The organism is Alteromonas sp. AO-Serp (assembly GCF_017849675.1).
GTDB lineage: Bacteria > Pseudomonadota > Gammaproteobacteria > Enterobacterales > Alteromonadaceae > Alteromonas > Alteromonas macleodii.
In genome coordinates, this window is sequence record NZ_JAFLMX010000224.1 from 1 (window position 1) to 40411 (window position 40411).

The 40411-nt window shown below is 44.1% G+C and carries 39 protein-coding genes; 22 read left to right on the forward strand and 17 right to left on the reverse strand.

Going from position 1 to position 40411, the window contains the following annotated elements:
- The coding region (locus QVA83_RS15250) for a putative nucleotidyltransferase substrate binding domain-containing protein (RefSeq protein WP_287498645.1) at positions 1-1047 on the forward strand (1047 nt) is incomplete at its 5' end.
- 4 nt (positions 1048-1051) lie between these two features.
- Positions 1052-1744, forward strand: coding sequence for a 3'-5' exonuclease (locus tag QVA83_RS15255; RefSeq protein WP_287498646.1), 693 nt, complete (start codon positions 1052-1054; stop codon positions 1742-1744).
- Here QVA83_RS15255 and QVA83_RS15260 read toward each other — a convergent pair.
- From QVA83_RS15260 to QVA83_RS15270, 3 genes are all read right to left on the reverse strand, one after another.
- Positions 1719-2705, reverse strand: coding sequence for a GGDEF domain-containing response regulator (locus QVA83_RS15260; RefSeq protein WP_287498647.1), 987 nt, complete (start codon positions 2703-2705; stop codon positions 1719-1721). The two genes, QVA83_RS15255 and QVA83_RS15260, sit on opposite strands and share 26 nt — an antisense overlap.
- A 134-nt stretch (positions 2706-2839) precedes the next feature.
- The gene (locus QVA83_RS15265) at positions 2840-3259 is read right to left on the reverse strand and encodes an MAPEG family protein (RefSeq protein ID WP_014950813.1); all 420 of its coding nucleotides are present in this window, start codon (positions 3257-3259) and stop codon (positions 2840-2842) included.
- A 222-nt stretch (positions 3260-3481) separates the two neighbouring features.
- Positions 3482-3988, reverse strand: coding sequence for a fasciclin domain-containing protein (locus tag QVA83_RS15270; RefSeq protein ID WP_014977475.1), 507 nt, complete (start codon positions 3986-3988; stop codon positions 3482-3484).
- A gap of 285 nt (positions 3989-4273) precedes the next feature.
- Between QVA83_RS15270 and QVA83_RS15275 the strand changes: the two genes are divergently transcribed.
- The gene (locus QVA83_RS15275) at positions 4274-5434 is read left to right on the forward strand and encodes a tetratricopeptide repeat protein (protein ID WP_156078863.1); all 1161 of its coding nucleotides are present in this window, start codon (positions 4274-4276) and stop codon (positions 5432-5434) included.
- Between the two features lie 93 nt (positions 5435-5527).
- On the opposite strand, the gene QVA83_RS15280 is transcribed toward QVA83_RS15275, so the two are convergent.
- From QVA83_RS15280 to QVA83_RS15300, 5 genes are all read right to left on the reverse strand, one after another.
- The gene (locus tag QVA83_RS15280) at positions 5528-6367 is read right to left on the reverse strand and encodes an isopenicillin N synthase family dioxygenase (protein ID WP_014950810.1); all 840 of its coding nucleotides are present in this window, start codon (positions 6365-6367) and stop codon (positions 5528-5530) included.
- A 169-nt stretch (positions 6368-6536) separates the two neighbouring features.
- Complete coding sequence (locus tag QVA83_RS15285; RefSeq protein WP_014950809.1) at positions 6537-7748, reverse strand: NupC/NupG family nucleoside CNT transporter; 1212 nt, start codon at positions 7746-7748, stop codon at positions 6537-6539.
- A gap of 12 nt (positions 7749-7760) precedes the next feature.
- On the reverse strand, positions 7761-8384 hold the full coding sequence (gene udk / locus QVA83_RS15290) for a uridine kinase (RefSeq protein ID WP_014950808.1): 624 nt from the start codon (positions 8382-8384) through the stop codon (positions 7761-7763).
- A 208-nt stretch (positions 8385-8592) separates the two neighbouring features.
- A complete protein-coding gene (locus QVA83_RS15295) occupies positions 8593-9546 on the reverse strand; it encodes a hypothetical protein (protein ID WP_014977472.1) in 954 nt (317 codons plus the stop codon).
- Positions 9546-10439, reverse strand: a complete 894-nt coding sequence (locus tag QVA83_RS15300; protein ID WP_014977471.1) for a PhnD/SsuA/transferrin family substrate-binding protein — start codon at positions 10437-10439, stop codon at positions 9546-9548. The genes QVA83_RS15295 and QVA83_RS15300 overlap by 1 nt, the downstream gene beginning before the upstream one ends.
- Before the next feature lie 384 nt (positions 10440-10823).
- Here QVA83_RS15300 and QVA83_RS15305 point away from each other — a divergent pair, with 384 nt between their 5' ends.
- Together QVA83_RS15305 and QVA83_RS15310 are read left to right on the forward strand one after the other, a co-directional pair.
- The gene (locus tag QVA83_RS15305) at positions 10824-14033 is read left to right on the forward strand and encodes a TonB-dependent receptor (RefSeq protein WP_014977470.1); all 3210 of its coding nucleotides are present in this window, start codon (positions 10824-10826) and stop codon (positions 14031-14033) included.
- Between the two features lie 188 nt (positions 14034-14221).
- Positions 14222-14905 (forward strand): type 1 glutamine amidotransferase domain-containing protein, encoded by a 684-nt coding sequence (locus tag QVA83_RS15310; protein WP_014977469.1) that lies wholly within the window; start codon positions 14222-14224, stop codon positions 14903-14905.
- An 84-nt stretch (positions 14906-14989) separates the two neighbouring features.
- Here the strand turns inward: QVA83_RS15310 and argR are convergent, their stop codons facing one another.
- Positions 14990-15454: a transcriptional regulator ArgR gene (gene argR / locus QVA83_RS15315; RefSeq protein ID WP_014977468.1), complete on the reverse strand. Its 465-nt coding sequence runs from the start codon at positions 15452-15454 to the stop codon at positions 14990-14992.
- Between the two features lie 237 nt (positions 15455-15691).
- Here argR and mdh point away from each other — a divergent pair, with 237 nt between their 5' ends.
- Entirely contained in the window at positions 15692-16630 is a 939-nt protein-coding gene (gene mdh, locus QVA83_RS15320; protein ID WP_014950802.1) for a malate dehydrogenase, read from the forward strand.
- A 147-nt stretch (positions 16631-16777) separates the two neighbouring features.
- On the opposite strand, the gene ppc is transcribed toward mdh, so the two are convergent.
- The gene (ppc, locus tag QVA83_RS15325; RefSeq protein ID WP_014977467.1) at positions 16778-19399 is read right to left on the reverse strand and encodes a phosphoenolpyruvate carboxylase; all 2622 of its coding nucleotides are present in this window, start codon (positions 19397-19399) and stop codon (positions 16778-16780) included.
- A gap of 233 nt (positions 19400-19632) precedes the next feature.
- On the opposite strand from ppc, the gene bamJ reads away from it, so the two are divergent.
- The 10 genes from bamJ (at position 19633) to nqrM (ending at position 29458) form a co-directional block, all read left to right on the forward strand.
- Positions 19633-20253: a BamJ family beta-barrel-assembly machinery protein gene (gene bamJ / locus QVA83_RS15330; RefSeq protein ID WP_014950800.1), complete on the forward strand. Its 621-nt coding sequence runs from the start codon at positions 19633-19635 to the stop codon at positions 20251-20253.
- A gap of 299 nt (positions 20254-20552) precedes the next feature.
- Positions 20553-21731, forward strand: a complete 1179-nt coding sequence (gene fabV, locus QVA83_RS15335; protein ID WP_014977466.1) for an enoyl-ACP reductase FabV — start codon at positions 20553-20555, stop codon at positions 21729-21731.
- Positions 21732-22243: 512 nt separating this feature from the next.
- Positions 22244-23584 (forward strand): Na(+)-translocating NADH-quinone reductase subunit A, encoded by a 1341-nt coding sequence (locus QVA83_RS15340; protein ID WP_049586994.1) that lies wholly within the window; start codon positions 22244-22246, stop codon positions 23582-23584.
- Between the two features lie 3 nt (positions 23585-23587).
- Complete coding sequence (locus QVA83_RS15345; RefSeq protein WP_014950797.1) at positions 23588-24790, forward strand: NADH:ubiquinone reductase (Na(+)-transporting) subunit B; 1203 nt, start codon at positions 23588-23590, stop codon at positions 24788-24790.
- On the forward strand, positions 24780-25544 hold the full coding sequence (locus QVA83_RS15350; protein WP_287498648.1) for a Na(+)-translocating NADH-quinone reductase subunit C: 765 nt from the start codon (positions 24780-24782) through the stop codon (positions 25542-25544). Before QVA83_RS15345 ends, QVA83_RS15350 begins: the two co-directional genes overlap by 11 nt.
- 10 nt (positions 25545-25554) lie before the next feature.
- Entirely contained in the window at positions 25555-26187 is a 633-nt protein-coding gene (locus QVA83_RS15355; protein WP_014950795.1) for an NADH:ubiquinone reductase (Na(+)-transporting) subunit D, read from the forward strand.
- 3 nt (positions 26188-26190) lie between these two features.
- Positions 26191-26799, forward strand: a complete 609-nt coding sequence (nqrE, locus tag QVA83_RS15360) for an NADH:ubiquinone reductase (Na(+)-transporting) subunit E (protein WP_014950794.1) — start codon at positions 26191-26193, stop codon at positions 26797-26799.
- Positions 26800-26819: 20 nt separating this feature from the next.
- A complete protein-coding gene (gene nqrF, locus QVA83_RS15365) occupies positions 26820-28052 on the forward strand; it encodes an NADH:ubiquinone reductase (Na(+)-transporting) subunit F (RefSeq protein WP_014950793.1) in 1233 nt (410 codons plus the stop codon).
- Between the two features lie 137 nt (positions 28053-28189).
- Positions 28190-29215, forward strand: a complete 1026-nt coding sequence (locus tag QVA83_RS15370) for an FAD:protein FMN transferase (RefSeq protein ID WP_014950792.1) — start codon at positions 28190-28192, stop codon at positions 29213-29215.
- Between the two features lie 9 nt (positions 29216-29224).
- Complete coding sequence (nqrM, locus tag QVA83_RS15375; protein WP_014950791.1) at positions 29225-29458, forward strand: (Na+)-NQR maturation NqrM; 234 nt, start codon at positions 29225-29227, stop codon at positions 29456-29458.
- Positions 29459-29563: 105 nt separating this feature from the next.
- On the opposite strand, the gene QVA83_RS15380 is transcribed toward nqrM, so the two are convergent.
- Complete coding sequence (locus QVA83_RS15380; protein ID WP_014977463.1) at positions 29564-29863, reverse strand: type II toxin-antitoxin system RelE/ParE family toxin; 300 nt, start codon at positions 29861-29863, stop codon at positions 29564-29566.
- Positions 29863-30069 (reverse strand): type II toxin-antitoxin system ParD family antitoxin, encoded by a 207-nt coding sequence (locus tag QVA83_RS15385; RefSeq protein ID WP_014977462.1) that lies wholly within the window; start codon positions 30067-30069, stop codon positions 29863-29865. The genes QVA83_RS15380 and QVA83_RS15385 overlap by 1 nt, the downstream gene beginning before the upstream one ends.
- Before the next feature lie 288 nt (positions 30070-30357).
- On the opposite strand from QVA83_RS15385, the gene dinB reads away from it, so the two are divergent.
- From dinB to QVA83_RS15400, 3 genes are all read left to right on the forward strand, one after another.
- Positions 30358-31431, forward strand: a complete 1074-nt coding sequence (gene dinB, locus QVA83_RS15390) for a DNA polymerase IV (RefSeq protein ID WP_287498649.1) — start codon at positions 30358-30360, stop codon at positions 31429-31431.
- A 216-nt stretch (positions 31432-31647) separates the two neighbouring features.
- Positions 31648-31896 carry a DUF1653 domain-containing protein gene (locus QVA83_RS15395; protein WP_039216429.1) on the forward strand — a complete coding sequence of 83 codons (249 nt, stop codon included), beginning with the start codon at positions 31648-31650 and terminating at the stop codon, positions 31894-31896.
- A 63-nt stretch (positions 31897-31959) separates the two neighbouring features.
- A complete protein-coding gene (locus QVA83_RS15400) occupies positions 31960-32850 on the forward strand; it encodes an MBL fold metallo-hydrolase (RefSeq protein ID WP_049586953.1) in 891 nt (296 codons plus the stop codon).
- A gap of 178 nt (positions 32851-33028) precedes the next feature.
- Here the strand turns inward: QVA83_RS15400 and QVA83_RS15405 are convergent, their stop codons facing one another.
- Together QVA83_RS15405 and QVA83_RS15410 are read right to left on the reverse strand one after the other, a co-directional pair.
- On the reverse strand, positions 33029-34036 hold the full coding sequence (locus QVA83_RS15405; protein ID WP_039216383.1) for a LacI family DNA-binding transcriptional regulator: 1008 nt from the start codon (positions 34034-34036) through the stop codon (positions 33029-33031).
- A 68-nt stretch (positions 34037-34104) separates the two neighbouring features.
- The gene (locus tag QVA83_RS15410; protein WP_039216382.1) at positions 34105-34623 is read right to left on the reverse strand and encodes a gluconokinase; all 519 of its coding nucleotides are present in this window, start codon (positions 34621-34623) and stop codon (positions 34105-34107) included.
- Between the two features lie 260 nt (positions 34624-34883).
- Between QVA83_RS15410 and QVA83_RS15415 the strand changes: the two genes are divergently transcribed.
- The gene (locus QVA83_RS15415; RefSeq protein WP_287498650.1) at positions 34884-36224 is read left to right on the forward strand and encodes a GntP family permease; all 1341 of its coding nucleotides are present in this window, start codon (positions 34884-34886) and stop codon (positions 36222-36224) included.
- 74 nt (positions 36225-36298) lie between these two features.
- Here QVA83_RS15415 and QVA83_RS15420 read toward each other — a convergent pair whose 3' ends face one another.
- On the reverse strand, positions 36299-36538 hold the full coding sequence (locus QVA83_RS15420; RefSeq protein ID WP_014950784.1) for a VF530 family protein: 240 nt from the start codon (positions 36536-36538) through the stop codon (positions 36299-36301).
- A gap of 69 nt (positions 36539-36607) precedes the next feature.
- The gene (locus QVA83_RS15425) at positions 36608-37513 is read right to left on the reverse strand and encodes a sterol desaturase family protein (RefSeq protein ID WP_287498651.1); all 906 of its coding nucleotides are present in this window, start codon (positions 37511-37513) and stop codon (positions 36608-36610) included.
- Between the two features lie 86 nt (positions 37514-37599).
- Between QVA83_RS15425 and QVA83_RS15430 the strand changes: the two genes are divergently transcribed.
- The gene (locus QVA83_RS15430; protein ID WP_049586951.1) at positions 37600-38271 is read left to right on the forward strand and encodes a Crp/Fnr family transcriptional regulator; all 672 of its coding nucleotides are present in this window, start codon (positions 37600-37602) and stop codon (positions 38269-38271) included.
- Positions 38272-38358: 87 nt separating this feature from the next.
- On the opposite strand, the gene rutR is transcribed toward QVA83_RS15430, so the two are convergent.
- Positions 38359-39033: an HTH-type transcriptional regulator RutR gene (gene rutR / locus QVA83_RS15435; RefSeq protein WP_049586949.1), complete on the reverse strand. Its 675-nt coding sequence runs from the start codon at positions 39031-39033 to the stop codon at positions 38359-38361.
- Positions 39034-39342: 309 nt separating this feature from the next.
- Here rutR and rutA point away from each other — a divergent pair.
- Positions 39343-40411, forward strand: a 1069-nt coding sequence (gene rutA, locus QVA83_RS15440; RefSeq protein ID WP_287498652.1) for a pyrimidine utilization protein A, incomplete at its 3' end; no start/stop codon positions are given.

Below are 40411 nucleotides of genomic sequence, written 5' to 3' on the forward strand. Positions count from 1 at the left end.
GATATTATTCGTCATCAGCGGGGAAATGTACTCTTTATTATTGGCGAACTAAGTAAAGCAGAAAACCTGTATGAACTGACTAGGTTGTCCTGGCAATTGCCGCATTATTTCTCAGCCCACGCTAAAAAAGCAGGGGACTACGACATTGCTGGAAAAATTTTATCGCAAGCTACCGATATTATGACAAGAAAGCTTATTGGCTTTTTCCAACAGGCCAATGGAAAGGCGCCTATGATGTTCGCTTGGCTTGTCTATGGCTCTCAAGCTAGAGAAGACCAGACAATGGGCTCAGATCAAGACAACGGGCTTCTTCTTGCACAGCGGCCTAACAAAGCACAAGCTGAATATTTCTCAAAAATGGCAGAGTACGTCTGCAATGGATTGGCAAAATGCGGTATTAAACTGTGTGACGGCAATATTATGGCTAGCAACCCAGACCTTAGGCTTTCGCTTGACGAAGCCATTGAAGAAGCTAAACGATGGGTAAAGGCGCCAACTAAAGATGCGATTATGCACTTTAACATTTTTCTGGATGTTCGCTGTGCAGCCGGTGATGTGAGCTTATTTAAACAGCTACAGCGTAAACGCGCACCGTTAATGCAGCAAAATATGTTTCTAGCTGCGCTTACACGAAACAGTAACGAAATATCAGTTCCACTCTCCATGTTCCAAAAGTTTATTTATGAAAAGGGACGTAAGGAAAAAGACGTAATCGATTTAAAAACAAGAGCCGTTGCGTTAATTAATAATATAGCGCGTATTTACGCGTTAGCTGATGGGGTGACATTGCCCAATACATTAGCCCGATTAGAGGCCCTGTCATCTAATTCACAGCTTTCCAAAAGGGATGCGACTAACCTACGAGATATCTGGCTTTTCCTAAACCGCTTACGTTGGCGACATCAATTGGAAAACAAAGTCACAGACAACCGAGTATCTATATCCAGTCTATCATCGATAGAAAAACACCAGCTAAAGGCTGCTTTCAAAGCTATTGAGAGAACTAATCAGGCGATGGTAATGAAGTTCTCTGGCGGTGTAAGTTAACCTTATGATAAAGCGACTAATTGAAACTTGTTCATCGGCGTTATTCGGCAAAAGCAAATTTAGGAAATCCTTGCGTGACAAAAAGCTGTGTAGCACGCCTTTAGCGTCAGTTGATCTAGAGCTAACCTCTTTAGATCCCTTAACAACACAAATCACATCGATTGGATATGTAAGTGGTTCTGCCGGAAAAATTGCGCTTTCTTCCAGTGGTTATCACGTTATAAATACCTCGGCAGATTTGGGGCAAAGCCCTGTGATCCACGGGTTGACCCTGGATATTTTGCAGCAAGGTGAAGGTATTAAGGAAGCGTTGAAGTCCTTGATACCTCTGTTAGAAAGCCATGTATTGGTTTTTCACAATGCGAGGTTGGATTTGATGGCACTCAATAGTGCCTTCAAGCGTTGTGAATTACCTCAAGTCGACGTCGTTTATATCGATACCCTTCAGCTTGCACTTTATCAGCTAAATAAACAGCATCAGGTATTACCCAGCAATAGCGCGACACTTACCGTTTGTAGACAACGTCTGGGGTTACCTGCATTTCCTGAACACAATGCGTTAGATGATGCGTTAGCAACGCTACAACTGTTTTACGCTCAGCTAAACGAATTGGGAATTACGCTGGAAGATTCTATCGAATCTTTATTTCATACTAATGCCGTGGGACGTTTTAGCCTTGGGCTTTCATCTTCATAGGAGGGGATAAGGTTTCAACTTTGCTAGCCGCTTTCGAAGTAGGGGCAACTAGCTGATTTCGGCCAGAGGTTTTAGCAACATAAAGGTTTTTGTCAGCCTCTAGCATGACGTAATCGATAGTTTTATTGTCATCGGCGTTCTTCACGGCTAGACCTGCGCTTAACGTAACACGCTCATACTCCGAGGCAGCGTGAGGAATATTCAGATCATAAACAGTTCGTAACAAACGCTCGGTCACAGACTTTGCGCCTTCGGCATCAGTGTTCGGCAGAATCACCAAAAACTCTTCGCCACCAATTCTTACTAGTTTGTCCATAGGTCGAAGAAGAGCATCGTTAATCGTTTTACTCACCTTCCATAAACAGCTATCACCGTCTAAGTGGCCATACATATCGTTGAATAACTTGAAGTGGTCTACATCAAAAATGACTAAAGAAAGCGGCGCAACATTGCGCAATCCATCTCTGACTAATCGCGGTAAGTAGTCATCTAAATAATGGCGGTTATAGGCACCCGTAAGCTTATCCACATAGATGAGCTTCTCGAGTAAATCGTTTCTAAGCTTATGATTAATGTGCGACTTGACGCGATTGCGTAGGGTACAAGCATTAACAGGCTTTACGACAAAATCAACGCATCCAGATTCCCAGCATCGAGACTCTTCTTCGTCACTAGATGAAGAGGTGACGAAAATTATAGGAATATGAGCGCATAGCGGCTTTTTTCTTAATAATGCGGTTGTTTGATGCCCGTCGATTTCAGGCATAGACACATCCATAAGGATCAAATCGGGGGTATTATATTTGCAATACTCAATAGCTTCTTTACCCGAGCTGACAGAAGTACAAGCTACAGTGTCTTCAAGTAAGGTTTCCAGAACAAGTCTGCTGCTGGCTTGGTCGTCGACAATCAGTACTTTGCAATCTGCTAAAGTTCGGTCGCCAACTTGTTCATTATACACAAGTACTCCTAAACACAAAGGTGAGTGTTCAGGTTCAAGAGTACGCCTAATTTTAGAAAATGTGGATTAACCAAAAGTTTAATATTTAACCATTTGGTTCAATTTCACTCTTATCTTCTTACTTTATATCGTTTCTACGAAAACAAATTAAACACTGCAAGACCAAATACGCCAAAGGTACACAGCGTGCCTATCATATAAAAATAGCTTCTTGGGCTTGGATTTTTTTCTGTAGCGATTGCGTAATACAGTCCCATATGAATGATGCGACTTAGCGCGTAAATCCAAACAAGTGCTGCAAGTATGCTGGTTGATGCGCCAAGAAAAATGCAAAGAAGAGCTGGGAGCGTAAACTGATGAATATTTTCGAGCGAATTGTGAAATGTTCTGTGGCTTCTGAATACGAAACTATCATGACTCAATTCCTCGCTGACTTTCCCTGGAATATAGCGAGACTGTTTTCTGTGAGCGATAGCGGCAACGATGTTTTGCACGAAAACGGTAAAGCTTATAAGCAAAAGGCCCGCAATACTATATGTGTAGACTGTGAACACGTGAACTCCTTTCTTTATTCCTTGAATGGATTCAGACGACTAGTTGGATGACAACGAAGGCCTGTTTAAATATGCGTATGTTAAACATGCCCGTGACCAACTAACCGTTTAACGTTTCTACGCCGAGACTTGTTGAAGAGATCGAAGCACATGCATAAATCGATGAACGAAAGCACTAATTTTTAGTGCTTTCGTTTTCAGCGCTTTTCTTTGCAAGAGGGATTACAGCGCCGCTTTAACATCGTTTGGAAGCAACACAGTATCGATCACGTGAATAACACCGTTACTCGTCATGATGTCGGCTTTAATCACATTTGCGTCGTTTATCATAACCTTATTCATATCAGTTGAGACCATTACCTTGCTTCCTTCAACGGTAGTGGCATCAGATAGCCCAGCTACATCTTTTGCTGTGACTTTACCCGTTACTACGTGATAAGTGAGAATTTTAACAAGGGTTTGTTTATTCTCAGGTTTCAATAGCATTTCAATGGTGCCTGCCGGCAGTGCAGCAAAGGCTTCATCGGTGGGAGCGAATACAGTGAATGGCCCATCTCCCTTTAGTGTAGTGACCAAGTCTGCAGACTTAACTGCGGTGACAAGTGTTGAGAACATGTCGTTGCTTGCTGCGGTGTCGACAATATCTTTATGTCCATCCTTTGCATGATGGCCAGCAAGCGCTGAGGCACTCAATACAACTAAGAAGAACGCACTAATTAACTTTTTCATACTCTTTCCTTTTTCCTATTACATTACGTTAAGTGAAATTCAACATCCTTCGTTTCGCCAACTACTGACCTACGCCACTGAAAGCTACTGAATTGAGAATTGTTACGGCACTTCAGGGAAATTTGATGATTAACTTTGTGTAATGCCAAGTCGCAATGTATGAGCACCTAATGAAGCGAGTAAAATTATGCATTGAACGAGCTTTAAACTGAGTTGTAAATAAAATGTAAATTCATGGCGCGCTGCTATACTTAATCTATCGAGTAAATAAGAAAGGTGCCTATTATGAATGCTCGACTCGCTGTTCCTTTGTTGTTATGCATGGTGCTTGCCGCTTGCCAATCTACTGATAATCAGCATGTAAAAGCTGCGCCCACTTTGTTAAATGACAGTCTCTTTCCTTCCTATACATTATTTCCCGTAGAGTCTTCAGATGAAATTTTTTACTTAGACGAAGACGCACAGTTTTTTGCTGAGCAAGCGGTCTATGAAAAAAGCGCGCTGCAAAAGAATGTAAAAGGGTTAGTGAAGGCCATATTTGACCATTCTGATCAGGGAATGCTTTACAGAAACGGTGCTAACACCACAGCAAATACTACGTTCAATAATAGAGCCGCGAATTGCTTGTCTCTTTCCATTATGACGTATGCTTTGGCTAAACATGTAGGGCTACAAGCCACGTTCTACGAAGTAGAAATTCCTGAATACTGGACGCGTCGAGAAGGGTACAGTTTACTAAATGGTCATATTAACTTACGAGTTCAACTTCCAGAAGATCCCAATGTCGTCTCGATTGGAGGAAGTTTTGCGGACGTGGATTTCGACCCCCAAACCCTCAGAAGTTACTTTCCTAGAATCGCTGTGTCAGAGGAAAAAGTTATAGCGATGTTCTACAACAATAAGGGAGCTGATGCGCTTGTTGCCAACAGTTATACCAAGGCCTATAGCTATTTTAGGGCTGCTGCTACCATCGCACCGGAACTGGCCCAAAGTTGGGTCAATCTTGGAGTACTCTATCGAATGGCCGATGCGTACGAACAAGCAGAGGCGGCCTACAAGCATGCTTTATCTTTGAATAGTGAAAACCTCACAGCATGGGAAAATTTATCGATACTTTACCGTTATCAAGATAGGTTTGAAGAGGCGAAAACAATCAACCAAATGGTGGATACTAAACGCCAAAGCAATCCCTTTTACCACTATATATTGGGTGAACAAGCTTTCGATAATGAAGAGTACGAGGCAGCGATATCATATTATCTAAAGGGACTAAAACTTGATAATACCCGTCATGAAATTCTGTTTGGATTAGCGAAAACGTATTTTGAAAGTGGAGACATAACCAACGCTGAGCAATACTTGTCTCGCGCTATCAAGCATGCAAACAACAGGCAAGACAAGTCTCGTTATCAGTCCAAATTATCAGCTTTAGCGAATAATCAATGAAGTGGGTGTTGAGAAGGTAGGCGGTATAATTCAGGCAAAAAAAAGCCGCAGACTAGCTGCGGCAAAAGAATAACACTACAAAAGGAACTTAATTTATATAACGCCCAGCTCACGAAGGCGCTCTTGCAGGTATGACCCTGCGGTATGACGTTCTGAAAGAACAACATCTGGTCTGGGGTGTAAGAACAGTGGCAATGAAATACGAGATTTCGTCATGTCAGCACCATCTGGGTTTACAACCCTATGCGTAGTTGATGGGAAGTATCCGCCAGATGCTTCTTGAAGCATATCGCCAATATTCACAATCAAGTTCCCGAAATCACACGGAACTTCAATCCAACTACCGTCTTTAGCTTGTACTTGCAATCCAGGCTCGTTGGCTGCAGGCAAGATAGTAATCAAATTAATATCTTCGTGAGCAGCTGCGCGAATTGCGTCTACTTCTTCATCACCTTTTAGTGGTGGGTAGTGCAGTATACGTAGCAAGGTTTGATCAGAATCTTTGATCATGTCACCCAGCGGTTGACTGTACTTATCGCTCACCTCTGAAGGAGAATGTTTTTCTATCCAACCCAATAGCTCTTTCGCTAGTGTGTTTGCTTCCCCATAGTACTGGGAAATCTGCGGGTGTAGCGCTTCTGGACACTGACCCCACGGATAGAAGTGGTAATACTCTTTAATGTCTTTTTTCGTAAAGCCTTTGGCTACCTCAGATACGCTCTGAGGGAAAAATCCGTCTTGTTTACCCTTGTTGTACAGGTAATCGTTCTTCTCTTCACTGTCGAAGAAGCCCTGCCAATTGTCGTAAATACCTTGAACTAATGACTGTTGGATAGGGTGATTTTTTAAAACACCGAACCCTGTCTCGCGAAGTGACTTCACGAATTCTTCTTGTGCGTTTTCCGCTTGGTAATCAACAGCAACTAATTGCATAACTTTATCCCGTATATTTTGACTGCGGCATTATAAAGGTAGACGGGCTACAGAAAAAAGTCGCAGAAATTGACATAAATCAACCCCGCGAGGAATTTGCGCGTAATTTACAGAAACCTGACCAGTTAGTCTAGTAAAATCTTGACCAACTGGTCCAAATTAATGAAATTTAACCAAGAGAGAGGTAAAAGCCCGCTAGCGCGGCACTCATTAAGTTAGATAACGTTGCAGCAATAACAGCTTTTAACCCCAGTCTCGCAATTTCTTTTCTGCGTGTTGGTGCCATGGCACCAATTCCACCCATCAAAATAGCGATAGAAGAGAAGTTTGCAAAACCACAAAGTGCAAAGGTGATAATGGCCTGAGATGCTTCAGATAGCTGTGATTGGTTCTCTAGGAAGTTTAGGTAGGCAACAAATTCGTTAACTACCATTTTCTGACCAATAAAGCTGCCTGCAAGTTGCGCTTCCTCCCATGGTACGCCGATTGCCCATGCAAGAGGTTGAAGCACATAACCCAGGATCCCTTCAAACGTCACGTTTTCATAGCCAAATAATCCTGCTGTCCAGCCAATAAGGCCGTTAAACATGGCAATAAGTGCTATGAAAGCGAGTAGCATTGCACCTACGTTTAACGCAAGTTGCATGCCTGATGCAGCGCCACTGGCGGCTGCATCAAATACATTGGCGTAGCCGGTATCTTCCGCATCTACGTCATGTAAATCTTCATTTGGCTTACTGGTTTCTGGCAACATGATTTTTGCCATAAGTAAGCCACCTGGCGCAGCCATAAAGCTAGCTGCTAGCAAATACTTAAGATCTACCCCCATGCCAGCGTAGCCCGCCATTACTGAACCAGCAATTGACGCCAAACCACCCACCATAATGGCAAATAGCTCAGAGCTCGTCATGTGTGGAATAAAAGGGCGAACCACAAGAGGCGCTTCTGTTTGGCCCACAAAAATGTTGGCAGCAGAAGACATGGATTCAGGTCGGCTAGTTCCCAGCGCTTTCTGTAAAAAGCCACCGATAACCTTGATGATCAAACCCATTACTTTGAGGTGATAAAGAACGGCAATAAGCGCCGAGAAAAACACGATAACTGGAAGCACGTTAAAGGCAAAAATAAACGCGATCGACTTGTCACCAATAGGACCGAACAAGAAATTAATGCCTTCTTGGCTATAAGCAATGATGTTGGCGACAAAACGCGTTGCGCTCAACAATACTTCTTTACCAGGTTCAGAATACAGGACAAACGCGCCAACGGATGCTTGAATAGCAAATGCGCCACCAACGGTGCGCCAATTTATATTGCGTTTCGCCGATGATAACGCGAAGGCAATACCCAGAAGGACTGCAATGCCCAGTAAACTCACCATAGTAATGTTCCCTTAAAGAAGCGCTTGCTGAATGTGTGATTTGATCACATCTAATGCAATTTGGTTTTTGCCACCTTGCGTCACTACTACGTCGGCAGTGAAGCGGCTAGGTTCGATAAATTGATGATACATAGGCTTAACAGTTTCTTCGTACTGTTTTGCCACAGATTCAATACTACGACCGCGTTCTTTTAGGTCGCGCATCATTCTGCGCATCAAACAAATATCAAGAGGAGTATCAATGAAGATCTTCACGTCGTACAAAGGAAGTAGATCAGTACGAGCAAGTAGCATGATACCTTCAAGAATAATGACTGGCGCAGGATTTAGACGCTCAGTTTCAGGCAAACGCGTATGCGTTTTATAGCAGTAATGTGGATAGTCAATAGGCTGACCATCGCGCAATGCTTGCAAGTGTGCTTTCAAAAGCTCATGTTCAAAGGCATTCGGGTGATCATAGTTGTTCTTCTCACGTTGCTCCATGGGAAGATGATCTTGCGCACGGTAGTAGTGATCTTCGCGCAGCACTTGAACAGGGCGGCCTTGAGCACTGAAGCCGTTAAACAAATTTTTTGTAAAAAGAGACTTCCCAGAGCCAGAAGCTCCAGAAATGGCAATAATAAGTGGCGATTGCATAGTACTATAAAGCTGATTTTGTTGGTGCAAAGATACGCGTTTAGGCCTCGCGAATCAATGTTATATTCACAAGTTCTCGGTTTTTGGATCGGTCTTTGCTAGAACTTTATCGTATTTTCAAGGTATTGCAGGGTGTTTAGTCAGCATGCAAAAAATACCAAAAAGTTCTCCAAGTGGTCAGTTTTTAACTGAACAAGTCAAAATATCGCTAGTTACCAATTATCTCTATATCGTCGTCCTTAATACTCGGTAATGCATACGAATGCTGCTTTGAGCGAGAGCCCTCACCTTGCGCTCTGGGTGGGTAGTAGGTCTCTTTTTCATCAACATAACCAGAAAATACATCGTCAAGTGCTGCGCGTATTTCGCTGAGGGTTTTATCTAAATTTGCATTGAAATCTGGGCGTTTTCGCTTGGTATGGCCCAATTCGATTAATCGACCAAAACTCTTGTTGGCCAGAGCCAGTAGTTCAGTCGGAACGTCTTTATGTGGCTGTAGAGGCTGATCGGGGTGCTCTATACAATATTTTACTAGAGCCGTGTAAAAGCACAGTGGTTTATTCTGCAACGTGATGGCTTTGTCATCGATTCCGTTAGAAATCGTTTTATCTTTTAAGTTGATTACGAGTTTTGGGGAAGGAGGGATAACTTCTTCTAAGGTTGCGCGTTTCCTTTTGGTTTTACTCGAAACAGCAAAAAATGGTGTAACGAGTAATGATGCGATAAGCGCAGTCCAACTAAAAGCAAAAGTACTGGTGACGGCTTTACTTCGCATCTCTACCTTAATGACTTGTTCAGCGTTGACGAAATTTGCCGTAAAAGACAAAGGGTAACCCGTAAAGTCTTCATTGCTCGTCACAATATCTTGGATTCCTCTGACTAGAACGGGGTAGTTTTCGTCCTTAAGCGTGCCGTTTAGTTTTCCAAGATAACGGTAAATGGCGAACTGATTTACAGGCGTGTTAAGGGTGTTGTTTCCAACGTCTAAAAACGCGCTGTCTAGGCTTACCCTTCGCTCTACCTTATCAAGTGCACGGTGAAGAGAAGTATGGTGTGAAAAGTATTGTGCAGTCAAAGCGATGCATTGGAAACATGCTAACAAGACAAGACCATTAAAGATGATAAAGGCTTTGGGCTTAAAATATATTCTCTTACTACCCATTAGTTACACCCTTCCTCTAATGTAATAGTTTTGTAATAAGGTCTAGGATGAGACATTGCAACTTCATGAATTACCGACTGTATAGCGCAAAATAAGTCTGTGTTTTGCGTCTGCATTTTCAAATACCATTGCATTCCACTTACACTTTCCTGCAGCGGCGTTGCATAGTTTCTTGAGAAGTTGTCTTTGTCTTCTTCTGCCCAATATGAGGAGATAATATCAATATCACCCGCGAGCAAAGCTCGTCGCAGTTCTTGGTGAGAACTGAAGTAAACAATATCTAAATTGGAGTCACTGAGTCCGAGGTTCTGCAAAACAGTTTTGGGAACAATATGACCAGAACGGCTGCTCGGATAATCGAGCAATCCTATCTTTTTACCTAGCAAGTACTCTTTAGATAGTAGAGGTCGTTCTCTTAGCGCGATAAAAAAAGCTGAGTAGTCAGGATGCGATGCTACTTTGGTTAATCCATAAATTTGGTCAGCCCCGAACGCATCTACGACATTACTTTTCACCAGCGCTAAATCAACAACGCCATGATTAATGTATCGAAAGGTATCGTAATCACTTTGGCCTATTGTAACTTTAACTTCACCGTATTGGCGCTTAATCGTTTTATCATTGCATAGGCGCTCGCTTGCCATTTCAGCAATTCTACCGTCAGTAACATACACAGAAAAGACGTCGCTATTGCCCTGTAAATCAGTTTTGCAGGTCAAATATTGACCGGTTTGTGGGGCGATGTCACTATACTCATCGGAATTTTGAAAATAGTTTATCGAACCGCACACAAGTGCAGCTAAGATAAAAATTATCCACTTTCCGGTAGCAACAATTCTGAAATTCGTCAAAAAAACGACCAAATGAATTAACGATTTATATAGTGATTTCATCAGTTAAGGTTATTTATTGCAATAGGTAAATTTATTTTATTGTGTTAACTCATTGAAAAGTTATGTATTTTTATGAGTAAACCTGATTTTTATTAAACGCTGTTTATTAGTAGCATATCTGCCAAGAATAGAATCAGCTATTCGTCGCAGATTGACAATAATAATAACAAGTAAATTAACCTGACCATATGGTCAAGTATTATTTTGCAAACTCAATAGCCTCGGGCGATTGCTGTTAAATAAAAATATAAAATTGTAATAAATTTGACACGAACCTTTACGACAATTTGTCGGGTTCAGTGAAAGTCATAGGTTTTATGTAGTACTTTTTGCACTACACTAGGCCGAGTAAAAAAGAATTTTAAACAAAAGGGAAACACACACATGAACTTCAAAGCAAAGCTAAGTCGCGTAGCGATCGCTGTTGCTGTTGCTGCAGGTTTGGCTGGTACAGCCACGGCACAGACAACAACGTCGTCTATTCGAGGCAATGTTGTCACTGAAGCTGGCTCAGACCTTTCTGGCGCGACAGTCACAATTAAACACGAACCTACAGGTACTTCCTCGGTCGCGACCACAAATGAAAACGGCACTTTTTCTTCGCGCGGTCTTCGCGTGGGTGGCCCTTATACTATCACTATTTCAGGTGATGGTTTCGTTCCTGCGAAAGTAGAAAACGTTTATCTTTCTCTAGACCAAGCGTTGGATCTTCCAATTCAACTTGAGTCGTCTCGTAGCACTGAAGTTATTACTGTAACTGGTAGTACTGCAGGCACTGGGTATACTAATGAAGCTCTTAGCACAAGTCTAGGTCTTCAAGCGCTTCAGCAAGTAGTATCGATTGACCGTGATATTACAGATGCGGCTCAACTTGACCCTTTTGCATCAGTAAACGTTCAAAGCGGTGGTTCAAAAGAGCTTAGCATTGCGGGTGCGAATAATAAGTTCAATTCTTTGACAGTGGATGGTGTAGCATTAAACGACCGTTTCGGCCTTAACGCTAACGGTTACCCTACTCAGCGCTCTCCAATTTCTTATGATGCAATTGAATCTTTGTCAATCCAGACCGCGCCGTTTGACGTTGAGTATAACGGGTTTACCGGTGGTACAATCAACGCTGTAACCAAATCAGGCACGAACGAATTCCACGGCTCAGTTGGTTACTATTACACTGACGATTCATTCGCTGGCGATAACAATGGTGATGAAGAATTCAATCTTGATTTCGAAGAAGAAACGTTTGTTGCCACTTTAGGTGGTCCGTTAATAAAAGATAAGCTCTTTTTCTTTGTAGCTTACGATAAATTTGAATCTGTAGCACCGCTTAATCGTGGGCCTGCTGGGTCAGGCGCCGTTAATGAAGTTCCAAATATCACGCTAGATGATGTTGCCCAAGTTTCTCAAATCGTTTCTGACGTTTGGGGCTTTGACATAGGCAACTTCCAGAAAGACGATGTACAAGACGAGAAAGTTCTTGCAAATATCGATTGGAATATCAACGATGATCACCGCGCTAAGTTTACTTATATGCTTACCGACGGTAACTCAATCAATGAGCAAAATGGTAACAACTTCCTAGCGCAAGACGAAGTACTTGGCGCATCTTCTGCGTGGTATGACCGCTCAGAAAAGGTTGAAAGTTTCATTGCACACGTCTTCTCTGACTGGACTTCAGACTTCTCTACACAGTTCAAAGTAGCAAAAACAACGCAAGCTACAGGCCAAGAGTCGCTAAATGGTTCTGAGTTCCCTAACTTTGCCGTTTTCCTACGTGAAGTCGATGGCGATGAAAATTACTTGACGATTGGTCCAGACCGCTTCCGTCACGGTAACTCTCTTGATCAGGACTTCTTCCAAGTTAAACTAGTTGGTATTTACACAACTGGCGACCACATCATGAAGTTTGGTTATGAGCGTGAAGAAGTTGACGTAAATAACCTATTTGCACAAAACTCTGAAGGTTCATACCTATTTAACAGCCTAGAAGACCTTGCAAATGCTGAAGCTTCTGCGCTGCTTTACAATAATGCTATTACAAACGATGAGAACGACCTTCGTGCGATCTGGGGTTACAACTACAACTCACTTTACTTCCAAGATTCTTGGGAAGCGACAGCTGAGTTAACTATTGACGCTGGTATCCGTTATGACTGGTATGAAGCTGAAGGCTCTATCCGCGAGAACCAAAACTTTGTAGACCGCTACGGCTATTCAAACACCAATGATGTTGATGGGCTGGATGTAATTCTTCCTCGTGTGTCATTCCAGTGGTATGCGTCTGATTATACAACTGTACGTGGTGGTATTGGTCGCTTCTCTGGTGGGGCGCCAAGCGTTTGGGTATCAAACAGCTACTCAAATGACGGCGTAATTTCTGACAATTATCAAGACTTTGGTTCTGGTCAGACATACCAAGTTCCTACTACACCAGATGCTGCTACAGGCCAGTACATTCCACAGAACATTCTTGACCAGCTTGCTAACATTGACCCAGATGGCGATGTGAACGCGCTGGCAGATGACTTTGATATACCTACAACTTGGAAAGTAAGCTTAGGTGTTGCGCACGAGCCAGAGATGGAAGAACTAGAAGGTTGGTTGTTCTCTGCTGATGTGCTTTACAACAAGCTTGAAAATGCTACTTACTGGTATGATCAACGCTGCGAAAACCCAGTTAGTACAGCGCCTGATGGTCGTGGTGTTTATGACTGTAGCGAAGGTCCAGAAGCTATCGTAACAAGCTCAATTGATGAAGGTGATTCAATATTATACGCCTTGTCTGCTTCAAAAGCTTGGGATACCTCTTATGGCTCATTCGACTTCTTTACAAGTTATACTTATGCTGACGTAGAAGATATCGGCTATGGTACATCTTCAACTGCGACATCTAACTACTCCGACTTTGCTGCTTATGATCGTCAACAACCACAAGCTGGCACGTCTAACTTCCAGACCGAGCACCTTTGGAAAATGCGCTTCAATTGGAAGAAAGAGTTAATTGACGGCTATGAAACGACTGTTTCAATCTTTGCCGAGCGTCGCTCTGGCCAGCCTTATAGCTACACATTCGATGAAAACAACGCATGTGTGCTAGATGTTGGTGGTGGTCGTTGTGCGCGTGAAAGCCGTAACGATGATGCAGGACACCTGCTTTACGTTCCAGATGGCATCAATGATCCATTGTTTGCAGCAACTTCATTTGGTGGTGACCTAGCAGCTCAGCAAGAGTTCATCGACTATATTAATAGTTCAGAGCTAGCTCAGTACAAGGGTGGAATTGCTGAACGTAATGGCGACAACTCTCGCTGGTCAACAATCATTGATGTGCGTATTCAACAAGAACTACCAGCGCTTTACCCTGAGCATAAGTTGACGGTTTTCTTTGATATAGAAAACTTCGGTAACCTACTGAATGACGATTGGGGCCGCATCGAGCGTACTCGCTATGAATATGAGCGTGCTGTAGTTTCTGCAAATATCGTAGATGGTCAATATGAATATTTTGACTTGAACAGTGATTCACGTATTAAAAACCTAGAAGTGCTTGACCAATCAGTATGGCAAGTTCAGTTCGGTATTAAATACGACTTCTAATTACTTAGTTTAAAAAAGTTGTAGTGTTAGGTGCCACTCTCCTTAACAGGAAGTGGCACTTTTTTATGTCTGCGATTTATCTCACACACCTGTTACTTACCGCGCATAGCCTTTGCTTATGATCTAAGTCCCTCCACTACACGAATTAACTGACGAGAAAATTTTTTAAATGCTCGCAAGGAGGGCTTATGACAAAACGTATGCTAATGGTAATGACGTCTCATGAAATAATGGGTGATACGGGTAAGAAAACAGGCATGTGGTTAGAAGAGTTCGCAGCGCCATATTACGCATTTAAAGATCAAGACTATACGATTACCCTTGCGTCGCCAATGGGAGGCCAAGTACCTATCGACCCAAATAGCCTTGCAGATGATGCGATGACAGACGACGCAATAAGATATACAAAAGATGAACTGGCGCGAAGTGCAATGGCGTCGACCATACCGCTTGAAGATGTGCGTGCTGAAGAATTTGACGCCGTATTTTACCCGGGCGGTCACGGCCCTTTGTGGGACCTTTCTGACAACGCGCACTCGATTAAGTTAATCGAAGACACAATTGCAGCGAATAAGCCTGTTGGTGCAGTGTGCCACGCTCCAATCGTGCTTAAGGACGTTAAAACTCCAGATGGCAAGTACTTAGTTGATGGTAAACAGGTAACTGGATTTTCAAACAGCGAAGAAGCGGCAATGGAACTCACTGACGTAGTGCCTTACTTAGTTGAAGATGAGCTAGTCAAAAAGGGTGGAAAATATGAAAGTGCCGACGATTTCGCCGTAAAAGTGTGTACTGATGGCTTGTTGGTAACGGGACAGAATCCACCATCGTCACGCCCCGCAGCAGATGCGCTAATTAAGCTTTTATCTTAGGAAAGCTTCAGTTAATTACCGAGTCAGAAACCGCATCTTGTATGCGGTTTCTTATTTTTTGATTGTCAGCTTTTGGAGCCATGGCTAAACGTTTTCAAATAAATCTTCAACGCGTTGTCTTAATTCTTCAATTCTTGTCACGTCAGCAGGGGCAATAAAAATCGTGTCATCACCCGCAATCGTCCCTAATACGCCATCTTTTTTACTCAATGAATCAAGTAGACGAGCAATAAGCTGTGCAGCACCAGGGCTGGTTCTAATGATTACCATTACGTTGTTGTGAACGATATCCAGTACTAGCTGTTTAAGAGGGCTTTTAGCCGTAGGCATACCTAGCTCTGGAGGCAAGCAATACACCATGTCACCTCGGGCATTTCGCGTGCGTACCGCGCCGAATTTGCTTAGCATTCTAGAGATTTTAGACTGGCTGATATTGTCGAAGCCTTGTGCTTTTAATGCATCAACAATTTCACCCTGTGAACCGTAACTTTCTGCTTTAAGAATTTCTTTAAAAGCTTTGATGAGTAGCTCTTGTTTTGCGTTTGCCATTAGCGCTCTTTTCTTTTTTGAGGGTTATCGTTAGGAATTATATTTAGTATGCGTATATTGTGCCGTACAGGTAGACTTTGCGCAATTTCTTTGCATAATCATTCATGATAATGAATATCGAGATAAAATCGCCATAAATAACGTTAATAAGACGATCCGGTGATTGAGTTTTCCCCCGCGTTGCATTAGTGTGACGTTCCGTTTAAATACGTGAAGTAATCCCATAGGAGAAATGGTATGAAAGTAGCCGTGTTAGGTGCTGCCGGTGGTATTGGTCAGGCGCTGTCTTTGTTGTTGAAAACACAATTGCCAGCAGGTTCAGATTTAGCGCTTTACGACGTAGCGCCAGTTGTTCCTGGTGTTGCCGTTGATTTGAGCCACATCCCCACTGCGGTAAAAGTAACCGGTCACGGTAAAGATGACCTAGCTGATGCACTAACTGGAGCAGACGTTGTTCTAATTCCAGCGGGTATGCCTCGTAAGCCAGGTATGGATCGCTCTGATCTATTCAACATCAACGCCGGCATTGTTAAAAACCTAATCGAAGGTGTAGCTGATAACTGCCCGAACGCGTGTGTTGGTATCATCACTAACCCAGTTAACACTACTGTTGCTATTGCAGCTGAAACGCTTAAAGCAAAAGGCGTTTACGACAAGAATAAGCTTTTCGGTGTAACGACACTAGACGTTATCCGTGCTGAAACGTTTGTTGCTGAACTTAAAGGTGTAGACGTATCTTCTGTGCACGTACCGGTAATCGGTGGTCACTCTGGTACAACTATCCTTCCTCTACTTTCACAAGTTGAAGGCGTAGAGTTCACAGACGAAGAAGTTGCTAGCCTAACTACTCGTATCCAAAACGCGGGTACTGAAGTTGTTGAAGCTAAAGCGGGCGGCGGTTCTGCAACCCTATCAATGGGTCAAGCAGCGGCACGCTTCTGTCTATCTCTAGTTGCAGCAATGCAAGGTGAGAACGTTGTTGAGTACACTTATGTACAAACTGACGACAGCGACGACGCAGCATTCTTTGCACATCCAGTTCGCCTAGGCGCAAACGGTGTTGAAGAAATCTTGCCATACGGCGAGCTAAGCGCATTTGAAGAAAAAGCGAAAAACGACATGCTTGAAGGCCTACGTGGCGACATCAAGCTAGGCGTAGACTTCGTAAACGGCTAGTAACGCCTGAAGCGGATGTACTAGCATCTGCTAGAAAAGGCTGGATACGTTCTTACGTACCCAGCCTTTTTTGCATTTAAGACATTACAAAAAAAGCCTGCTCAATGAGCAGGCTTTTCATTATAACGTTACGCGTTCACTTAGGCTCTAGCCTGTATTACGCATACCAATTGCAATACCCGCGATGGTAACCATCATGGCACGCTCTAGGCTAGTGTTTTGTGCATCGTCACCGGCTTTACGAATACGATCCAGAAGCTCAATTTGCAGGTAGTGAAGGGGCTGAAGATATCCTGCACGGATCTCCATAGACTCTTTACCCTGCGGGTCGTTCTTCATGATGTCGCCGTCACCGGTTATAGCCAACAGCGACGAGATGCTTTCTTTAAGCTCGCTACGCAATGCTTCTCCAAAGTGTTTAAGCTCTTTGGGTACCAAGCGCTCATCATAAGCTTCGCTGATTCGCGGATCGGCTTTATGGAACACCATGTCCAGCATTGAAAGACGTGAACGATAGAACGGCCATTCGCTGAACATCTCGTTAACCACTTTTTCATTTTCCGGTGTCTTCACGCTATCGATAGCGCGCATAACGCCTAACCAGCTTGGCAGTACCAAACGGGTTTGTGCCCAGGCAAATATCCATGGAATCGCACGTAGGCTCTCAATACCACCTTGTGGCTTACGCTTCGCTGGACGACTACCTAGTGGGAGTTTGCCTAACTCTTGCTCTGGCGTTGCAACACGGAAGTAAGGTACGAACTCTTTATCGTGACGCACGGTTGCACGGTAGTTATCGCGACCTTGGGCTGCCATTGCAGTTATAAGCTCTCGCCATTCTTCTTTTGGTGCCGGAGGCGGGAATAACATGGCTTCAATTATGGCGCTGGCGTAAATACCTAGGCTGCGTTTAGCCAGCTTAGGCATACCGAATTTATAGCGAATAGTTTCGCCTTGCTCAGTTACACGGAAGCCGCCGTCTAGCGAGCCAGGAGGCTGAGAGTAAATGGCAGCATGTGCTGGCAAGCCACCACGACCAATTGTACCGCCACGGCCGTGGAATAGCGTCAGGCTTACGTCAAACTCATCAGCAATCGCAACCAAGGCTTCTTGTGATTGGTATTGAGCCCAGCCCGCAGCAAGTGCACCTGCGTCTTTGGCTGAATCTGAATAACCAATCATAACGAATTGACGACCTTTAACGTAACCGCGATACCAGTCGATAGACAGAAGTTTGCGCATTACGTCAGGCGAGTTGTTCAAATCGTCTAGCGTCTCGAACAATGGCGCCACTGGCATTGGCCAATCTACACCACTTTCTTGAAGTAGCAGCTGAACGGCCATAACGTCCGATGGCTCACTGGCCATAGAGATAATATAGATACCAAAACCGTGTTTGCTGTGCTTCGCAATTACCTTACAGGTATCAAGCACTTCTTTCACGTCATCAGACGCATCCCATTGAGCAGGGAATAGCGGGCGTTTTGAGCCAAGCTCGCGCAATAAGAACGCTTGCTTGTCGGCTTCGCTCCACTGAGCATAATCACCAAGACCTAGGTAGCGTGTTAGTTCGCTGAAAACGTCTGCATGACGTTCAGAGTCCTGACGCACGTCAAGGCGCAGAAGGTGAATGCCAAATACACGAGCACGACGAATAGTGTCTAGCAGCAGACCGTTTGCTACAACTTGCATTCCGCAGTCTAACAGTGACTGGTAGCAAAGCATCAGTGGTTCAATTAGCTCATCATCACTTTCAACCCAGTTTGAAGTATCTGGGTTTTTACCTGCTAAGTAGTCGCTAATGCCATCGCGGGTTGCGATGAACTTGTCCACAAGTGGACGAAGAAGGGCGCGGTATGGCTCGTTGGCGTCGCCGACTTTTTCGCGTAACGCGTCGTTGCAGTCGTACATTGAAAGCTCAACTTGCAAGCGATCAAGATCAATCGCGAAAAGCTTGGCCGCACGTTTTCTAGCAAGTAATAATACTTGCTCAGTCACTTTTGACGTTACAAATGGGTTGCCGTCTCTGTCGCCGCCCATCCAAGAGCTAAACTGAACGGGAGACGCATCTAGTGGCAGTGATACTTCATAATCTTCGTTTAGGCGACCATCAAGCTCGCGCATAAAGTCTGGCACTGCTTCCCATAATGAGTTTTCAATAACAGAGAAGCCCCAGCGTGCCTCATCAACCGGTGTTGGACGTACTGAACGAATTTCTTCAGTGTGCCAAGCCTGTGCAATAAGGTCAGCAATACGGGTTTCAATTTTCTTACGCTCAACATCATTAAGCGACTCTTGGTGAATAGCCTGAAGGCAGTTCGCCAATTCTTTATGTTTGTGAATAAGTGTACGGCGCGTAACCTCAGTTGGGTGCGCGGTCAGTACAAGATCGATGTTCAGTTTTGCAACCGCATCCTGCACTTTTTCAGCTGTTAATTCAGCTTTATCTAGGTGTTTAAATAGTGCATCAATAGACGCATCAACATTCATTGCCGCATTGTATTCTTGCTCAGCAATGTTGCCCAAATTCAAGAATTGTGCGAATGCACGGCCAACAGTAAGCAAATCGCTGTCAGACATTGTTTTGAAAGTTTCTTTCAGTTCTTCGCTACATGTAGCGTCTCCCTGATAAGAAGCTCGGCCGCCTTTACGAATCTTTTCAATACGGTCTAGCCACTCTTGACCCAATTGATTTTTGATTGTTTCACCTAAGGTTTTACCTAGGTATCGAACGGTATCTTTCAGTTCAGCATCGTAGTGTGTTTGCATGCTATCCTCCTAAATATATGGCCTTAACCATACTGTGTCCTTTGCGACTTGTCTAACCACTTTCGGTTATAATTTACAACATTTTGATACTTTTGCACCCTAGTTAACATTGCTCAAAGCAAGATATTTTGTGGTGTGATACACTCTTGCACCGGAAAATGCAGAAACATTCTCGCGTTATGCGTTTTGTTTGAAATTTGTACTGCATTTGTAATTTAATTTCAGGAGTTCTTGTGACTGATACATTCAATACAGTAGAAACCCAAGCAAGTTACGGCATTGGTTTTCAAATGGGTCAACAATTACAATCAAATCCGTTTGACGGACTAGCGATTGACGCTGTTGTAGCTGGCCTAAAAGACGCCTTCGCAGGTCAAGCGCCTCAGGTTGATAACGACACACTACGTGATGCGTTCGGCGAAATTCACAAGCGTATGCAAGCGGCTAAAGAAGAAGCTAGCAAAGCGGTTATTGAAGAAGGCACAAAGTACCTTGAAGAAAATGCGAAGCGTGACGAAGTAACCGTTACTGAATCTGGTCTTCAGTATGAAGTTATTGCTGAAGGTGACGGTGAAACACCAGTTGCGGCTAGCACTGTACGTGTTCACTACCACGGTACACTTATTAACGGTACCACTTTTGACAGCTCTTACGAGCGCGGCCAGCCAGCTGAATTCCCAGTAGGCGGCGTTATTAAAGGTTGGACTGAAGCACTTCAACTTATGAAAGTAGGTGCTAAGTACCGTTTATACGTGCCACATGATCTTGCTTACGGTGAGCAAGGTGCGGGTGCAGCTATTGCACCATACAGCACGCTTATCTTTGACGTAGAGCTTCTAGACGTTCTAGGTTAATGTGTTGTTCACAGGTGTGCAGTTCTGTACACCTGTGTTCCATTTTTTCTTATTCATAGTTCATAACGTTTTAAAAACTAGCCCGCACTTCGTTGAATTTAGCGATATGGCCTAATGTTTCTTTTTCCTATCTCTTTTCTTCTCTGTCTTTTCTCGTAAATACAAAGCAAAGCTAAATTTGGCACGTTGTTTCATTGGTGTCGCCTTGCGTTTGCGATATGCTAGGTTTCATCTGCTCCGAGTTGTTATCAGTGGCTTCGGCATTACAATAGCCCCACGCTCAAATAAGGAAAATTATTATGGTTATAAAGCCTAAAGTGAGAGGCTTCATTTGTACAAACGCGCACCCTGTTGGCTGTGCAACGGCGGTTGACGAACAAATTGCTTATGTAGAAGCAAAAGGCGACTTAGGCGAAGGCCCTAAAAATGTATTGGTTATTGGTAGCTCTACGGGATACGGCCTAGCATCACGCATTACTTCTGCGTTCGGCTATGGCGCTAAAACGCTGGGTGTGTGTTTTGAAAAAGCACCAACGGAACGTAAAACGGGTACTGCCGGTTGGTACAACACCGCTGCATTCCACGAAAAAGCCAAAGCAAAAGGCTTGTATGCAGAAACTATTAATGGCGATGCGTTTTCCGATGAAATCAAAAATGAAACCATCGAAAAAATCAAAGCTGAAATGGGCAAGGTTGATTTGGTCATTTATAGCCTTGCATCCCCGCGTAGAACCGACCCAGAAACAGGCGTAACGTATAAATCTACGCTTAAGCCTGTAGGGCAGGCGTACACTACGAAAACCTACGATACTGATAAAGACAAAGTGCATGAAGTATCGCTAGAGCCAGCCAACGACGAAGAAATCCTTAACACCATCAAAGTGATGGGCGGTGAAGATTGGGAACGTTGGATGGACTTTTTACGTGAAGCCGATGTGCTTGCTGAAGGCTGTAAAACCACCGCATATACCTATATCGGTAAAGAACTAACATGGCCTATTTATGGTCAAGCGACGATTGGTAAAGCGAAGGAAGACCTGGATCGCGCTGCCGCAGCCATTATTGGTAAAAACAGTGATTTGCTTGTGCAAGCCAATGTGAGCTCGTTGAAAGCACTGGTAACGCAAGCAAGCTCGGCTATTCCTGTAATGCCTCTGTATATTTCACTTATTTACAAAGTGATGAAAGAGGAAGGGACGCATGAAGGGTGTATTGAACAGATTTATGGCTTGTTTACACAGTGCCTATACGGCAATACACCAACGTTAGATGAAGCAAATCGCTATCGCATGGATGGCAAAGAAACTAACGACGCAACACAGGCAAAAATTAAGGCGCTATGGGATCAAGTGACACAAGAGAACTTTCATGACTTAAGTGACTACAAAGGTTACAACCATGAGTTCTTAAAACTGTTCGGTTTTGACATTTCAAGTGTTGATTACGACAGTGAAGTTGACCCAATGGTTAATTGGTAAAACCTAAACTTACCATTAATTAACCTAATGCTTATATGCGCAAAAGCCGTCTGATTTGACGGCTTTTTTGTACCTGATTACAAGTTGATACGGCATATGGATTTGCAAAATGTAAATGAATAAGACCAAAGGTTTACATTAAATTGTAGAAAAATTTGCCTTTATCTAGAAATAGCGTGGCACAAACGTATAGGTTAATGCTAAAATCCCGAAATTAAGTAGGGGTCTTTTCTGCCTCTACCGAAACAGCAGTAGCGATTGCAGCTACACAAAAACAATAATAAGCGTAAATTTCTGCTGGTGGTCTATAAAGAAAGGGCGAATTAAGCGTCCGCAAAAGGAATTATGCGTTACGGCTTCATAACAGGCTGACCGTAGCAATTGCAGCAAGTTCCATCAATCAACAACGAAAAGGTGTTCTACACCTGTTAATAGTGCGCTTTTGCATGCTGACAGGCAGGTTTTCTGCGGTCATGCAAAAGGGTATTTCTATTAGAGTAGTGCGATTACATATGATAAAAATCAAGAAAGGTCTCGACCTCCCAATTGAGGGAGCGCCAAAGCAGGAGATTGCTGATGCATCTGCTGCAACGCGCGTTGCCATTCTGGGAGAAGAATATGTGGGTATGCGCCCTACCATGCACGTCCAAGTTGGCGATGTAGTGAAGAAAGGTCAGGTGCTTTTTGAAGACAAAAAGAACCCTGGCGTTAAATTCACTGCCCCAGCAGCGGGTGAAGTGGTAGAGGTTAACCGTGGTGCAAAACGTGTTCTTCAGTCTGTAGTTATCAAAACGAACGGCAGCGATGCTGTGACATTTGATAAAATTGCAGCTGACCAGATCGCGAGCGCAACACGCGAGCAACTTCAGTCAATCCTTGTAGAGTCAGGCATGTGGACAGCGTTCCGTACACGTCCATTTAGCAAATCTCCTAAGCTAGACTCTGTTCCAAGTTCAATTTTTGTTACAGCAATGGATACCAATCCACTAGCAGCAGATCCTGCTGTGATTATTGCTGAGCGCCAAGACGATTTCGTAAATGGTCTTAAAGCATTAACGCAATTGAGCGGTGGCAAGACTTACGTTTGTAAAGCGGCAGGTGCATCTGTTGCTACTGGCGATGCGGCAGTTGATGTTGAAGAATTTGGCGGTCCTCACCCTGCGGGCCTACCGGGTACTCACATCCACTTCCTTGATTCTGCTGGCATGAACAAAACGGTTTGGCACATCAACTACCAAGACGTTATGGCAATTGGTGCATTGCTGACCTCTGGCGAGCTAGATAACCGTCGTGTTATTTCACTTGCAGGTCCTGCAGCAACTAACCCACGCCTAGTGCGCACCGTAATGGGCGCAGACTTGACCGAGCTTACTGCTAGCGAGCAAGTAGACGGTGAAGTACGTGTTATCTCTGGTTCTGTACTTAGCGGTACGACAGCGATGGGCGTTCACGGCTTCCTTGGTCGTTTCCACACCCAAGTTTCACTACTAAAAGAAGGTCGCGAGAAGAAATTGTTCGGTTGGATCCTACCTGGTTCAAACCAACACTCAGTGACTCGTGCTTACTTAGGTCACCTAAGTGGCGGCAAGAAATTTGATATGACAACAACTACCAATGGTTCTGAACGTTCTATGGTTCCAATTGGTAATTACGAACGCGTTATGCCCCTAGATATCATTCCTACGCTTCTGCTTAGGGACCTGATTTCTGGTGATACTGACGGTGCTCAGACGTTGGGTTGCTTAGAGTTGGACGAAGAAGATTTGGCATTGTGTACTTATGTATGCCCTGGCAAATACAACTACGCTCCTATCTTACGCGACTGTTTGACCACGATAGAGAAAGAGGGTTAAGTCATGGGTTTAAAAGCGTATTTAGAAAAGATCGAACCAAACTTCGAACCAGGTGGTAAGCATGAAAAGTGGTATGCGCTTTACGAAGCTGCGGCGACCATTTTCTACACCCCAGGTAAAGTAAATAAAGCTAACACGCACGTGCGTGACAGCATTGACCTTAAGCGCATCATGATCATGGTATGGATGGCAACATTCCCAGCTATGTTCTTTGGTATGTATAACATTGGTTTCCAAGCGCAAGAAGCAATTGCTGCTGGCGCAGGAACACTACCTGATACGTGGCAAGCAGGCCTATTCGCAGCCCTTGGCGGTGACTTGGCAAATGCGGGTACACTAGGTCTATTCTTCTATGGCGCATGTTTCTGGCTGCCAATCTACGCGGTAACGTTCGCGGTAGGTGGTTTCTGGGAAGTATTGTTCGCGTCTGTGCGCAAGCACGAAGTTAACGAAGGTTTCTTCGTTACATCGGTACTATTCGCACTAACACTTCCAGCTACTATTCCTCTATGGCAAGTTGCACTAGGTATTACCTTCGGTGTTGTAATTGCTAAAGAAGTATTCGGTGGTACAGGTCGTAACTTCCTTAACCCAGCATTGTCTGGTCGTGCATTCCTTTACTTTGCGTATCCTGCGCAAATTTCAGGTGACCAAGTATGGGTAGCGGCAGATGGTTATTCTGGTGCAACGTCTCTAAGCCAAGCGGCTTCAGGCAACCTTGATTACGCGAACATGGATCAGTGGATGAACAGCTTTATCGGTACTATCTCAGGTTCAGCGGGTGAGGTGTCTACCCTTGCTATTATTCTTGGTGGCTTGTTCATCATGTACATGCGTATAGCAAGCTGGCGCATTGTTGCTGGTGTAGCAATTGGTGTGGCGTTCTTCGCAACCTTGCTAAACCTAATCGGCAGCGATACCAACCCTATGTTTGCAATGCCTGCTCATTGGCACTTTGTTGTTGGTGGTCTTGCTTTTGGTATGTTCTTTATGGCGACAGACCCAGTTTCTGCGTCGTTCACAAACCAAGGTAAGTGGGCTTACGGTATCTTCATTGGTTTCATGACGGTACTAATCCGCGTCCTAAACCCAGCCTTCCCTGAAGGTGTAATGCTAGCAATTCTATTTGCTAACTTGTGGGCGCCACTGTTCGACTATTTCGTCGCACAAAGCAATATCAAGCGGAGGGTAGCACGTGTCGGCTAAGAAAGAATCTTTAGGCAAAACGGTAGGTATTGTTGTTGCCGTATGTTTAGTTTGTTCAATTGTTGTTTCTGGCGCGGCTGTTGGTCTTCGCTCTTTACAACAAACAAACGCAGCTCTAGATAAAAAGAGCAACATTCTTAATGCTGCAGGCCTTTATGAAATGGGCATGAGCAATAGCGCAATTGAAAGCACGTACAGCGAGCGAGTAGAGCAGCGTTATGTAAATCTTGACGAAGGTACTTTCGTAGAAGCGCCTAAGCCAGATTACGATATGTATAAAGCAGCCAAAGAAACTGAGTTCAGCACAAAGGTAACTAACAGCAATGTTGGTTTCCAACGCCGCCCTAACGTGGCAAGTGTTTACTTAGTTCGCGACGACGCAGGTGATGTATCTCGTATCATCCTTCCTGTGCACGGCAGCGGCCTTTGGGATCTTATGTACGGTTTCTTAGCGGTAGACGCAGACGGCCAAACGGTTCGCGAGCTTATTTACTATCAGCAAAAAGAAACGCCAGGACTAGGTGGTGAAGTGCAAAACCCTGCATGGCAGGACAAATGGGATGGCAAAGAGCTTTACGAGAATGGCGAAGTTGCTATTCGCGTAGTGAAAAATGCTAACCCTAGCAATCCTCACACTATCGATGCGCTTTCAGGTGCAACCCTAACCAGCAACGGTGTTGAAAACACTATTCGTTACTGGGTAGGCGAGCAAGGCTTCGGCCAGTTCCTGAAGAACCAAGCATGGCGTTCATAAGGGAAGTCTCATGGCAGATACTAAAGAAATGAAAAAGGCCCTCTTTGGGCCAATCCTGGACAACAACCCGATCGCCCTACAGGTATTGGGTATCTGTTCAGCACTGGCAATTACCACTAAGCTGGAAACAGCATTGGTAATGTCGCTTGCGCTTACAAGCGTTGTAGCGTTCTCAAACTTGTTTATTTCACTAATTCGTAACCAGATCCCATCTAGCGTTCGAATTATTATCCAGATGACTATCATTGCGTCGTTGGTAATCGTTGTTGACCAAATTCTGAAAGCGTATTCGTATGAAATATCGAAGCAGCTGTCGGTATTCGTTGGTCTGATTATTACTAACTGTATCGTAATGGGTCGTGCTGAGGCTTACGCCATGAAGAGCCCACCTCTGATGAGCTTCCTTGATGGTATTGGTAACGGCTTGGGTTACTCTTTCATTCTAATTGTTATTGGTACAATTAAAGAGCTATTTGGTTTCGGTACTATTTTAGGTTTCGAAATCCTTCCACTGGTTCAAAACGGTGGCTGGTATCAGGGTAACGGTTTGTTAATCCTACCATTCAGCTCATTCTTCTTAATCGGCGGTATGATTTGGTTTATCCGTACTATCCGTCCAGAGCAAGTAGAGCCTAAGGAGTAAGTCATGGAACATTATTTGTCGTTATTTGTTCGCTCAATTTTCGTTGAGAACATGGCGTTATCACTTTTCTTGGGTATGTGTACATTCCTAGCGGTATCTAAGAAAGTTAAAACTGCTATGGGTCTTGGTGTTGCAGTTATCGTGGTACTAGGTATCTCTGTACCCGTTAACCAAGTTATTTATGTAAACATTCTTGCTCCAGGCGCACTAGCATGGGCAGGTTTCCCAGAAGCTGACCTAAGCTTCCTTAACTTCCTAACGTTTATCGGTGTTATCGCGGCGTTGGTACAGATTCTAGAGATGAGCTTAGACAAGTTCTTCCCTGCGCTTTACAACGCACTAGGTATCTTCCTTCCGCTAATTACCGTTAACTGTGCAATCTTCGGTGGTGTGGCGTTTGCGGTACAGCGTGAATACAACTTCACTGAAAGCATCGTTTACGGCGTTGGTAGTGGTATGGGCTGGGCACTAGCAATTGTATTGCTAGCGGCAGTACGTGAAAAGCTGAAGTATGCTGATATGCCTGATGGTGTTCGTGGTCTTGGTTCTGTATTCATGATCGCGGGCCTAATGGCACTTGGCTTCCAGTCATTCACTGGTATTCAGCTGTAATAGAGCTCGGGAGCATATAAATGAATAACGTAGAAATATTTCTTGGCGTCGGCATGTTTATTGCCATCGTATTGGCGCTAGTATTTATCATTATGTTTGCCAAGTCTAAATTGGTACCAAGTGGTGATGTAACTATCACTATCAATGGTGACCCAGACAAGGCAATCAAAACTGCACCGGGTGGCAAACTACTTGGTGCACTAGCTGACGCAGGTTACTTCGTATCGTCTGCGTGTGGTGGCGGTGGCTCATGTGGCCAGTGTCGTGTAGATGTACACTCAGGTGGTGGTGAAATCCTTCCAACTGAACTAGACCACATCACTAAAGGTGAAGCGCGCGAAGGCTGCCGTCTTTCATGTCAGGTTGCTATCAAGCAGGACATGGAAATTGAGCTGGAAGAGTCGGTATTTGGTGTTAAGAAGTGGGATTGTGAAGTTATCTCTAACGATAACAAAGCAACCTTTATCAAAGAACTTAAGCTTAAAATTCCAAACGGTGAAAGTGTACCTTTCCGTGCAGGTGGTTATATTCAGATTGAAGCGCCAGCGCACCACGTTAAGTACAAAGAGTTCGATATTCCTGAAGAATACCGCGGTGACTGGGAGCGTTTTGGCTTCTTCGACATCGAGTCTAAAGTCGACGAAGAAACTATTCGTGCGTACTCAATGGCGAACTACCCAGAAGAAGAAGGCATTATTATGTTGAACGTGCGTATCGCTACGCCGCCACCTAATAACTTAAGCCTACCTGCGGGTAAAATGTCATCGTACATTTGGAGCCTGAAAGAAGGTGACAAAGCGACTATCTCTGGTCCATTCGGTGAATTCTTCGCGAAAGAAACTGAAAACGAAATGGTATTCGTAGGTGGTGGTGCAGGTATGGCCCCAATGCGTTCTCACATCTTCGATCAGCTTCGTCGCCTTAAGTCTAAGCGTAAGATGAGCTTCTGGTACGGTGCACGTTCACTTCGTGAAATGTTCTATACAGAAGACTTCGACGAGCTAGCAGCAGAAAACGATAACTTTGAGTGGCATGTAGCACTTTCTGATCCTCAGCCAGAGGACAACTGGGAAGGTTACACTGGGTTTATCCACCAAGTACTTCTTGAGAACTACTTGAAAGATCACCCTGCACCAGAAGACTGTGAGTTCTACATGTGTGGACCACCTATGATGAACGCGGCCGTAATCAACATGCTTAAAGATTTAGGTGTTGAGGACGAAAACATCATGCTAGATGACTTCGGTGGCTAGGCGTTTAATTTAAGAGCTACTCGCTTAAAAGTTATTAAGCATATTAAAAGGGGCGTAAGCCCCTTTTTCGTTGAAGCAAAACGCAGAATGCACATAATAGCGATTGAATAATGTGCATATTAGCTAAGGACAACATCGTGATTCGATTTGCTATTCGAATTTTCCTCGCCTTTGTTGCGGTAGGTATTCTACTTCTCGCAAGCTGTAGCGACGAAAAAACGCCTGTAGTACACCTGCAAGGGCAGACAATGGGCACAACCTACAACGTTAAGTACCTTGTAGCGGAGACACCGGTAGAAGGCTTACAAGCTGAAATAGATGCCCGTCTTGTTGAAGTTAACAAGATGATGTCTACTTACGACCCAACGTCAGAACTATCAAGGTTCAATCAATACCGCTACACCGACAATTTCGCCGTATCGCCAGATACGCTAACCGTGGTTAACGAGGCACTACGCTTGGCTAACCTTAGTGGCGGAGTACTTGATGTTACCGTTGGTCCATTGGTTAATTTATGGGGGTTTGGCCCAACTAAGCGCCCTGAAAAAGTACCAAGCCAGACAGACATCGACGATATTCGCGAATATGTGGGTTATAAGAAGCTGTCAACCACGCCTACAGGCTTAAAGAAAAGTCACCCAATGCTTTATGTCGACCTGTCGACTATTGCAAAAGGCTTTGGCGTTGATGAAGTGGCGGAGATCCTTGAAAACCACAACATTGAAAACTACCTTGTAGAAATAGGTGGTGAAATGCGTGTGAAAGGTGAACGAGGCGACGGCAGTGAGTGGCTGATTGCCATTGAAAAGCCAGTTACCACTGAACGTGCTGTTCAAAAAGTTGTCTCAATAGGAGAAAACGCGGTTGCTACATCAGGTGACTATCGCAACTATTACGAAGAAGACGGCGTTCGTTATTCGCATCTAATCGACCCCACAACGGGCAAACCTATCTCACATAACCTGGTTTCGGTTACGGTAATTCATCCTTCTTCAATGACGTCTGATGGTTTGGCTACGGCGTTTAATGTAATGGGATGGGAACAAGCGATAGCGGTTGCTGAGCAAGAACAACTCGCTGTATTCCTCATTCGTCGCACAGAAGATGGATTTGAAGAGTATGCATCGCCAGAATTTGATAAACTGGTCACAGTTCATAATTAGGGGGTAGCAATGTCTACATTCATTCTTGCTTTTGGTTTCTTTCTAACAATGGTACTGGCTATGGCCGTAGGTTACCTTTTTCAGAAAAAATCAATCTCTGGAAGCTGTGGTGGCTTAGGTGCACTAGGTATTGAAAAAGCCTGTGACTGTCCAGAACCGTGTGACCGTAAAAAGTCGCGCATGGAAAAAGAAGAAGCCCGCCAGAAAAAACTAAACGAGTGGAAGCAGAACCAAATTTTGTAATGCTTAACCCATCGTTGGTTTAAGGTTTAAAAGCGCTGTTTGATACTAATCGACAGCGCTTTTTTGTTCTGTGAGTATATCTATCTAGCTCGTTAACGTTGAGTTCTATTGAAGTTGCCGAACGATATCCATTGATTGATGAAGAACCCTAATTATTCTGATACCGTATTTGAACTTTCTAAAAACGATCATATGTTTATTCACATAGCTAGAAAAACACCCCCATTTAATATCATTTCTCGGTATAGCTAACGCCGAGTTGGCATCGTTTGCAAGCTCGATAAATCTTGACTCAAGGTCATCTAAATAATTATTGCGTTGCTCCTTGCCCCAGTACTCTTCGGTATAAACACCGATCTCATATAGATCATTGGCAGCAGCTTTTGAAACGCGGAATTTAGTCACTATCTACTATCTAGCCGTTTCTTAAGAGAGTCCATTGAAAAATTAATGTCGTCTTCACTTTGTTCTCCTTCTTCAATCAAGAGCCTCAGCGCATTTAACTTTGACGATGCGTCTTGTTCCTGAAGCAGTCTCAATGCAGCGCGAATTACCTCGCTTTGATTGTTATAATTGCCTGAACTTACCATCGCTTCGATAAATTCGCTCATACTTCTACTTGGTTGAAATGTAATTGTTCTAGCCATATGACAAACCCTGTAAGTAAATTACTTACAATATAGCCGGATCGTCTCACACTCGCAATTACGCCTAAGTAAAAGTAAGCGTTATTAATGGGCTTATTTGTATTAATTCCTGTTCAACATTGCCTTGAATCATGCGTGTGAGGCATCAATCTTATCAAGAATCGACAACGACATAGTGTAATTAAACGCTATTGATAATATACTGTCTTTTTGTACAGTTTCGTGTGAGCACGTTAAGCTCAAAGGCAGGTAATGCGAAAAATTATCCACGTCGACATGGATTGTTTTTACGCCGCAGTTGAAATGCGCGACAACCCAGCCTTGCGCGATATTCCCATTGCGATAGGCGGCAGTGCCGACCGTCGAGGGGTTATTTCTACCTGTAACTATCCCGCCCGTAAATTTGGTGTGCGCTCAGCTATGGCTACAGCGTATGCTTTAAAGCTATGCCCAAACTTGACCCTCGTAAAAGGGCGCATGGATGTGTACGCTACCGAGTCGCAAAAAATACGTAAGATATTTGCTGATTATACCGACCTCATTGAGCCTTTATCATTAGATGAAGCCTACCTAGACGTGACTAATAGTGAATTTTGCGGTGGCAGCGCCACGTTAATTGCTGAAGAAATACGCGAGCGCATTAAAAATGAACTTGGGCTTACAGCTTCAGCAGGTGTTGCGCCTTGTAAGTTTGTGGCTAAAGTGGCGAGCGATGAAAATAAGCCCGATGGAATTTGTGTTATTACTCCTGATAAGCTCGATGAGTTTGTACGCGAAATGCCACTAAAGAAAATACCGGGCGTAGGCAAAGTCACCATGCAAAAGCTTCAGCGTATGGGGCTTAATACCTGCGACGATGTTCGCCAATACCCTTTTGAGCGCATTCAAAAAGAGCTGGGTAAATTTGGCAGTGTGCTGTGGGAGCGTGCTCACGGTATTGATGAGCGTGAACTATCGGTATCTCGTGAGCGAAAGTCTATCGGCGTAGAGCGCACGCTAAGCGAAGACATTCACACCTTCGAGCAATGCATAGATTTTTTGCCACATTTATTCGAAAAGCTTCAAGAGCGAATGGAAAATCACAAGAAGCGAACGGGTAAGCCTGTACGTATTCGCACGCAGGGCGTTAAGCTTAAGTTTAACGACTTCCAACTAACTACGGTAGAGCACCGCTGTGCCACGCTTGATGAAGCGTATTTTCGCACGTTAATGCAGGAAGCCTTCGAACGAGCAACAGGGCGGGGTATTCGTCTTGTTGGCGTTCATATAGGTCTTGCTGCCGATCAATCAACACAGCAATTGCTGTTACCTTTTGAACCGATTTAGCCGATAAGCTCACTTGTTAAGTACTAACATGCAGTAGCCTCAATCTAACCACTTGTTATACTTAACGCACTGATACTATGCGATAGACTGACAGTTTTGTATTACCCGATTAAAGGCCAATCCCACAGAGTTTAGTTTCTAAGACCATTTAATCTTTGGCAAATGAAAGCGATTGGCTAACCCTTACTATTTTTTCCCACTTTAATGAAGGACGTTATGGACTCGAAAGAACTTAAAACCCCTGGTCGCTACAAACATTACAAAGGTAATTTATACGATGTATACGAAGTGGCGACGCATTCAGAAGATGAAAGTAAGCTAGTGGTATACCGCCCATGCTACGGCGAAAAAGCGCTTTGGGTTCGTCCCCTAGATATGTTTGTTGAGTCGGTTGAAAAAGACGGAGAAACACTCACCCGTTTTGCTTATGTTGGCAATATTCCCGATGATGAAAAAATGATCTAATTGTGAAATTAGGTCATAGTGTAAGAGGTCTTTAATAAACAGGCTTCTTACAAGGAAATAATAATGAAAACTGCACCTCGTCTTAGCGCACACATTTTGGCTGCGTTTATTGCTTCGAGCCCTTTGGTTTATTCAACGATTAATCCCGCAAATGCACAAGATAGATTTGCCGATGTCGAAGTTAAAGCGACAGCGATAAAAGGCTCAGTGCACATGCTTACAGGTGCAGGTGGAAATATCGGCGTATCTGCTGGGGAAGACGGTGTTTTGATCATCGACGATCAATTTGCGCCGCTTGCAGAAAAGATAGCGGCCCAGCTTGGTGAGCTCGGGAGTGACAAGCCAAAGTATGTGATAAACACACATTATCACGGCGACCACACAGGCTCTAATGCGTTTTTCCACAGCCACAAAGGTGCGACCATTCTGGCGCACGAAAATGTGCGTGTTCGTCTAGCTAACGATGAAAAGATAAAACCGGAAGCGCTGCCAACTATCACCTATGAAGACGGCATAAAAATTTACTTCAATGGTGAAACCCTTCACGTCATGCACTTAGCGGTAGGCCACACCGACGGCGATAGCGTAGTGTGGTTCGAGCAACCCAACGTTATGCACACCGGCGACTTGTTCTTTAATGGTCGCTTTCCCTACATCGACCAAGGTGCTGGCGGTAATGTGGAAGGCTATATGGACTCAGTAAAACAGCTGCTTGCCAAAATAGACGATGAAACCGTTATTATTCCTGGCCACGGCGACATCAGTAACAAGCAAGAATACAGCGCATTTTTAGCTATGATCTCTGAAACGTTCAGCTACGTTAAGGCACTTAAGCAAGACGGCAAAACCCTCGATGAAGTTAAAGCGATGGGCTTAGACGATAAGTGGGCCGACTGGAGCTGGAATTTCATCAATGAAGAGAAGTGGATAACTACACTCTATACTGACGCCTAAATAGTATTGGTTACACTTTAATATCGAGCGAGTGTGCAGGGGAGTTTTCTTTACGACCCTGCAATTTCGTTAAAATGGCACTATCACTGGGTTTTTGAGGACTAACTTCAAAGACAATAGGTTAGGAAACGCAGGTTTACGAGCACCAAGTCTAGGGGCTAAAGCTGCCAAACGTCTACTAAGCGGTTTCTCGTATTTTAAGCTCAAAGGGTAGAACTTGGCTCGCTTGTTCAACGTCTTCGCCCTCTATTAGCGATATCAATGATTCAGCTGCCATTTCTGCCATCTTACGGCGCGGGACTGATACGGTGGTTAGGGCAGGGTAAATTGAGCGCGCAAAACTCAAGTCGTTGAAACCGCAGATATCAATATCCTTACCAGGCTTGATACCTCGTCTATTACATTCCATCACCGCGCCAGCAGCAAGCTCGTCACTCACAAAAAATAGCGCATCAGTATCCGGCCATTTATGCAGTGTTTCTGAAAGAAGCTCAGCACCAGCTTGAAATGTGGCGTCGGCTCTAGAAGAAACATATCGCTCGGCGGACAACTCAGCATTGTCCAGTGCGGTTGCCCAGCCCTGTTTTCTCAATATTGCGCGCCAATCTAAAAACAAAGAGCAAAAAGCAATGTTGCGGCGCCCTTTATCGATGAGATGTTGGGTCATAGATTGGGCTGCTAATTCGTTATTTACCCCATAGTTAATATCAAAGGGCTCACTAGAAATATCCATAATTTCGGCCACAGGCGTCCCTGTGGCTAGCAGCATTTTTCTCGTTTCTTCTGTATGGCGCGTCGAAGTAAGAATGAAGCCACTCACGTTCTGTTGAATGTAAGATTCGACAGTACGCTCCTCGCCAAGCTCGGTATAGGTCGAGTCGCCAATCATCAGTGCATAATTGGCTTTGTCGGCAACGGCCTTTACGCCTAACATCACATCGTTAAACACATTGTTTCCAAAAGACGGAAGCAATAACGCGATGGTTCTATTATTGTCTGAGCATAATGACTGGGCGGCGCGGTTCGGAATATAGTTTAGCTCTCGCGCTGCATTTTTGATCTTAAGGGCGAGTGATTTAGAAATGCCACTAGAATTATTAAGCGCGCGAGATACGGTAGTTTTGTGAACCCCCAAATGATTGGCTACGTCTGATATTTTTGTGCGTGACTTTTTTACCTTACTCATTCTTCGATCTTTTTATGTGCTGCTAGGTCCGCTAATCCGCGCGGAAGTGAGTGTTAATGTCGTGATGTTTAATTCGATATCAAAGGGCGTATAAAGTCTTCCGCCTGCTGAGAAACACACTCGAAAGTTTGTGTAACATCAATAATGAATGCGTTGTCTTTAGAAGGCAGCTCTAAGGCTGCAAACTGGCTTTCGAGCATAGCATCACCGTTAAAAAAATGCTCCCGTTGTTTTAATCGCGCACTAAGCACAGACTGTGACGCATGAAGGTAAATAAAGTGGCAGTGAGGCGCGATATCTTTGGTTAGCACGTCACGATAGGCTGAGCGCAGCGCTGAACAGCTTATAACCACGTTCCGGCCGGCGTGAATGTGTTGCTTGGCAATCATGTTTAACGTAATTAACCACTCCCATCTGTCTGCATCCTGCAGTGGTATACCTGAAGACATTTTCTCTACGTTTGCCTCGCTATGGTAACGATCTCCTTCTTCGAAAGGCATGTCAAAACGTTGGGCTAAATGCTGGCTCAATGTCGATTTTCCCGTCCCTGAAACTCCCGAAACGAAAAATACATGGCAATGGGTCATAAGCTTATCTCTTACATTAAAATTCAGGAATACATCAAGAGCGAGTTATTTGGTCTCCATCTTACTCATAAATATTAGTTTGGAAACCGGTTGCGTTCAAGGGGTGATTATAATAGTGTTACCAGATAGCTATCTTGTATTAATAAATATTTAACATTGGCTGGGTTTTTCAACTTAGCTTGTAAAGGTAGCGGGTGATTTCCGTATTATGGCTTCGTCGACATGAAGACAATGTCACTAACAGGTACCAGAGAGCACGTATGACCGATACTTTTTCCCTTCTTTTTGTCGCCATTTGTAGCATTGTGCTTCTCACATATTTAGTTGTAGTTAGAAAAGTTCATGCTTTTATCGCTATCCTTGTGGCAGCAGCGTTTGTTGGCCTGGGTACGGGAATGCAAGCGGCCGACGTACTGGCTTCCATGCAGTCAGGCATGGGCAACACGCTGGGATTTGTAGCGACCATTGTTGGTCTTGGTGCTATGTTCGGGCAATTCTTAGAAGAATCCGGCGGCATTGATAGGCTTTCGCAAACTATCAACAATAAATTTGGTGATAAGAATAGTCAGTGGGCGGTTGTGTTAACGGGGTTTCTTGTTGCTATACCTGTCTTCTTTGAAGTGGGGCTTATCATATTAATGCCTCTTATTTATTCGTTAGCAAAGAAATCAGGAAAGTCGCTTATTTATTACGGAATCCCGCTCACAGCAGGACTCGCTGTCACTCACGCTTTTATTCCTCCAACACCAGGACCTGTAGCGGTAGCTTCAATTTTAGGGGCGGATATCGGCTTAGTCATTTTGTTCGGCTTTATCGTTGGTATTCCTTGCGCCTGTTTAGCCGGCCCAATTTTCGCAACATTTTTAGCGAAACGCCTGCACGTACCTGTCCCAAACCATATCATTGAAGCTTCACATAAAAAGCCAATGGAACTCCCCAGCTTTGGTTCAGTTGCGGCGCTACTGACATTTCCGCTAGTGGCTATTCTGGTGGGTACGTTGGCAAAGTTCACGCTTTCAGAAGGTGTCTTGAAGGAGGCGTTGCTATTTATTGGGCATCCCTTTATCGCCCTGACCATTGCAACCATTGCTTGTTTTAAAGTGCTAGGGAAGAAGCAAGGCTTATCAAGCGAACAAATTAGAAACATTGCATCAAGAGGGTTAGAACCGGTTGCCCTAGTCATACTGGTGACAGGCGCGGGTGGCATGTTTAAACAAGTGCTCATCGATTCTGGGGCGGGGCAGGCCTTCGCCGATGTTGTCGCATTATCGCCGCTCCCACCATTGGCAGCCGGATTTCTTATCGCAATTTCAGTCAGAATTATTCAGGGCTCGGCTACGGTGGCCATGTTAACGGCTGCTGGTTTAATGGGTCCTGTAGTGCAGGAACTGGCGTTTTCACCATCAGTACTCGCCCTGATGACAATTGCTATAGCGGCAGGCGCTACGGCCATGTCTCACGTGAACGATACGGGGTTTTGGATCGTAAACCGTTATTTTGATATTTCTGTGAAAGACACGTTTGTGTCTTGGACTTGTATGGCAACCCTAATAGGTTTTATTGGGCTTTTTCTCGTACTAATGCTTGGTTTATTTGTCTAATGTCCCAAGCGGCTCAGACCCACTTGAATCGTTTTTGTGGAAACCGGTTTCAAGCTTTTGCAGCTCAAATGGCTTTAAGATTCACCATTTGAGGCATTATTACTAAACGTCTGTATATAAAGCTGCTCTACTTTATCTCGCGCCCATTGGGTTTTTCTAAGAAACTTAAGTGACGATTTAATCGAAGGATCGTTATTAAAGCAGTTCACTTTGATGCGGTAATACAATCCATCCCATCCGTAACGCTCGTGAAGTTGCGTGACGATTTTCTCTAGCGTTAAGCCATGTAAGGGATTATTAGGTTGTTGATTCATAAAGTGCCGCTGCTTGTTCTAAATTAAGACCCTAGTCTAGCACGAACCCACTTGCTGCGTATCAATGCGCTAAGCTTTACTTTCAATTGTTTCACTCGTGGGTATTTGTTTTGTGTTCGGTATCAAAGGTTGGCTAGCATCGTTCACTTTCGTTGAAGGACTTTGCACTACTTTAGGCTTTCGCGGTGTTTTATAAAGCGGCCAAATAAGCTGTTCTTTCCAGTTGGCGTAAAACATCCCCTCAATACCGTATTGTGCAGGATACTGCCTGGTGATCTTAGCGGTTCCAAATAGTACATCCCAGAAGAACAACAGGTTTCCATAATTACCTTTATAGTTGGTCACGCCGTCATCGGCTTTTAATCCGTGATGCGCACTATGTGTTGAAGGCGTTGATATCGTGCGTTCAATTACCCAGGCCACAGGATGTAACCTCCGAATATTGTAAAGTCTCTTATCCCATTTCCACTCCGCGTGGGCGCCAGTGATAACGGTAAGTTTAATCACCAAGTAAAAGGCATAGGTCCAACCCAATCCTAGGTAAATTAGTGCACCGGAAAACCATAGCGAAGGCATAAACAGGTAATAGAAAAAGTTATTTCTGTAAATAATGCGAACGCTCATGTACTTAGCGTTATGGTGGGCTCTATGTAAGTTGTAAAGAAATCGGGTGGAATGTGAAAGCCTATGCCACCAATATTGCATCATGTCATCGAAAATCAAAAGTAGCGCTATGTGCAAGAGAATAGGGGAATCTACAAGTATTCCCTGATATTGGGGAAATGCTAGTGCCATCATTGTTGCAGAACAAAATAGAACCAGTGGCTGAGTTACAATAAATAAGAGTAACGTACCTATCAGCTCTACTTTTCCATCATCGCTTACTTCTGTCGCTTTTTTAAATAGCTTACCATTCTTCGCTTCCAGCAAAGCAAACATAATAAAAACCGCTAAAATTGCCCATTGATAACCCATGTAATAACTCCCACCGAGAGATTGTTGAGAGTGAATTTACATTGCGTTAACATGCGAGAATATATACTTGTATAGATTTGAATGTCATGTCTTACATTCACGGCATACAGCAAACCATTATGCCTGACGAATACGTCGAGCTTTGTTTGCCCTTTGGAACGCTAAGAACCTATGCGGCTACTTCGACCATCCACGAAAGGGGAATTAAAAACAAAGGGTTGTCTCTTGTGGTATCAGGAGAAGTAAAGATTGGTAATTATGGCCTGGACGGCAGTTATCAAATTACTACTGTATTGCGACGAGGAGATACGTTTGGCGAGTTTACATTATATGCATCACTTGCAAGAACGCATCACGCTGAAGCGCTAACGGAATGTAAAGTTTTACAAATCCCTGAACCTGCTTATCGTTCTCTCACAAGCCAACACCCAGCGATTACAGAATTCATCACCCGTTCACTGGCAGTAAAGCTTCATTCGGCGCTGGAAAGGTTGGATGATATTCGACGTTTACCTACTCACGTCCAGTTAGCTAAGCTAATTTATCAATCGTATCTTACATCTAAGCACGTCTTTATACCCTTAAGGCAAAGCGATTATGCTGAAAGGTTGGGCGTTACCGTACTTACCGCACATAAATCGTTAACTAAGCTGTATGCTCTAAAGTTGATTGAAAAGCGCTACGGGGGCGTGGCTATTACCCATGTCGAGCGACTGGAAGGTTTTTTAAAAGAAAGTTCGTCACTATTACCATTGTAAGAGCGGTTAATGCGCTCCACATGCGAGAGCGCCAAAAGACCCTCCCTCAAATTTATTCCACGCCCGTGGCAACTCATGCATCAAGTATTACGCTGGCTTTAGCCCGCCTAAAATAATGTGCTGGATGTTGCTTAGCGTGCTCTCGAAGAAAGCGGGATCGCTTAAATCTTTACCAGTTACGGCTTTGATCTGCACGCTGAAATCGGCGTAATGCTGAGTAATGGCCCAAATGCTGAATATCAAGTGTATAGGATCAACAGGCTTTAGCTTACCCGCTTCAATCCATTCGATAATGACGGCGCTTTTCGCGTCCAGCAGTGTTTTGAGCGGCGTTTCTAATTCCTTTATTAAAAGAGGGGCACCTTGTACCACTTCCATACAAAAAAGCTTAGATTCAGCTGGATTGTCTCTCGACATTTCAAGTTTTACTTTAATGTAGTCGCTCAGGGTTTCTATAGGGTCTTGTTCTGCTGAAAAGCTCTGAAGGGGCGTTAACCACACATCTAAAAGGTGGGTAATAACCGATAAGTACAAACCCTCTTTACTTTTAAAGTAATACAGTAAATTACTTTTTGAGACATTCGCTAGTTCCGATACTTGCTCTATAGTGGTGCCACTCACGCCGTTCTTTGAGAACAAGGAAAGGGCAGCATCCATAATGCGAGTACGCTTTTCTAATAACGCTTTTTCTCTTCGCTTTTGCGTGGTCGGGCTAAATGCTCTCGCTGATTTCGTAATTGTTTGACCTTCAGATTTACTCACTACTTGTCTCTTCTTTACCGGAATTTCCGTGATCAGGCGCTTAGTTTACGTGGAGTTTTCGTCGCTATAAACCCATTTGCACAAATATGCACCAATTAAGTTCAATTGCACTGGACTTGGTGTTCCAAATTGAACCACTAAGTCCAATTTGGTGTGTTGAAATTTTTAAGTTACTGAATTTTATAGATTAAATAAATTGGCCTGCTTTATGCTGTTCACTAAGTATACCGCCACTTCAATGTTTTGAATTCGGCAACCTTAAAAAAAGCGGGATAAACCGCTTAAAACGCATACAAGCAGAGGTACAACATGGATATAGGTGTATTTATTCCGATTGGGAACAACGGCTGGCTAATTTCTAAAAATTCGCCTCAGTTCAAACCTTCCTTCGATCTCAACAAAGAGATTGTAATGAAGGCTGAAAAGTACGATATGGATTTTGCGCTCTCTATGATCAAGCTACGAGGGTTTGGCGGTGAAACCGAATTTTGGGACTACAACTTAGAGTCGTTTACGTTAATGGCAGGCCTTGCCGCCGTTACCTCAAAAATTCAACTATATGCCACGGCTGCCACACTAGTCTTGCCGCCTGCAATCATGGCGCGCATGGCCAGTACCATCGACTCTATCTCCAACGGACGTTTTGGCGTAAACCTAGTCACTGGCTGGCAACGCCCTGAATACTCGCAAATGGGTATGTGGCCGGGCGATGAATTTTTCGGTAACCGCTATGAGTATTTGGATGAATACATTCAGGTAGTCAAAGAATTATGGGAAACCGGAAAAAGCGATTTTAAAGGCGAGCATTTCCAAATGGATGATTGCCGAATGTTGCCCAAGCCACAGCGAAAAATTCCACTTATCTGTGCCGGTCAAAGCGCAGCAGGCATGGATTTCTCTGCCCGTCATGCCGACTATAATTTCTGCTTTGGTAAAGGCGTAAATACACCTACCGCTTTTGCACCAACCGCAGCGCGCTTAACTGAAGCGGCTGAAAAACAGGGTCGCAGCGTAGGTTCAGCGGTACTTATCATGGTTATTGCCGATGAGACGGATGAAGCCGCCATGGCGAAATGGGAAAGCTATAAAGACGGCAAAGATCAGTCCGCGTTGGACTGGATGGCAACGCAAGGAGCTGCTGATAAGAAATCGGGTAAAGACACGAATATCCGCGATATGACCAACCCAACCTCAGCAGTAAACCTGAACATGGGGACGCTGGTGGGTTCTTATGAGTCGGTGGCCTCTATGCTTGATGAAATAGCCACAGTGCCGGGCTGTGAAGGTGTATTGCTGACCTTCGATGACTTCCTTAAAGGCATGGATGATTTCGGCACTAAAATTCAGCCGCTAATGAAATCCCGTCAGCACTTGCTTA

Coding starts and splice junctions, on each gene's coding strand:
- QVA83_RS15415 (WP_287498650.1), top strand. CDS start 34,884: ATGACCGATACTTTTTCCCTTCTTTTTGTCGCCATTTGTAGCATTGTG.
- QVA83_RS15400 (WP_049586953.1), top strand. CDS start 31,960: ATGAAAACTGCACCTCGTCTTAGCGCACACATTTTGGCTGCGTTTATT.
- QVA83_RS15300 (WP_014977471.1), bottom strand. CDS start 10,439: ATGAAATCACTATATAAATCGTTAATTCATTTGGTCGTTTTTTTGACG.
- fabV (WP_014977466.1), top strand. CDS start 20,553: ATGGTTATAAAGCCTAAAGTGAGAGGCTTCATTTGTACAAACGCGCAC.
- nqrE (WP_014950794.1), top strand. CDS start 26,191: ATGGAACATTATTTGTCGTTATTTGTTCGCTCAATTTTCGTTGAGAAC.
- QVA83_RS15420 (WP_014950784.1), bottom strand. CDS start 36,538: ATGAATCAACAACCTAATAATCCCTTACATGGCTTAACGCTAGAGAAA.
- nqrF (WP_014950793.1), top strand. CDS start 26,820: ATGAATAACGTAGAAATATTTCTTGGCGTCGGCATGTTTATTGCCATC.
- QVA83_RS15405 (WP_039216383.1), bottom strand. CDS start 34,036: ATGAGTAAGGTAAAAAAGTCACGCACAAAAATATCAGACGTAGCCAAT.
- nqrM (WP_014950791.1), top strand. CDS start 29,225: ATGTCTACATTCATTCTTGCTTTTGGTTTCTTTCTAACAATGGTACTG.
- dinB (WP_287498649.1), top strand. CDS start 30,358: ATGCGAAAAATTATCCACGTCGACATGGATTGTTTTTACGCCGCAGTT.
- QVA83_RS15425 (WP_287498651.1), bottom strand. CDS start 37,513: ATGGGTTATCAATGGGCAATTTTAGCGGTTTTTATTATGTTTGCTTTG.
- QVA83_RS15355 (WP_014950795.1), top strand. CDS start 25,555: ATGGCAGATACTAAAGAAATGAAAAAGGCCCTCTTTGGGCCAATCCTG.
- QVA83_RS15285 (WP_014950809.1), bottom strand. CDS start 7,748: ATGGTGAGTTTACTGGGCATTGCAGTCCTTCTGGGTATTGCCTTCGCG.
- QVA83_RS15345 (WP_014950797.1), top strand. CDS start 23,588: ATGGGTTTAAAAGCGTATTTAGAAAAGATCGAACCAAACTTCGAACCA.
- QVA83_RS15395 (WP_039216429.1), top strand. CDS start 31,648: ATGGACTCGAAAGAACTTAAAACCCCTGGTCGCTACAAACATTACAAA.
- udk (WP_014950808.1), bottom strand. CDS start 8,384: ATGCAATCGCCACTTATTATTGCCATTTCTGGAGCTTCTGGCTCTGGG.
- QVA83_RS15270 (WP_014977475.1), bottom strand. CDS start 3,988: ATGAAAAAGTTAATTAGTGCGTTCTTCTTAGTTGTATTGAGTGCCTCA.
- QVA83_RS15275 (WP_156078863.1), top strand. CDS start 4,274: ATGAATGCTCGACTCGCTGTTCCTTTGTTGTTATGCATGGTGCTTGCC.
- argR (WP_014977468.1), bottom strand. CDS start 15,454: ATGGCAAACGCAAAACAAGAGCTACTCATCAAAGCTTTTAAAGAAATT.
- mdh (WP_014950802.1), top strand. CDS start 15,692: ATGAAAGTAGCCGTGTTAGGTGCTGCCGGTGGTATTGGTCAGGCGCTG.
- ppc (WP_014977467.1), bottom strand. CDS start 19,399: ATGCAAACACACTACGATGCTGAACTGAAAGATACCGTTCGATACCTA.
- QVA83_RS15310 (WP_014977469.1), top strand. CDS start 14,222: ATGACAAAACGTATGCTAATGGTAATGACGTCTCATGAAATAATGGGT.
- QVA83_RS15305 (WP_014977470.1), top strand. CDS start 10,824: ATGAACTTCAAAGCAAAGCTAAGTCGCGTAGCGATCGCTGTTGCTGTT.
- QVA83_RS15410 (WP_039216382.1), bottom strand. CDS start 34,623: ATGACCCATTGCCATGTATTTTTCGTTTCGGGAGTTTCAGGGACGGGA.
- QVA83_RS15385 (WP_014977462.1), bottom strand. CDS start 30,069: ATGAGCGAATTTATCGAAGCGATGGTAAGTTCAGGCAATTATAACAAT.
- QVA83_RS15255 (WP_287498646.1), top strand. CDS start 1,052: ATGATAAAGCGACTAATTGAAACTTGTTCATCGGCGTTATTCGGCAAA.
- QVA83_RS15295 (WP_014977472.1), bottom strand. CDS start 9,546: ATGGGTAGTAAGAGAATATATTTTAAGCCCAAAGCCTTTATCATCTTT.
- QVA83_RS15430 (WP_049586951.1), top strand. CDS start 37,600: ATGTCTTACATTCACGGCATACAGCAAACCATTATGCCTGACGAATAC.
- QVA83_RS15280 (WP_014950810.1), bottom strand. CDS start 6,367: ATGCAATTAGTTGCTGTTGATTACCAAGCGGAAAACGCACAAGAAGAA.
- QVA83_RS15340 (WP_049586994.1), top strand. CDS start 22,244: ATGATAAAAATCAAGAAAGGTCTCGACCTCCCAATTGAGGGAGCGCCA.